At 66.1% G+C, this 57,671-nt stretch carries 48 protein-coding genes (2 of these 48 cut by a window edge); 28 read left to right on the plus strand and 20 right to left on the minus strand.

Annotated features, from left to right (window positions below):
- Together ACIBI6_RS18245 and ACIBI6_RS18250 are read left to right on the plus strand one after the other, a co-directional pair.
- On the plus strand, window positions 1–576 hold the end of the coding sequence (locus ACIBI6_RS18245) for a hypothetical protein (protein ID WP_364344207.1). Its footprint begins 714 nt before the window's first position; 576 of the gene's 1,290 nt are visible here — the last part of the coding sequence; the start codon falls outside the window, past its left edge; it ends in the stop codon at window positions 574–576.
- The gene (locus ACIBI6_RS18250; protein ID WP_364344210.1) at window positions 558–1,430 is read left to right on the plus strand and encodes an ESX secretion-associated protein EspG; all 873 of its coding nucleotides are present in this window, start codon (window positions 558–560) and stop codon (window positions 1,428–1,430) included. Before ACIBI6_RS18245 ends, ACIBI6_RS18250 begins: the two co-directional genes overlap by 19 nt.
- Before the next feature lie 42 nt (window positions 1,431–1,472).
- Here ACIBI6_RS18250 and ACIBI6_RS18255 read toward each other — a convergent pair whose 3' ends face one another.
- Together ACIBI6_RS18255 and ACIBI6_RS18260 are read right to left on the minus strand one after the other, a co-directional pair.
- Window positions 1,473–2,096: a phosphoribosyltransferase gene (locus ACIBI6_RS18255; protein WP_396957160.1), complete on the minus strand. Its 624-nt coding sequence runs from the start codon at window positions 2,094–2,096 to the stop codon at window positions 1,473–1,475.
- An 11-nt stretch (window positions 2,097–2,107) separates the two neighbouring features.
- The gene (locus ACIBI6_RS18260; protein WP_396957162.1) at window positions 2,108–2,962 is read right to left on the minus strand and encodes a carbon-nitrogen hydrolase family protein; all 855 of its coding nucleotides are present in this window, start codon (window positions 2,960–2,962) and stop codon (window positions 2,108–2,110) included.
- A 62-nt stretch (window positions 2,963–3,024) separates the two neighbouring features.
- On the opposite strand from ACIBI6_RS18260, the gene ACIBI6_RS18265 reads away from it, so the two are divergent.
- Both ACIBI6_RS18265 and ACIBI6_RS18270 read left to right on the plus strand, forming a co-directional pair.
- A complete protein-coding gene (locus ACIBI6_RS18265; protein ID WP_364344219.1) occupies window positions 3,025–4,818 on the plus strand; it encodes a DEAD/DEAH box helicase in 1,794 nt (597 codons plus the stop codon).
- Window positions 4,819–5,051: 233 nt separating this feature from the next.
- Window positions 5,052–8,444: an AAA domain-containing protein gene (locus ACIBI6_RS18270; protein ID WP_396957348.1), complete on the plus strand. Its 3,393-nt coding sequence runs from the start codon at window positions 5,052–5,054 to the stop codon at window positions 8,442–8,444.
- Window positions 8,445–8,564: 120 nt separating this feature from the next.
- Here the strand turns inward: ACIBI6_RS18270 and ACIBI6_RS18275 are convergent, their stop codons facing one another.
- On the minus strand, window positions 8,565–9,743 hold the full coding sequence (locus ACIBI6_RS18275) for an amino acid deaminase/aldolase (RefSeq protein WP_396957164.1): 1,179 nt from the start codon (window positions 9,741–9,743) through the stop codon (window positions 8,565–8,567).
- A 47-nt stretch (window positions 9,744–9,790) separates the two neighbouring features.
- Window positions 9,791–10,270: a TetR family transcriptional regulator gene (locus ACIBI6_RS18280; RefSeq protein ID WP_364344225.1), complete on the minus strand. Its 480-nt coding sequence runs from the start codon at window positions 10,268–10,270 to the stop codon at window positions 9,791–9,793.
- A gap of 418 nt (window positions 10,271–10,688) precedes the next feature.
- On the opposite strand from ACIBI6_RS18280, the gene ACIBI6_RS18285 reads away from it, so the two are divergent.
- On the plus strand, window positions 10,689–11,435 hold the full coding sequence (locus tag ACIBI6_RS18285; RefSeq protein WP_396957167.1) for a tyrosine-protein phosphatase: 747 nt from the start codon (window positions 10,689–10,691) through the stop codon (window positions 11,433–11,435).
- Window position 11,436: 1 nt separating this feature from the next.
- Here the strand turns inward: ACIBI6_RS18285 and ACIBI6_RS18290 are convergent, their stop codons facing one another.
- Window positions 11,437–12,705 carry an AMP-binding protein gene (locus ACIBI6_RS18290; protein WP_364344231.1) on the minus strand — a complete coding sequence of 423 codons (1,269 nt, stop codon included), beginning with the start codon at window positions 12,703–12,705 and terminating at the stop codon, window positions 11,437–11,439.
- 95 nt (window positions 12,706–12,800) lie between these two features.
- Window positions 12,801–13,595, minus strand: coding sequence for an enoyl-CoA hydratase/isomerase family protein (locus ACIBI6_RS18295; RefSeq protein WP_364344234.1), 795 nt, complete (start codon window positions 13,593–13,595; stop codon window positions 12,801–12,803).
- Window positions 13,596–13,633: 38 nt separating this feature from the next.
- Between ACIBI6_RS18295 and ACIBI6_RS18300 the strand changes: the two genes are divergently transcribed.
- The 6 genes from ACIBI6_RS18300 to ACIBI6_RS18325 all read left to right on the plus strand — a co-directional run bounded on the left by ACIBI6_RS18300 (window position 13,634) and on the right by ACIBI6_RS18325 (window position 25,288).
- On the plus strand, window positions 13,634–14,659 hold the full coding sequence (locus tag ACIBI6_RS18300) for a glutathione S-transferase family protein (RefSeq protein ID WP_396957169.1): 1,026 nt from the start codon (window positions 13,634–13,636) through the stop codon (window positions 14,657–14,659).
- Window positions 14,660–14,771: 112 nt separating this feature from the next.
- Window positions 14,772–15,503: a hypothetical protein gene (locus ACIBI6_RS18305; RefSeq protein WP_364344240.1), complete on the plus strand. Its 732-nt coding sequence runs from the start codon at window positions 14,772–14,774 to the stop codon at window positions 15,501–15,503.
- Window positions 15,500–16,474 (plus strand): ABC transporter ATP-binding protein, encoded by a 975-nt coding sequence (locus ACIBI6_RS18310; protein ID WP_396957171.1) that lies wholly within the window; start codon window positions 15,500–15,502, stop codon window positions 16,472–16,474. The genes ACIBI6_RS18305 and ACIBI6_RS18310 overlap by 4 nt, the downstream gene beginning before the upstream one ends.
- Entirely contained in the window at window positions 16,471–17,253 is a 783-nt protein-coding gene (locus tag ACIBI6_RS18315; protein WP_364344246.1) for an ABC transporter permease, read from the plus strand. The genes ACIBI6_RS18310 and ACIBI6_RS18315 overlap by 4 nt, the downstream gene beginning before the upstream one ends.
- Before the next feature lie 103 nt (window positions 17,254–17,356).
- Window positions 17,357–21,418 carry an ABC transporter ATP-binding protein gene (locus ACIBI6_RS18320; protein WP_396957349.1) on the plus strand — a complete coding sequence of 1,354 codons (4,062 nt, stop codon included), beginning with the start codon at window positions 17,357–17,359 and terminating at the stop codon, window positions 21,416–21,418.
- Between the two features lie 96 nt (window positions 21,419–21,514).
- Window positions 21,515–25,288: a multifunctional oxoglutarate decarboxylase/oxoglutarate dehydrogenase thiamine pyrophosphate-binding subunit/dihydrolipoyllysine-residue succinyltransferase subunit gene (locus ACIBI6_RS18325; protein ID WP_396957173.1), complete on the plus strand. Its 3,774-nt coding sequence runs from the start codon at window positions 21,515–21,517 to the stop codon at window positions 25,286–25,288.
- Between the two features lie 105 nt (window positions 25,289–25,393).
- Here the strand turns inward: ACIBI6_RS18325 and ACIBI6_RS18330 are convergent, their stop codons facing one another.
- A complete protein-coding gene (locus ACIBI6_RS18330) occupies window positions 25,394–27,040 on the minus strand; it encodes an alkaline phosphatase D family protein (RefSeq protein WP_364344252.1) in 1,647 nt (548 codons plus the stop codon).
- 190 nt (window positions 27,041–27,230) lie between these two features.
- Window positions 27,231–27,857, minus strand: a complete 627-nt coding sequence (locus tag ACIBI6_RS18335; protein WP_364344260.1) for a TetR/AcrR family transcriptional regulator — start codon at window positions 27,855–27,857, stop codon at window positions 27,231–27,233.
- Between the two features lie 68 nt (window positions 27,858–27,925).
- On the opposite strand from ACIBI6_RS18335, the gene ACIBI6_RS18340 reads away from it, so the two are divergent.
- The 4 genes from ACIBI6_RS18340 to ACIBI6_RS18355 all read left to right on the plus strand — a co-directional run bounded on the left by ACIBI6_RS18340 (window position 27,926) and on the right by ACIBI6_RS18355 (window position 33,125).
- A complete protein-coding gene (locus tag ACIBI6_RS18340) occupies window positions 27,926–29,458 on the plus strand; it encodes an NAD(P)/FAD-dependent oxidoreductase (RefSeq protein ID WP_364344263.1) in 1,533 nt (510 codons plus the stop codon).
- Window positions 29,455–30,285: an SDR family NAD(P)-dependent oxidoreductase gene (locus ACIBI6_RS18345; RefSeq protein ID WP_364344266.1), complete on the plus strand. Its 831-nt coding sequence runs from the start codon at window positions 29,455–29,457 to the stop codon at window positions 30,283–30,285. Before ACIBI6_RS18340 ends, ACIBI6_RS18345 begins: the two co-directional genes overlap by 4 nt.
- Window positions 30,286–30,312: 27 nt before the next feature.
- Entirely contained in the window at window positions 30,313–31,239 is a 927-nt protein-coding gene (locus ACIBI6_RS18350; protein ID WP_364344270.1) for an alpha/beta hydrolase, read from the plus strand.
- A gap of 80 nt (window positions 31,240–31,319) precedes the next feature.
- A complete protein-coding gene (locus ACIBI6_RS18355; RefSeq protein ID WP_396957175.1) occupies window positions 31,320–33,125 on the plus strand; it encodes an AMP-dependent synthetase/ligase in 1,806 nt (601 codons plus the stop codon).
- A 56-nt stretch (window positions 33,126–33,181) separates the two neighbouring features.
- On the opposite strand, the gene ACIBI6_RS18360 is transcribed toward ACIBI6_RS18355, so the two are convergent.
- Window positions 33,182–34,051 carry an alpha/beta hydrolase gene (locus ACIBI6_RS18360; RefSeq protein WP_364344276.1) on the minus strand — a complete coding sequence of 290 codons (870 nt, stop codon included), beginning with the start codon at window positions 34,049–34,051 and terminating at the stop codon, window positions 33,182–33,184.
- A gap of 88 nt (window positions 34,052–34,139) precedes the next feature.
- Between ACIBI6_RS18360 and ACIBI6_RS18365 the strand changes: the two genes are divergently transcribed.
- Together ACIBI6_RS18365 and ACIBI6_RS18370 are read left to right on the plus strand one after the other, a co-directional pair.
- The gene (locus ACIBI6_RS18365; protein ID WP_364344279.1) at window positions 34,140–34,697 is read left to right on the plus strand and encodes a CGNR zinc finger domain-containing protein; all 558 of its coding nucleotides are present in this window, start codon (window positions 34,140–34,142) and stop codon (window positions 34,695–34,697) included.
- Between the two features lie 57 nt (window positions 34,698–34,754).
- The gene (locus ACIBI6_RS18370; RefSeq protein ID WP_364344282.1) at window positions 34,755–36,659 is read left to right on the plus strand and encodes a sulfite oxidase; all 1,905 of its coding nucleotides are present in this window, start codon (window positions 34,755–34,757) and stop codon (window positions 36,657–36,659) included.
- Between the two features lie 73 nt (window positions 36,660–36,732).
- Here the strand turns inward: ACIBI6_RS18370 and ACIBI6_RS18375 are convergent, their stop codons facing one another.
- The 3 genes from ACIBI6_RS18375 to ACIBI6_RS18385 all read right to left on the minus strand — a co-directional run bounded on the left by ACIBI6_RS18375 (window position 36,733) and on the right by ACIBI6_RS18385 (window position 40,140).
- Window positions 36,733–38,214: a DHA2 family efflux MFS transporter permease subunit gene (locus ACIBI6_RS18375; protein WP_396957177.1), complete on the minus strand. Its 1,482-nt coding sequence runs from the start codon at window positions 38,212–38,214 to the stop codon at window positions 36,733–36,735.
- A gap of 55 nt (window positions 38,215–38,269) precedes the next feature.
- On the minus strand, window positions 38,270–38,962 hold the full coding sequence (locus tag ACIBI6_RS18380) for a PadR family transcriptional regulator (RefSeq protein WP_396957179.1): 693 nt from the start codon (window positions 38,960–38,962) through the stop codon (window positions 38,270–38,272).
- A 218-nt stretch (window positions 38,963–39,180) separates the two neighbouring features.
- A complete protein-coding gene (locus tag ACIBI6_RS18385) occupies window positions 39,181–40,140 on the minus strand; it encodes a glycine betaine ABC transporter substrate-binding protein (RefSeq protein WP_364344291.1) in 960 nt (319 codons plus the stop codon).
- Between the two features lie 87 nt (window positions 40,141–40,227).
- Between ACIBI6_RS18385 and ACIBI6_RS18390 the strand changes: the two genes are divergently transcribed.
- Genes ACIBI6_RS18390 through ACIBI6_RS18405 form a run of 4 tightly spaced genes read left to right on the plus strand, consistent with a single transcriptional unit; the run spans window position 40,228 to window position 43,764 of the window.
- Complete coding sequence (locus ACIBI6_RS18390) at window positions 40,228–41,235, plus strand: ABC transporter substrate-binding protein (protein WP_396957182.1); 1,008 nt, start codon at window positions 40,228–40,230, stop codon at window positions 41,233–41,235.
- Window positions 41,236–41,243: 8 nt separating this feature from the next.
- Window positions 41,244–42,392: an ATP-binding cassette domain-containing protein gene (locus ACIBI6_RS18395; protein ID WP_364344294.1), complete on the plus strand. Its 1,149-nt coding sequence runs from the start codon at window positions 41,244–41,246 to the stop codon at window positions 42,390–42,392.
- Window positions 42,389–43,051 (plus strand): ABC transporter permease, encoded by a 663-nt coding sequence (locus ACIBI6_RS18400; protein WP_364344297.1) that lies wholly within the window; start codon window positions 42,389–42,391, stop codon window positions 43,049–43,051. The genes ACIBI6_RS18395 and ACIBI6_RS18400 overlap by 4 nt, the downstream gene beginning before the upstream one ends.
- Window positions 43,048–43,764, plus strand: a complete 717-nt coding sequence (locus ACIBI6_RS18405) for an ABC transporter permease (protein WP_364344300.1) — start codon at window positions 43,048–43,050, stop codon at window positions 43,762–43,764. Before ACIBI6_RS18400 ends, ACIBI6_RS18405 begins: the two co-directional genes overlap by 4 nt.
- Before the next feature lie 3 nt (window positions 43,765–43,767).
- Here ACIBI6_RS18405 and ACIBI6_RS18410 read toward each other — a convergent pair whose 3' ends face one another.
- Window positions 43,768–44,205, minus strand: coding sequence for a MarR family transcriptional regulator (locus tag ACIBI6_RS18410; protein ID WP_364344303.1), 438 nt, complete (start codon window positions 44,203–44,205; stop codon window positions 43,768–43,770).
- A gap of 91 nt (window positions 44,206–44,296) precedes the next feature.
- Between ACIBI6_RS18410 and ACIBI6_RS18415 the strand changes: the two genes are divergently transcribed.
- Both ACIBI6_RS18415 and ACIBI6_RS18420 read left to right on the plus strand, forming a co-directional pair.
- Window positions 44,297–44,932 carry a maleylpyruvate isomerase family mycothiol-dependent enzyme gene (locus ACIBI6_RS18415; protein ID WP_364344306.1) on the plus strand — a complete coding sequence of 212 codons (636 nt, stop codon included), beginning with the start codon at window positions 44,297–44,299 and terminating at the stop codon, window positions 44,930–44,932.
- Window positions 44,933–45,080: 148 nt separating this feature from the next.
- The gene (locus ACIBI6_RS18420) at window positions 45,081–45,497 is read left to right on the plus strand and encodes a CBS domain-containing protein (RefSeq protein WP_364344609.1); all 417 of its coding nucleotides are present in this window, start codon (window positions 45,081–45,083) and stop codon (window positions 45,495–45,497) included.
- Between the two features lie 63 nt (window positions 45,498–45,560).
- Here the strand turns inward: ACIBI6_RS18420 and ACIBI6_RS18425 are convergent, their stop codons facing one another.
- The 4 genes from ACIBI6_RS18425 to ACIBI6_RS18440 form a co-directional block, all read right to left on the minus strand.
- Window positions 45,561–46,757, minus strand: coding sequence for an NADP-dependent malic enzyme (locus tag ACIBI6_RS18425; protein ID WP_396957186.1), 1,197 nt, complete (start codon window positions 46,755–46,757; stop codon window positions 45,561–45,563).
- A gap of 473 nt (window positions 46,758–47,230) precedes the next feature.
- Complete coding sequence (locus ACIBI6_RS18430) at window positions 47,231–48,796, minus strand: FAD-binding protein (protein WP_396957188.1); 1,566 nt, start codon at window positions 48,794–48,796, stop codon at window positions 47,231–47,233.
- A gap of 50 nt (window positions 48,797–48,846) precedes the next feature.
- Window positions 48,847–49,113: a hypothetical protein gene (locus ACIBI6_RS18435; protein WP_364344315.1), complete on the minus strand. Its 267-nt coding sequence runs from the start codon at window positions 49,111–49,113 to the stop codon at window positions 48,847–48,849.
- The gene (locus ACIBI6_RS18440) at window positions 49,110–49,964 is read right to left on the minus strand and encodes a PHP domain-containing protein (RefSeq protein WP_396957190.1); all 855 of its coding nucleotides are present in this window, start codon (window positions 49,962–49,964) and stop codon (window positions 49,110–49,112) included. Before ACIBI6_RS18440 ends, ACIBI6_RS18435 begins: the two co-directional genes overlap by 4 nt.
- Before the next feature lie 62 nt (window positions 49,965–50,026).
- Here ACIBI6_RS18440 and ACIBI6_RS18445 point away from each other — a divergent pair, with 62 nt between their 5' ends.
- Window positions 50,027–51,103: a magnesium and cobalt transport protein CorA gene (locus ACIBI6_RS18445; protein ID WP_364344321.1), complete on the plus strand. Its 1,077-nt coding sequence runs from the start codon at window positions 50,027–50,029 to the stop codon at window positions 51,101–51,103.
- A 3-nt stretch (window positions 51,104–51,106) separates the two neighbouring features.
- On the opposite strand, the gene ACIBI6_RS18450 is transcribed toward ACIBI6_RS18445, so the two are convergent.
- The 3 genes from ACIBI6_RS18450 to ACIBI6_RS18460 are packed head-to-tail and all read right to left on the minus strand — an operon-like array spanning window position 51,107 to window position 53,168.
- A complete protein-coding gene (locus ACIBI6_RS18450; protein ID WP_396957191.1) occupies window positions 51,107–51,688 on the minus strand; it encodes a suppressor of fused domain protein in 582 nt (193 codons plus the stop codon).
- A 4-nt stretch (window positions 51,689–51,692) separates the two neighbouring features.
- The gene (locus ACIBI6_RS18455) at window positions 51,693–52,184 is read right to left on the minus strand and encodes a general stress protein (protein WP_062993263.1); all 492 of its coding nucleotides are present in this window, start codon (window positions 52,182–52,184) and stop codon (window positions 51,693–51,695) included.
- A gap of 12 nt (window positions 52,185–52,196) precedes the next feature.
- Window positions 52,197–53,168: a CoA ester lyase gene (locus ACIBI6_RS18460; protein WP_364344328.1), complete on the minus strand. Its 972-nt coding sequence runs from the start codon at window positions 53,166–53,168 to the stop codon at window positions 52,197–52,199.
- Between the two features lie 64 nt (window positions 53,169–53,232).
- Here ACIBI6_RS18460 and ACIBI6_RS18465 point away from each other — a divergent pair, with 64 nt between their 5' ends.
- The 4 genes from ACIBI6_RS18465 to ACIBI6_RS18480 all read left to right on the plus strand — a co-directional run.
- Entirely contained in the window at window positions 53,233–54,540 is a 1,308-nt protein-coding gene (locus tag ACIBI6_RS18465) for a magnesium transporter MgtE N-terminal domain-containing protein (protein ID WP_364344331.1), read from the plus strand.
- On the plus strand, window positions 54,530–55,123 hold the full coding sequence (locus ACIBI6_RS18470) for a DUF1003 domain-containing protein (protein ID WP_364344334.1): 594 nt from the start codon (window positions 54,530–54,532) through the stop codon (window positions 55,121–55,123). Before ACIBI6_RS18465 ends, ACIBI6_RS18470 begins: the two co-directional genes overlap by 11 nt.
- 118 nt (window positions 55,124–55,241) lie before the next feature.
- Window positions 55,242–56,711: a lytic murein transglycosylase gene (locus tag ACIBI6_RS18475; RefSeq protein WP_364344337.1), complete on the plus strand. Its 1,470-nt coding sequence runs from the start codon at window positions 55,242–55,244 to the stop codon at window positions 56,709–56,711.
- A gap of 140 nt (window positions 56,712–56,851) precedes the next feature.
- Window positions 56,852–57,671, plus strand: the 5' portion of a protein-coding gene (locus ACIBI6_RS18480; protein WP_364344340.1) for a lytic murein transglycosylase. Its footprint extends 44 nt past the window's final position; the window shows 820 of its 864 coding nt (coding positions 1–820); its start codon is at window positions 56,852–56,854; the stop codon falls past the right edge of the window.

Raw genomic sequence — 57,671 nt, forward strand, 5'->3', positions numbered from 1 at the left:
TCGCACACCACCGTCGAGCCGGCGACGACGCAACCGGCGAGCGCCCCGACCACCGTCACTCCGGTGAGCACCGCCACCGACACCGCACCTGCTGCCGCGAAACCCGTTGTGCCGACGGCGGATTCCCCAACATCGACCAGCCCGGTTGCAGCCACCACATCGACGACCACACCGGATCGCTCGGTGCGACCGGGTACCGCCACACCGGTGACCACCGCCGCATCCACCTCGATGGTCGCTCCGACGGTTCCCGGCATCTCGAACACCGACGACGAGCGCAAACGCGATGAGCGCAAACGCGATGCGAGTGGCGATGCGATCAACGGCGTCGGCGCGGGAGCGGTCGGCGGACTCATGGGCGGCGCCATGGTCGCGGGCGACAGCCCGCGCTCCGGCATGAGCACCAGTGCCGCCGCCGCCCGCGCAGCCCGCGAAGAGGACGAGTACGACGACGAATACCACTTCTTCGACGACGATCTGACCTTCCTGGAACCGGCCGATGACGGCGGTGAGCTGATCGGCGATATGGATCCGACGACACCCCCGGTCGTCGGCGAATGGACCGAACTGGAGTGAACTGGACGCTGACCCCGGACCAGTTCGCCATGGCCTGGGCCCGCACCGATGGCGACCGCATCCCCTACCCACTCGCCGTACGCCTCTCGGCTCGCGATACCGCGGAGCGCACCGCCCAACTCCCCGCGTTGAACCGTTGGTGCGAGGAGACTCTCGACGCCGATCTGGAAGGCGCATTGCGGGTGCTGGCTCGCCCCACCGTGCGCATCGAGGTCTTCGGCGAGCGCGGTACCGCAGAGCCGTCGACCGGAGTCGATGTCGGGCAGGACGGCACGGTCGCGGCGACGGGTTTGGTCGAACAGACCGGTCCCGTAGTCGACCAGCCGAGCATCGCGGCGCAATCGCGTCCGGTGCGCGTACTCGGTGCTATCGCCGGGGATATCGCGGTGGTCGCGGCGCAACGCGCGGGCGCGACCACAGATCGCGGCAGCGATATCCGACTGTTCGTCGATCGCGTGAAAAATCTTTCCGCACGGGTGATTTCGGTACTGCCGGAGAATACGCCCGGCACCACACCGCAATTGACCGCACCGCTGGCCCGGGTCAGCGAGGACAGTCGGGATCTGGTGACCGTACCGGTGGCCGGACCCACCACGCCGACCCGAATTCGCAAGCTGCTCAGGCAATCCCGCGACGGCATCGGCCAGATCGTGGTGTCGGTGCGCCGAGCCGACGGCGAGCTGCATCCATTCGGGGTGCTGTGTTGGATCGACGTGATCGGCGACGGCAGGTACTCGGTGCGCACCGGGGTCGATGTCGATATCGTGCCGGTCACCGCACAGCGGTTCACCGCACAACTGCGGCCGATGGTTACCGCGGCCGAACGCACCCTCACCTTGGCCGAGCGTTGGTGAAGGTGACCAAAAGCGTGTGCGGTCGACGAGACGGCGGGCACCTCACGCGAGTAGCGCGGTGACCTCGTCGTCCTCCAACTGATGGAAGTCGCGGTACGCCATTCCGACGCCGCCGAGCGAACGCGGCACCCATGGGCAGACCACTTCATCCGCCTCTGCGGCCACCCGGCGCAGCGCCTCGGAGGACGACACCGGCACCGCAACGACGATCCGCGTCGGTTGGTGCAGTTGGGCGACCCGGCATGCGACGGCCACCGTCGCCCCGGTCGCCATGCCGTCGTCCACGATCACCGTTGTGCGGCCGGAGATCGGGATCGGTTTGGCATCACCGCGCCACACCTCACGTCGGCGCTCGAGTTCGGCCCGTTCCAGATCCTCGATCTCAGCGATCTGACGCGGCGTTATCCCGGTGTGCGACAACACATCCTCATTGAGGACCCGGATACCTTCCTCACCGATGGCCCCCATAGCCAACTCCGGCTGCCACGGCACACCGAGCTTGCGGACCAACAGGATGTCGAGATCGCCCCCGATGACCTCGCGCACCGCGGCCGCCACCGGAACCCCGCCGCGGGGCAGTCCGAGCACCAGCGGTTGCATCGCACGCAGGTGGCCGAGTTCCGAACCCAGCGCGCGACCGGCCGCTGTCCGATCGGAGTAGATCATCCGAATTAACGCTACTCCGGTGCGCGCTCGGTGATCGCGAATCGCCGCAATGCCAGGCTGGGATTGGTGCGGCGAACCGTGGCGAGCTGTTCGAGGTCGATATCGGCGGTGAGCACGCCGGGTTCGTCACCGAGTTCGGCGAGGACGGCACCGGTCGGGCCGATGATCATCGACGCGCCAGCACCACGCGGGGCGCATTGATCGGCAGCGGCCACGTAGACGGTGTTTTCGATGGCACGTGCACGCAGCAACGTCGTCCACTGATCAACCTTCGCCGGACCGGGGATCCACTGCGCCGGCAGCACAAGCACCTGCGCGCCCGCAGCCGCGACGCGACGGCAGCCTTCCGGGAACCGAAGATCGAAACAGGTCTGCATGCCGAATGTCACAGCACCGACCGTGAAGGTGGCCGGGGCCTCGATCGCACCCGACTCGACGACATCGGATTCGAGATGTCCGAACGCGTCGTAGAGATGCACCTTGCGGTACTTCGTCACCAGGTTTGCATCGGGTCCGAGCACGACGAGGGTATTGCGGATCCGACCCGCCTCCGGCGCCACTTGCTCGACCATTCCGGCGACCAGATACACCCCGCATTCGCGCGCGATATCGCCGAGGCCGGTGACGAACGGCCCGGTCAGCGGTTCGGCGACGGCCACGACCCGCTCGTCGAGCCGGGTCACGGCAAACATCGAGTATTCCGGCGCGACCACCACCATCGCACCCCGTTCGGAGGCCGCGCGAACATACTCGCGCAGGGTTCGCAGATTGCTGGTCGGATCGATTCCCGGCGCGAATTGAACCACCGCCACAGCCACCGCCGATGTCGTCGGATCGTGATGCGCGGACACGCTTTCGGGTTGCATACGTCTCACCGTATTGGCCCGGTGGCCGGGACGACCACCGGGAGGCAGTAAACTGCTGGTCAATGAGTACCAATCAGGTCGACAGCGTTCCTGGCGACAACGACAGGGACAACGACGGCCCGACCTTCGCCGATCTGGGCATCGATGACCGCATCCTCGCGGCCATCGCCGATGTGGGTTATGAGTCGCCGTCTCCCATCCAGGCCGCGACCATTCCACCGCTGCTCGAAGGCGCCGATGTGGTCGGGCTGGCCCAGACCGGCACCGGCAAAACCGCGGCATTCGCCATCCCGATCCTCATGGGTATCGAGGCGACCGGCAAACTTCCGCGTGCCCTCGTGCTGGCCCCGACGCGCGAACTCGCGATCCAGGTCGCCGAGGCATTCGGGCGATACGCCACCCACATTCCCGGACTGCATGTGCTGCCGATCTACGGCGGCCAGGCCTATGGCGTCCAACTCTCCGGCCTGCGCCGCGGCGCGCATGTCGTGGTGGGTACGCCGGGCCGGGTGATCGACCACCTGGAGAAGGGCACGCTCGACCTGTCGCAGCTGCAGTATCTGGTGCTCGACGAGGCCGACGAGATGCTGAAGATGGGGTTCCAGGAGGATGTCGAGCGCATCCTCGCCGACACTCCGCGCGAGAAGCAGGTGGCGCTGTTCTCCGCGACGATGCCCTCGGCGATCCGCAGCATCTCCAAGAAGTACCTGCGCGAACCGGTCGAGATCACCGTCAAGTCGAAGACCTCCACGGCGACCAACATCACCCAGCGCTGGGTCCAGGTCTCGCATCAGCGCAAGCTCGACGCACTGACCCGGATCCTCGAGGTCGAGTCGTTCGAGGCGATGATCCTGTTCGTGCGCACCAAGCAGGCCACCGAGGAACTGGCCGAAAAGCTGCGCTCGCGTGGATTCTCCGCCGCGGCGATCAACGGCGATATCGCGCAGAACCAGCGTGAGCGAACCATCGGCCAGCTGAAGTCCGGTGCGCTCGACATTCTGGTCGCCACCGATGTCGCCGCGCGCGGACTCGATGTGGATCGCATCTCGCATGTGGTCAACTACGACATTCCGCACGACACCGAGTCCTATGTGCACCGGATCGGCCGCACCGGCCGGGCCGGGCGCAGCGGTGAGGCGCTGCTGTTCGTCGCACCGCGGGAACGTCATCTGCTCAAGGCGATCGAGCGCGCCACCCGGCATCCGCTGACCGAAATGCAGCTGCCCAGCGTCGATGATGTGAATACCCAGCGCGTCGCCAAATTCGGCGATTCGATCACCGAGAACCTCAGCTCGACGAACTTGGCGCTGTTCCGCAAGCTCATCGAGGACTACGAGCGCGAGCACAACATTCCGCTGGTGGATATCGCGGCGGCGCTGGCGGTCAGCGGCTACGACGGCGACAACTTCTTCATGGAGCCCGAGCCGGAGCCGGTCGAACGCCCGCAGCGCGAACGCATGCCGCGCGGAGATCGCCCAGCGCGCCGGTTCGAGGGCGAAGACCGCGGTCCATCGCATCACCGCGGTACCGGAGCCGAATTGGCGACCTACCGAATCAGCGTCGGTAAGCGGCACCGGGTGGTGCCCGGCGCGATCGTCGGCGCCATCGCCAACGAGGGCGGACTGCGCCGCAGTGATTTCGGCCATATCAGCATCCGGCCGGACCACAGCCTGGTCGAACTGCCAGCGGACCTATCCTCGGAGACGCTGGAAGCATTGCGGCGCACCAGGATCAGCGGCCAGCTCATTCAGCTGCAGCTCGATTCCGGCGCGCCGAGCGCACGTCCGTTCCGCGCCGGACCGCGACGCGATCGCGACGGCGGCAAGCGACCCGAACGGCGTAAACCACGCTCCTGAACCGGGGACGGGTAAACCGCCGGTGGGAGCTACGGGCCCGGAGGCGGTAGCTTGCGTAACCACGCAGGGCCCCGCGGACACCGAGTTCAACGCCGGTGGGAGCGACGGGCCCGGAGGCGGTAGCTTGCGTAGCCACGCAGGGCCCCGCGGACACCGAATTCAGCGCAGTCGAATCGGCTAGCTACAGTGTTGCCGTCCGTGTCCGGCGAAGACACAGGAGGCCGCGTTTGATCGTGTTCGGTGATCATGTCGTCTGTTCCGCCGTCGACCTGGTACGCGCGGCGCGCTGTGAATTCGAGTTGCTGCGTGCCCTCGATACCGAACTGGGCACCATCGCGGGCACGGCGGATATGGTGCCGGATCATGCGTCGCGCAGCGCATTCCACGATGCGCGCGCACGCAGGCTCGCGGACTTCCGGGATCGGTACGGCAGTCAGATGGTGGAGATCCATTGCGCCGCGCACGATCCAGCGACCGATCCCCAGGGATATATCGCCGCGCTGCGGGCCGCCAATGCCGAGACGATCGCGGCCCTGCGGGCCGGCGCGCATGTGATCCACGGTGCCACCTTCTTCGACGGAAAATTCGTCTGTACCGGCGATTTCCTGCTGCGGGCCGGTCATCGGGTGCGCTACACAGTGCACGGCACCGCGGCCGGTCCACCGGATCGGATCGATGCCGCGCTCGAACTCGCCGCCTGCGCCGACGCTTTGGACCGCAGCGGCGCGCTCACCGCTCCCCTGGTGCGGTTGTACCTGGACGAGGACTGCGAGACCGTCGCGCTCACCGATCTGCTGCCGGTGTATCTGGCTCGGCGCGGCCGGGTGGAGCGGATCCTGGAAGACAAACTCGGCGAGTTGCTGCCCGTGCAGTGGGGCGATCCGCGCTATCTCGCCTGTGGCCACTGCCCGACCTGCACCGGCGCCATCTCGGCGGCACGCGATTTGCTACTGGTCGCGGGTATGCCGCGCACAGCGCGGGCCAGACTGCGCGAGGCCGGGGTGAGCACCATCGACCGGCTGGCGAGCAGCACCTCCACTGTGCCCGGCCTGCCGCCGCGCACTTTCACGGCATTGCGTCGCCAAGCCGAAGTCCAGCTGGCTCGAGAAGATTCCGGACAGCCGACGCACACGCTGGTCGACCCGATCGCGTTGGGGGCGTTGCCGCCGCCGTCACCGGGCGATCTCGCGCTCACCATCGAGGATGGGGCATCGGGTCGGCTGCTCGGTATCGAGGTGGGTGGCAACGGCACAGTCCACTTGGCCTTCCGTGCCCCGTTCGGCGCGGCACCCGCACCGTATCGGGCGATGACCGATATAGCCGACGAGGAGGCCGGGCAGCGGCGCGCATTGGACGAGGTGCTCGACTTCGTGGCACAGCGGCAGCGGATGTATCCGGATATGCGCGTGTACCACTACACCTCCGACGTGCGCTCGGCGCTGCTGCGGTGGACCGGTCGGTACGGAGTCGGTGAGGAGACCGTCGAGGATCTGCTGCACACCGGTGTGCTCGTCGATCTGTATCCGATCGTGCGCAATGCGCTGCTGATCGGGGAACGCTCCTATCGGCTCAGTCGACTGCGGCGGCTGCTGCCGACTGTGGCCGGCCAGGAACGCGATTGCGTCACCGTGCTGCGGCTGCGTGACTGGCTGCTGGATCGGGCGGCGGAGCGGCGCGTGGACTCGGACGCGATGCTGCTGGATCAGGCGAGTTCGTGGTGCCTGGTGCCGAGTCCGGAGGAGACGGATCCGCTGCCTCCGTCGCGGCCCTCGTCGATCGAGGCCGCACTCGCGGAATTCGCGGCGGCACAGAGGCAGCCGCATCATCCTGCGGCATTGATGGCGGCGGCGCTCGGTTATCACCGGCGCGAACGTCAGCCGCTGTGGTGGGCACATGCCGACCGGCTCAGTCATCCGGTCGACGAATGGGCCGATGCGCCAGGCGTACTGGTCGCCGATTGGGGCACGGTGGACACCAAATGGCATCGCAGCCCGCATCAGCCGACCATGCGCAGATACCTCACGCTGACCGGACGGATCGGCATCGGTTGGGGCGGTAGCGAAACCGCGGGCGGCGCCGCCACCGGCACGGTGCTGACGCCGGGGGCCACCGTGTACACCTTCTATGATCAGCCGGTCGCCGCCGGAATGATCACCGCCGTCGGTCGGCGCGCGACCGCCTCCGCGACGGTGCTCGGCTGCTCGGTGGACGCGAACTTCGACGACACCGTGCGGCTGGAGGAATTGCTGCCGGATGGCTGCGAACCCTACGACGAGCTGCCGATCGCGATCGCACCCGGTCTGCCCGCCTGGGACGAGAATATCGAGACCGCGGTCGAATTCGCCGCCCAGCAACTACTGATGGCACTACCGCAGGTCCCGGCGGGCGCGGTCTTCGACATCCTCGACCGCCGACCCCCGCGCCTACGGCGTGCCGAACGGCTGCCGGATGTGCACGGTGACCACGCGGCGGCGATCACGGCCGGGCTGCGCGATCTCGACGATTCCTACCTGGCGGTGCAGGGGCCGTCGGGCACCGGCAAGACCTCCACCATCGCCAGGGCGATCGAACGTATGGTCACGCGGCACAAGTGGCGCGTCGGGATTGTCGCGCAGACGCATGCGACGGTGGAGAGCCTGCTCGACATGATCGTCGCGATGGGCGTGCTACCGGAGCTGGTGGCAAAGAAGGATGTCGTGGCGGTGGCGCCGGAGTGGTCGGTGATCGACGGCGCGCGCTATCCGCGGTTCCTGGACAATGCGGTCAACGGCTGCGTAATCGGCGGCCTACCGACCGATTTCGCCGATGCCGAGGTGGTCCCCAGCGACAGTCTCGACCTGCTGGTGCTCGCCGATGCGGGCCGCTTTCCGCTCGCCGATACCGTCGCCGTCGCAGTGAGTGCGCGCAATCTGCTGCTGCTCGGCGATCCCGCGCCGTCCGCGGCGCGCAGCGCGCATCCGGAACCGGTCGACGAATCGGTACTGGGCTGGCTCACCGAGGGCCGCCACACGCTGCCCGCCGACCGCGGCTACTTCCTGGACCGCACCTGGCGGATGCATCCGCGGGTCTGCGATCCGATCTCCCGGCTGTACTACGACAACCGCCTGCGCTCCAACGAAACCGTCACGCTCGCACGGCAATTGGAGGGTGTCGAACCGGGTGTGGAGACGGTGCTGGTGCCGCACAGTGGCGATTCGACCGAATCGATGGCCGAGGCCCGCGAGGTGGTCCGCCGGGTGCGCGCCCTGCTCGGCGTCACGTGGACGACCGGTGCGATGACGCGACGGCTACATCCGCACGACATCCTCGTGGTCGCGCCCTACAGCGCCCAGGTCGCCCTGATCCGAACGCTGCTGGCCCGAGCCAAGATCGAGGATGTGCTGGTCGGCACCGCGGAGCGTTTCCGCGGCCGGGAGGCGGCGGTCGTGCTCATGTCGATGACCACTTCCAGCCCCGCCGACGCGCCATACGGTATGCGATTCCTGCTGTCACGCAGTCTGGTTCAGGCGACGCTGTGCCGGGCCATGTGGAAGGCCGTCGTCATTCGGTCACCACTGCTCACCGAATATCTGCCGAGTGCGCCGGACGAGCTATCGGATCTGGCGACATTCCTACGACTCAGCTGAATATTTCTTTCAGCATTTGGGTGGTTTGTGACCGAAATAATCAGTCCGAACCGGTTGGTTCTTTTAATGGAATTCGATCTTGAAATTGCTATCCCGCGTAATTCGCGATTAGCAGTCAGCTCAGCCGAAGCAGTTGCCCTCACCGCGATAAGTGGGCACCGTCGTCCGCGCGCCGTCGCCATCGATCAGGTGCACCTGGTTGAACCGCTCACACAGCTCCCCCGCCTTGGCATGCCGGAACCACACGCGATCGCCGATCCGCAGTTCAGCGGCTCCGGACAGCGGCGTCTGCACCTCGCCAGCACCCTCGGTACCGAGCAGCTTCAAACCGGTGGGCCACGCCGGCTTGGGCACCCGCGACGCCCCGGTGGGACCGGACGCGATGTAGCCGCCCGCGAAAACCGTCGCGATGGATGGGGTCGGCTTGCGCAGCACCGATGTGGCGAAGAACAGCGCGGGTCGCGGAGTGAAGGCGCGGTAGTGATCGAAGAGCGTCGGCACATACAGCCCGGAGCCCGCGGTCACCTCGGTGACATCCGGATCGGTGACGCTGACCTCGATGGATCCGGAACCACCGCTGTTGACGATCTCCAACTTGCCGACCACCGAACGTACCGCGTCCAGAACCCGCCTGCGCCGCTTGCCGATTTCGGCCGCCGAGGCCCGCTTCACCAGGCGCACAGCGATATTGGAGTCGGGCAGCCCGGCGATCTGCGCCTCATAGGTCATCACGCCGACCACGTCGAACCCACGGTTCACGGCCTCGCGCGCGAGTTCGGCGGCCTGTTCGGGGGTGCGTACCGGCGAGCGCCGAACACCCAAGTGCAGCGGCCCGATTCGCAGCGAGGCATCCACATCGAGGCAGATTCGTGGTCGCACGAGATCGGTTCCGACCGCGGCGCGGATCAGGTCCAGCTGCGCGCGATCGTCGACCATCAACGTAATGGATTGGCGCAGCGTGTCATCGGCTGCGAGCGTGGCGAGCGCCGCGCGGTCGACGGTCGGATAGCCGAGCAGCACGTCGCGCGCGCCGAGGCGGACCAGCCAGATGGCCTCCGCCAACGAATAGGACATGATGCCCGCGAAGCCGCCGGATGCGGTTAGCCCGGCACCGAGCACCTCCTCGAGCACGGCGCGACAGCGCACCGATTTACTCGCGACTCGAATGGGCACCCCACCCGCGCGACGGACCAGGTCAGCGGCGTTGGCACGCAGCGCGGTCAGATCGAGGGCGGCAAGCGGCGGGTCCAGCTCGGCCGTGGCCGCATGCAGTGTGGCAATCGGCGACGTGTCTGTCACCAGTCCACTCAATCACCAAACTGGTCAAACGTCCAGTAATGCGGGAATCAGACTTCGGCAGCCCGGGTAGCCAGGCTGCTGACCAGGTCGTCGAGCACCACCAGCATCGTTTCGTCATTGCAATCCGCAAGCCACCGCAGCACCGTGCCCTGTAGCACTGAGACCGCATAGGCCGCGATGGCTTCCGTCGGCTCCAACCACTGCGCGCCCGAGCGGTTGGCACAGAGGTCGAGGAAACTTGCGACCTCGGAGTCCATCTCACGGAACAGGGCCGTGGCCTGCGGGTCGGCGACACATTCGGTCTGCGCCTCCCACCGTTCGGCCAATTGATGCGCGGTCGCCTCGTACCTGCGGGCCTGCTTGGCCGGAGCCGCTTGGACCAGCGGCCAGTACGCACTCACACCGGCATGCAGCAGCACCCGAAGTGCTCGCACTCCGGTGAAATCGAGCGAGGCGGCCGCCTTCTCGACGGCCTCGCAAATGGTCGGCCGCAGCCGAACCGCCGCTATATCTCCACGTACGCTCAACGACGACTCCCTCGGGGAAAGAACTCGCGCACCTTCGTCGGCGCGGCTCGTTGAACACGACAGGCCGCTCTCACGAATCCCCCACTAGGGAATTTCCTGGATGCCCAGTCCAACATTCATCAATGGTAGAGGCTTTCCGGGGTTTAAGAACGGGTTCGTTGGGTATTTCCAGACTGGAAGAATGTTTTGTTACCCAACCGGAATCCCGCTGCGATCGAGCGGTGTTCACCGGAATCGCCTCCGAGGGCGTGACTCTCGCGTCTGCCTACGCAAGATAGACCATCGACCACACTACGGTACGTAACGGTACCGCCCCGGTCTTATGTGGCGGATACCACACCAATACCTCGCAAACTGGACGGCCGACGGTTCCGCGATCGACACCGTGCCGACACCGTGAGGTAGCTAGCCTGGACCGGTGACTCTCTCGCCCTCGGCCGACCAGTTCTATCTGACCGGCACGTTCAACTTCCGCGATCTCGGCGGTCTGCGCAGTGTCGACGGCGCCCGGATCCGCCCCGGCGTGCTGTTGCGCTCGGCCCAGCTGAGCGGACTCGATCTGCCCGGGCACGCGATCTTGCGCGAACTCGGCGTCACCGATGTCTTCGACCTACGCGGGCCGCGCGAGATCGAGCACATCGGCCACGACAATCTGCCCGAGGACGTACGCCTGAATGTCACACCGTTCGATTCCCGAATGGCCGAGGCGCCGCCGCACGATGCGCAGACCGACGCCGCGTTCACGCACATGCTCGAGGTCTACCGGTACTTCCCGGCCCTGCCCGAGGCAAATGCCGCGATCATCACCATCGCCGAGACGATCGCCGACGGCGACCGCGCGGTGCTGGTGCACTGTGCGGCGGGTAAAGACCGCACCGGCTGGGCAATCGCGACGCTGCTGCGTGCGGTCGCGGTCGACGAGGCCGATGTGCTCGTCGACTTCATGGCCAGCAATGACGCCGTCCCAGCCCTGCGCGCCATGATGACGCCGAAACTGACTGCGGGAGCGGAACTTTCCATCGATATCCTCGGCGTGCGGGAGGACTACCTGCGCATCGCGACGGACGCCGTGCACGAAAGCCACGGTGATTTCGAGACCTATCTGACCGACATCGGGTTCACCGCGGACCTGCGCGCGCGGCTGCGCGATCGCCTGCTCGAGTGAGTCATCCCGCCTGCGCCTGCTCGCGTCGGACCAGACCGTCGGCATCGATGCTGACCTGATCGCCGGTGTGGAACCAACTTCCGGTGAACCGGTCGGCGGTTGTCTCCGGATCGTTCCAGTAGCGATGGGTCACATTCGGTCCGCGACACAGCAATTCGCCTTGGCCTGACTGCGCCCGCGGCCCCCACAGCGCCAATTCGGTACCGCCGAACGGGAATCCGAGCACCGGATCGGCGCCGGGTGCGGTGTCGGTGTCGTCGTCGACGACCAGGCCGATGCCGCTGGTTTCGGTCGCACCCCAGACCGACCACTGCCGCGCGGCCGGGAACATGTTCCGCAGGGGCGCGACCAGATCGGCGGGATCGGTGCGATCGGCGGCGCGTTCGCCGCGATGGCCCGCATTGCTGACCCGGACGATGCCCTCGGTGCGCAATCCCTCGCTGCGCAGCGCCGCGAGTTCGGGCAGCAAGCGGGCGAATATGCGTGGAGTCGCGGAAACCATATCGATCCGTTCGGAGACAATGGTTTCCGCGAGACTGCGACTATCCGGTGCGAGGACTACGGTGCCGCCGACCGCGAAGGTCGGCAGCAGCTGGTCCACACAGCCGCTGGCATGCGCCAGCGGTAACAGCACCAGATTGCGCAGCCCATCGGTCGGCAGATCCAGCGCCGCGACGACGGAACGGATTGCCGAGAGCAGATTTTCATTGGTCAGCTCGACACCCTTGGGCGCGACAGTGGCATTGGCCGGACAGGCCCCGGCGCCGCTGGTGTAACAGAGCAGTGCCAGATCACCCAAGGCCGCACCGTCATCGATGAAGGCGGCCCCGTCGGGCAGTTCGTCGCTGCCGCCGCCGAGCACGAAATCGGTACCGCTGTCGGCCATCACCCGCTCGGCCACCGCATCGGGCAGTCCATGGTGCACCAGCACCGGTACCGCGCCGCTGAGCAGCGCCCCGAGGAAGGCCTGGACCCAGCGCGCGCCCGTCGGCATGTGGATGGCGACCCGGTCGCCGTAGCCGATGCCGTGTTCCTGCAGACCGCCCGCGATGCGGGAGGCGCAGTGCCACAGCTCCCGATAACTCAGCCGGGGGCCGCCGATCTCCACCACCGCCTCCCTGGTCGAGAAGGCGTGCACCTGCAGATCCAATAGTTCGGTCAACGCCGGGGTGAGGTTGCCGTAGCGCAGCACCCCATCGGCGCCGCGGGCCAGCGGGGCGTCGCAAGCATGCGGACGGCTGGGTGGATATTCGACCAGAAACTGCGACATGAGTCCTCCGCACGCGCCTCGAGCCCGCAGGCTCTTGCGACTATATGACGCGAGTCACATTTTCGCTGGCATAGGAGAGGAACGTGTCTCGGATGTCATCGGCCGGTGTAAGTCGCCTTCCCTGGTCCGACCTCCAGGAAGCTGCGCACCGCGCCGCGCAGATCCGCCGTGTCGAACAGCGCGCCGGACACCTCCGGCGTAACCGAATCCGCGTGCGCCACACCGCCCGAGCGCCACGCTTCGATGATCTGTTTGGTCGCGGCATGCGCCCGGGTCGGGCCCTCGGCCAGGCGATTCGTCAATTCCCTTGCCGCGGTGTCGACATCGTCGTGAACGGCGTTGACCACGCCCCACTCGGCCATGGTCGTCGCGTCGTAGAGGTCACCGGTCATCACGAATTCGCGGGCGCGACCCGAACCGGCGCGCTCGGCCAGTCGCTGCGGACCGCCCATCGACGGTGTGAGGCCGACGACCGTCTCCACCAGACCGAATTTCGCCTTCGGCGCGGCCAGGATGATGTCGCAGGCCAGGGCCATTTCGAAGGCGGCGGTCAGGGTGAGGCCGTGCGCGGCGAAGACCACAGGGCACGGCAGCGCCTCCAGCGGATGGATGATCTGCGCGAACTGGGTGCGCCACAACTCGGCGCCCTGCTCCACCGTCAAACCATCGAAGACGTGTACGTCGACGCCACCGGAGACCAGCTTGCCCTCGGCCCGCAGCAGCACCGCGCGCGGCGGATTGGCCGATAGTGCGGCGAGATCCTCGATGAGCGCATCGAACATCGGCTGGTCGAACAGATTCAGCGGCGGATTGGCCAGGGTGAGGGTCGCGACCTCGGCGCCGCCATCGGTGGTTTCCCGGGTCAGCCTGGTGGCCTTCGTATCACTCATCCGGCAAGAGTAAGGCGTCGATCTGCCAGACTAGGCGAGTGACCAAGTCGGTATCGGAAAACGGTTCCTACGTCGAGCCCGGTGAGTTCAACCGGGATACGAACTACATCACTACACGCATTACTGCCGACGGCCGCGACGGGTATCCGGTTGAGCCGGGGCGCTATCGGCTGGTCGCGGCGCGGGCCTGTCCGTGGGCCAATCGCACACTGATCGTGCGCAGGCTGCTGGGGCTCGAAGACGTCATATCGCTCGGACTGTGCGGGCCGACACACGACAAGCTCAGCTGGACCTTCGATCTGGATCCCGGCGGGGTGGATCCGGTACTCGGCATCCCCCGGTTGCGTGAGGCATATCTTGCGCGATTCCCGGACTACCCGCGCGGCATCACGGTGCCCGCCCTCGTGGACGTTCCCACCGGTCAGGTGGTGACCAACGACTACGCGCAGATCACGCTCGACTTCTCCAGTGAGTGGACCGAATTCCACCGACCCGGCGCGCCGCAGCTGTATCCGTGGGAGCTGCGAGCCGAGATCGACGAGGTGAACCTGGCCGTCTTCCGGGATGTCAACAACGGCGTTTACCGGTGCGGATTCGCCGGAACGCAGGCGGCGTACGAGGCGGCCTACGATCGGCTCTTCGCTCGGTTGGACTGGCTGTCGGAACGGCTCGCCACCCAGCGCTACCTGGTAGGCGACACCATTACCGAGGCCGACGTTCGGCTGTTCACTACGTTGATCCGCTTCGATCCGGTCTACCACGGCCATTTCAAGACCAACCGCAGCAAGCTGAGCGAAATGCCGGTGCTCTGGGCCTATGTGCGTGATCTCTACCAGACACCCGGATTCGGCGACACCGTCGATTTCGGGCAGATCAAGAAGCACTACTACGTGGTGCACAGCGATATCAACCCGACCCAGATCGTGCCCAAGGGCCCGGATCCGACCAACCTGCTGACCCCACACGGCCGAGAAGCGCTGGGCGGCAGGCCATTCGGCGACGGCGCCCCGCCACCACCGCCGCCGCTCACCGAAAGGGTCCCCGCGCTGCGCGAGCCGGCGTGATCGAACCGACATGCTGGGAACCCGGCCGACCGGGTACATCGTTGTCATGACGGGCCGATAGCGGTCGGTGCAATAAGGTCGTTGCGTACGGGCGGAAGAGGAGGATATCGCCGTGTTCAAAGGCACGTTCGAGAAGACGGTGGTCCAGCTACTCGATACCGGGTCGCGCTTGCAGGCGCCCGCGGTCGCCAAGTACGTGGACCGGCTGCGGCGTTCGCATCCGGCGGAGAATCCCGCGCAGATCATCGAGCGGCTGGAGCACCAATACCTGCTCGCGGTCACCAGCAGTGGCGGCGCCGTCGGTGCGACGGCCGCGGTGCCGGGCGTCGGCACGATCGCGGCGCTCGCGGCGGTCAGTGCCGAGACGACCTTCTTCATGGAGGCGTCCGCGGTGTTCACGCTGGCTGTCGCGGCCGTGCACGGCATCTCCCCGGAGGACAAGGAGACGCGGCGGGCGTTGGTGCTCGCGGTCGTGCTCGGCGAGAGCGGAATGGAGATCGTCGAGAAGACGGTCGGTCATTCGGCGAAGAACTGGGGCACGCTGTTCGCCAATAAGATTCCCGGCCTGTCGAGCATGAACGATTCGCTGCTCAAGCGATTCATCATCCGCTTCATCACCAAGCGGGCCGCATTGATGGCGGGCAAGGTGGTGCCCGCCGGTATCGGCGCGGTGATCGGCGGCGTCGGCAACCGCTCACTCGGCAAGACCACGATCAGCAACGCGCGCAAGGCTTTCGGCCCCGCGCCGGTGACCTGGCCCGCCGATCGACAGCTCGTCATCGATGCCGATCCGCTGCCCGCCCTGGATCCGGCCAAGCCGCAACCCCCGACCACGCCGCGATGAGCGCGGGCCAACCGCTCGCCTTCTCCGTTCGCGGCCTGACCAAGCGCTACGACCTGGTCACCGCGGTCGAAAATGTGAGCTTCACCGTGCCGTCCGGGACAACCGCCGCCCTGGTGGGTCCGGCGGGCGCGGGTAAGTCGACGATTCTGCGGATCCTGCTCGGTCTGCTCCAGCCGACCTCCGGAACCGCTGCGGTCGGCGGGCCGGGCTCCCGGCGGCGCGCCGGATCCGCGGTTGTCGTCGGCGGCATGCTGCAGCCGCGCGGGCTGCATCCGGCTCGAAGCGCGCGCGATCATCTGCTGGTCTATGCGGCAGCCGCCGGTGTCGAGGACGCGCGGGTCGACGAGGTGATCCAGGTGGTCGGCCTCGGTGACTCGGCGAAGACGCGGGCAGGCGAGCTGTCGGCCGGACCGCAGACCCGGCTGGCCCTGGCGACCGCGCTGCTCGGTGACCCGCAGTTGCTGATTCTCGACGAGCCACTGGCCGGTCTCGACGCGGCCGAACGCGCCTGGCTGGCCGACTTCCTGCGGCGACACACCCGCCGGGGCGGCTCGGTCCTGTTGTCCAGCGAAAGCCTCGCGAATGTGATTCCCATGGCGGACAACATCATTGTCGTGAGCGAGGGTTCGGTGGTCTATCAGGGGACGCCCGCCCGGCTGCGGCGCGGCCATCCCGATCGACTGGTCGTCGCCGCATCGACCCCGATCGCACTCGCCACCATGTTGGCCGCACAGGACTTCACCGATGCGGTGATCCGTCCCGACGGACGTCTGGCAGTTGCCGAGGCGACCGAAGCGCAGATCCGCGCGGCGGCGACGGCGGCCGGTGTGCGCGTGGACAATATCGCCGCCGACCAGATCCACCCGGACCGAGTGCTCGCCTCATTGCTCAAACCGGCCCGCCCGCCCCAGCCCGCCCCCTATGCCGGGATCGCACCGCAGCAACCGACCCCCTACGGGATTACCCGATGATCGCCGTGCTGCCGCCGGACCTCGTTCCGGCCGTCAACTCCGAGGTCCGCAAGGTCAGCACGCTGCGCGCCAGCCGAATCCTGGCCGCACTGATCCCCGCGATCGCCCTCGTCGCGAGCACCGTGACCACACTGCTTGCCGGGCCCGCCGATCCGAAATCCAATCCGGCCACGGGCGCGGCGACCATCGGGCTCTATATCGGGCTCGCGGCCGCGATCGTGCTGGCGGGCGCGTTCGGCGCGGCCGGTGCGGGAGCCGAATATCGTTACGCGACAATGTCGTCGACCGCCCTGTTCACCTCCGATCGGGATCGTCTCGCCGCCGCGAAATACCTCGTCACCGCGGGCTTCGCCCTTGCGGCGACTTTCGTCGTCGAACTCATCGCCTTCGCGTGCCTGCTCGGTTTCGGCCACGGCAAATTCGACTTCGGAGTGCGCTTCCTCGCGGTTCTCGGCGGCGGTCTACTCGCTGCGGTCTGCTGGTCCCTGATCGGCGCCGGTCTGGGATTGCTGCTGCGCACCTCCACCACCGCGATAGTGGCGATGCTCGGCTGGCTGGTGATCATCGAACCGTTGATCTGGGTCGTCGCTAAAGCAGTCGGCCTCGCCGGAGTGGTGACCGTCCTACCCGGCTCGGCCACCGTCAGCACCGTTGCCGTCGGTTCCTTCAAAGACAGCGACTTCCTGGCTCCCACCCCCGCTGCCCTGGTGGTCCTCATTCTCTGGACCATCGCCGCCGCGGGCGGGGCCTGGTGGTTGCTTCGCACACGCGACATCTGATCCAGCCCCGGCAGCGGGGAACAAACTGCGGTGCGGCACGTGTCATTACCGTCGGTACAAGCACGACAAGACGGGGTGAGCAGCGGAAGTGACCGAGCGCGGTATGGGTTGGATGCGCAGACTGTGGACCGAGTGTTGGAGCCACCGGGGCACGGTCACGGGCATCGCGATCGCGTTGGTGGCCGGAGCAGTGGTCGAGATCTCCGCGCCACTGCTGACCAAGCGGGCGGTCGATGCGGCCGGAGTCGGTGACACCTCCGTCATCGGGACGATCGCGGCGCTACTCGCGCTTGTCGCATTGGGCCGGTTCTCGGCGGCGTTCGGACGACGTATGTTGGCCGGACGGCTTTCCCTCGATGTGCAGCATTCGTTGCGTGTCAGCCTGCTCGCTTCGTTGCAGCGACTGGACGGCGTCGGGCAGGACGCCCTGCGCACCGGGCAGGTGGTATCGCGTTCGATCACGGATCTGCAGTTGGTGCAGGGCCTTTTGGCGATGGTCCCGCTGTCCGGGTTGGCATTGCTGGAGTTCCTGCTGGCGGCCGCGGTCATGGTGTGGCTGTCGCCGCCGCTGGCCGCCGTCGCTCTGCTGGTGGTCCCCGCCATCGCGGTGCTGGTATATCGGATGCGGCCGCGCCTGTACGCGGCGACGTGGTCGGCGCAGCAGCGCGCAGCCGAGGTCGCGCAGCATGTCGAAGAGACCGTCACCGGCGTGCGGGTGGTGAAGGGCTTCGGGCAGGAAGCTCGGATGGTGCGCGTGCTGGAGGAGCACGGGCGCGTTCTCTACGCCGAGCGCATGCGCGCCGCCAAGATCAATGCGCGCTTCGCCCCCGTGGTGACCACGATTCCGCAAGCCGGGCTGGTCGCGGTGATCGTTGTCGGCGGCCTGCTCGCCCTGCACGGCGTTATCGGTATCGGCACGTTTCTCGCCTTCTCCGCGTATGTCACGACTATGACCGTGACCACCCGAACCATGTCGTCTGTGGTGATCATGGCCCAGCTCACCAGGGCCGCGGCCGAGCGTGTCTACCAGGTTATCGACGCGGCACCCGAAATCGCCGACCCGCCTGCCCCGGCCGACCTCCCCGATGGGCCTCTGGGTATCGAAATCGATTCGCTGACCTTCGGATTCGATCCCTCACAGCCCATCCTGCGTGACCTCGACCTGACCGTGCGGCCCGGCGAAACCGTTGCCATCATCGGCCCTGCGGGCTCCGGAAAGTCGACGCTGTCACTGCTTCTCCCCCGCTTCTACGCCCCCGACTCCGGCAGCATCCGCCTCTTCGGAGCCGAACCGGGCACCATCGCAGGTGAATTCACCGGTGCGAAGAAACGAACCGTCGATACCGCCGACTCGCCTCTGGCAGCACCCTTCGATCCACAGCTCGGCGGCCCCGCGAACGGCTCGACGGTGCGGGCAGACCCGCGAAATGCGGACGCCGTGGATATCGCGGATCTGCGGGCGACCGATCTCCGGAGCGCGATCGGGGTGGTGTTCGACGATCCGTTCCTGTTCTCCGACACCATCGCCGCCAACATCGCCCTCGGTCGACCAGCGGCTACCGATGCCGAAATCCGCTATGCCGCAAAGCTTGCCGCGGCCGACGAGTTCATCACCGAACTATCAGACGGCTACGACACCGTTGTCGGTGAACGCGGATTGACACTCTCCGGCGGGCAGCGGCAGCGAATCGCTTTGGCCAGAGCGCTTTTGGCGCGGCCACGGATTCTGGTACTCGATGACGCGACCTCCGCGGTCGATGCCGTGACCGAGGCGGCCATCTTCGAGAAACTGCCCGATGTGGGTGGACGCACGACATTGATCCTGGCGCATAGGGAATCCACACTGGCGCACGCGGATCGGGTGATCCGGCTTCCCGGTCCGGTCTCATACGCCACCGGCGAAGCCACAGGCGCTGACACCCAAGCGTCAGCTGATGCCAAGCGCACCACCCGCACCACAGCCACCGGTGCCGCCCGCACCGCAACCATCAGTTCCGCGCGCACCACAGCCACCGATCCCGAACCGACCACAACCACCGGCGCCGCGCACACCACAACCACCGGCGCCGCGCACACCACAACCACCGGCTCCGCGCACACCACAGCCACCGATCCCGAACCGACCACAGCCACCGGTGCCGCGCACACCACAGCCACCGATCCCGGGCGCACAACGGCTATCGGTGCCGGGCGCACCACAGGTTTCGCCCGCGCCGCAACACCCACCAGCGGCCCAGGCGGCTTCTCCGGCGCCGCAGCCGATCTCAGCGAGACCCCCGAATTGCGCCGCACCATCGAACATCTGCCACCGGCCACCGAACAACCCGGCTCGGACGATGAGCAGCTGCGCCAACCAGATCCCGGATTTCGGCTCGCTCGCCTCCTACGTCCGGTGCGCTGGCTGGTCCTGGCCGTAATCACCCTGCTCGCACTGGACACCCTCATCGGCGTCGCCTTCCCACCGATCGTGCGATACGCCATCGATTCCGGGGTGAGCGGCCATGATTCGGGCGCGCTCGCCAGAGCCGGAGTGCTCGGTGCGGTCTTGGTGGTACTCGGTCTCGCGGTCGGCGCGGCGACCACCGTCCTCACCGCCCGCACCGGCGAACGCGTCCTCTACGGCCTGCGCGTGCGCAGCTACGCCCATCTGCAACGGCTGGGATTGGACTACTACGAGCGCGAACTGTCCGGTCGCATCATGACCCGGATGACCACCGACGTAGACGCACTGTCGACCTTCCTGCAAACCGGCGTCGCGACCACCCTGATCGGCCTGCTCACCCTGGTCGGCATCGCGGTCGCGCTGCTGGTCATCGATGCCTCGCTCGCTGCGGTGGTACTGATCGCGCTGCCGCCGCTGCTGGTGGCGACAGCGCTGTTCCGCCGCGTCTCGTCTACCGCCTACACCGTCTCGCGCGAACACGTCTCGACCGTCAATGCCGATTTCCAGGAGAATGTCGCCGGGCTGCGCGCCGTCCAGGCCAACCGACACGAGCCGATCGCCGCCCGCCGCTTCGCCGAATACTCCGATCGCTACCGCGCCAGCAGGATGCGCGCCCAGCGCGCGATCGCCATGTATTTCGCCTTCGTCATCGCCTGGGCCGATCTGGCACTGGCCGCGGTCGTGTACTTCGGCGCGCGCGAAGTCGCCGAGAACACCATGACCGCGGGCACACTGATCGCCTTCGTGCTCTACCTACAGCTGCTCTTCGGCCCGATCCTGCAATTGTCCCAGGTCTTCGACGGCTACCAGCAGGCGCGCGTCGGCCTGCGCCGCATCGGCGACCTGCTGCGCACCCCGTCCTCCATCGCCACCGATCCACCGGATGCGATCGCCATCGACCACGGATTGCGTGGCGAGGTCGTCCTCGACGACATCCGATTCCACTATCCGAGCACCGAGAAGCCCGCCCTCGACGGAGTTTCGCTACGGATCCCGGCCGGATCCACGCTGGCCCTGGTCGGACCGACGGGCGCGGGTAAATCCACCATCGTCAAGTTGCTGGCCCGCCTCTACGACCTGCCGCGCGACACCCAGGGCGCGATCGCGGTCGACGACATCGACATCCGCGACTACCGCCTCACCGACTACCGCGGCCGGCTCGGCATCGTCCCGCAGGAAGCTCACCTCTTCACCGGCGATGTCGCCAGCAACATTGCATTCGGGAAACCTTCCGCGACCGAAGCCGAGATCGCGGCGGCCGCCACCGCCGTCGGCGCGGCCGATATGATCGCCGCGCTACCGCAGGGCATGCGCCATCCGATCGGCGAGCGCGGCCGCGGCCTCTCGGCAGGCCAACGCCAACTGATCGCACTGGCCAGAGCCGAACTGGTCCGTCCGGATCTGCTGCTGCTCGACGAGGCCACCGCCACCCTCGATCCGGAGACCGAGGCGTCGGTGCTGGTAGCAAGCCGATCGCTGACTCGCGGCCGCACCACCATCGTCGTGGCGCACCGCCTGGGCACCGCCGCGCGAGCCGATCGGATCGCCGTCGTGGAACGCGGGCGGATCGCCGAAATCGGGCCGCACGACACGTTGGTTGCGGCCGGTGGCCCCTATGCCCAGCTCTGGGCGGCGGCCAGCGAAACGGGGGGAATATTCTCGGGTGAGGACGGGTCGTCATCTTTGGGATCGGGTTTGTCCGGCGGTCAGTCGATCCACTGATTTACTGCTGGGCCTATCCTCAGAGAGGGCGCATCGGCGCGCATCCGCTGATCCCCGTGCCGGGCACGTCACAAACGTCGCAGCGCGAAGAACGAAATGAGGCGAACACCTGCTGTGAGCAGCTCAACTTCCCAGTTCGGACAGAACCAGTGGCTAGTCGATGAGATGTATCAAAAATACAAACAGGATCCATCTTCCGTCGATGAGAGTTGGCACGAGTTCCTCGCCGATTACACGCCCGAAGTCCCGGGTGATTCTGGTAACAGCGCCGCGCCCGCGGCCGCACCCGCGCAGGCGGCCAACCCGGCACCGGCTCCCGCGCAGGTGAACGCGACCCCGGCCGCGGTGGCCGCCGCCCCGGCAGCACCCGCGCCCGCCGCGCCCAAGCCTCCCGCCCCAGCGAAGCCCACCGCCCGCGCGCCGCAGACGACTCCCGCGCCGACCTCGAATGCCGCGCCCACCTCTGGCGCGCCGAAGCCCGCGGACACTGCGGCCGACGAGGCGAAGGTCCTGCGCGGGCCGGCCGCCGCGGTGGTCAAGAACATGTCCGCGTCGCTGGCGATCCCGACCGCGACCAGCGTGCGCGCCATTCCGGCGAAGCTGATGATCGATAACCGCCTGGTCATCAACAATCACCTGGCCCGTACCCGCGGCGGCAAGATCTCCTTCACCCATCTGCTCGGCTACGCGATCGTGCAGGCGGTCAAGTCGTTCCCGAATCTGAACCGGCACTTCGCCGAGATCGACGGCAAGCCCAACGCGATCACCCCCGCGCACACCAACCTCGGTCTCGCCATCGACCTGGCGGGCAAGGACGGCAACCGCTCGCTGGTCGTCGCGGCCATCAAGGGCTGCGAGGCGATGACCTTCGGGCAGTTCCACACCGCCTACGAGGACATCGTGCGCCGCGCCCGCGACGGCAAGCTCGGTATCGACGACTTCACCGGCGTCACCATCTCGCTCACCAACCCGGGCACCATCGGCACCGTGCACTCGGTGCCGCGGCTGATGCCGGGCCAGGGCGCGATCGTCGGCGCCGGCGCGATGGAGTACCCGGCCGAATTCCAGGGCATGAGCGACGAGCGCATCAACGAGCTCGGCGTCGGCAAGCTGATGACCTTGACCTCGACTTACGACCACCGCATCATCCAGGGCGCGGAATCCGGCGACTTCCTTCGGACCATCCACAACCTGCTGATCAGCGACGAGTTCTACGACGAGATCTTCCACGGCCTCGGCGTGCCGTATGAGCCGGTGCGCTGGCGCAAGGACGTCAAGGAACGCGGTGTCGACAAGAGCACCCGCGTGCTCGAGATGATCGCGGCCTACCGCAACCGCGGCCACCTGATGGCCGATACCGATCCGCTGCGGCTGGTCAAGGACAAGTTCCGCAGCCACCCGGACCTCGATGTCACCCAGCACGGCCTCACTCTCTGGGACCTGGACCGCACCTTCGATGTCGCGGGCTTCCACGGCCAGGAGCGGATGAAGCTGCGCGATGTGCTCTCGGTGCTGCGCGATGCCTACTGCCGCCACGTCGGTGTGGAGTACACCCACATCCTGGAGACCGAGCAGCTGCAGTGGATTCAGGAGCGGGTCGAGCAGAAGCACGTCAAACCGACTGTCGCACAGCAGAAGTACATCCTGAACCGGTTGAACGCGGCGGAGGCCTTCGAAACCTTCCTGCAGACCAAATACGTCGGCCAGAAGCGCTTCTCGCTCGAGGGCGCCGAAACCGTCATCCCGATGATGGACGCCACCATCGACCAGTGCGCCGAGCATTCGCTCGACGAGGTCATCATCGGCATGCCGCACCGCGGTCGCCTCAATGTGCTCGCCAATATCGTCGGCAAGCCGTACTCGAAGATCTTCACCGAGTTCGAGGGCAACATGAACCCGGCCGCCACGCACGGCTCCGGCGACGTGAAGTACCACCTCGGCGCGCGCGGTACCTACCTGCAGATGTTCGGCGACAACGAGATCGAGGTCTCGCTGACCGCCAACCCGTCGCACCTCGAGGCGGTCGACCCGGTGCTCGAGGGTCTGGTACGCGCGAAGCAAGACCTTTTGGACAAAGGCGACGGGCCGGAGGGCTTCTCCGTCATGCCGCTGATGCTGCACGGTGACGCCGCGTTCGCGGGTCAGGGTGTGGTCGCGGAGACGCTGAACCTGTCGGGCCTGCGCGGTTACCGCGTCGGCGGCACCATCCACATCGTGGTGAACAACCAGATCGGCTTCACCACCGCACCGGAGAACAGCCGCTCCACCGAATACTCCACCGATATCGCGAAGTTCATCGGCGCACCGATCTTCCACGTGAACGGTGACGACCCGGAGGCCTGCGACTGGGTGGCGCGTCTCGCGGTGGACTTCCGCCAGAAGTTCCGCAAGGACGTCGTGATCGACATGATCTGCTACCGGCGCCGCGGCCACAATGAGGGCGACGACCCGTCGATGACCCAGCCGTACATGTACGACGTCATCGACACCAAGCGCTCGGTGCGCAAGGCCTACACCGAGAGCCTGATCGGCCGTGGCGACATCTCGCTGAAAGAGGCCGAGGACGCGCTGCGTGACTACCAGGGTCAGTTGGAGCGGGTCTTCAATGAGGTTCGCGAGCTGGAGAAGTACGTCCCGGAACCGAGCGAATCGGTCGAGGACGACCAGCAGGTGCCCACCACCATCGTGACGGCCGTGGACAAGACCGTGCTTCAGCGCATCGGCGACGCCTTCCTCGGCGTGCCGGACGGCTTCAATGTGCACCCGCGCGTCAAGCCGGTGCTGGAGAAGCGGCGCGAAATGGCCTACGAGGGCAAGGTCGACTGGGCCTTCGCCGAATTGCTCGCCTTCGGCACACTGATCGACGAGGGTCGCGCGGTGCGTCTGACCGGTCAGGATTCGCGTCGCGGCACCTTCACCCAGCGTCACTCGGTGATCATCGACCGCAAGACGGCCGAGGAATACACCCCGCTGCACAACATCGGCAGCTCCAACCCGGGTTGGTTCGCGGTGCACGACTCGGCGCTGAGCGAATACGCCGCCGTCGGCTTCGAATACGGCTACTCGCTGGGCAACCCGGACGCACTCGTGCTGTGGGAGGCGCAGTTCGGTGACTTCGTCAACGGCGCGCAGTCCATCATCGACGAGTTCATCTCCTCCGGTGAGGCCAAGTGGGGTCAGCTGTCGGAGGTCGTGCTGCTGCTGCCGCACGGTCACGAGGGTCAGGGCCCGGACCACACCTCCGGTCGCATCGAGCGCTTCCTGCAGCTGTGCGCCGAGGGTTCGATGACGGTCGCCGTGCCGTCCACCCCGGCGAACTACTTCCACCTGCTGCGCCGCCACGCACTCGACGGCATCCGCCGCCCGCTGATCGTCTTCACCCCGAAGTCGATGCTGCGCAATAAGGCCGTGGTCTCGGACCTGAAGGACTTCACCGAGTCGAAGTTCCGCTCGGTCTTCGATGAGCCCACCTACGAACAGGGCATCGGCGACCGCAGCAAGGTCAAGCGCGTACTGCTCACCAGCGGCAAGCTCTACTACGAGCTGGTCGCCGAAAAGGCCAAGCAGAAGCGCGAAGACGTCGCCATCGTCCGCATCGAGCAGCTCTACCCGCTGCCCAAGTTCCGCCTCAACGAGGCACTGGCTGGTTATCCGAATGCGACGGATATCGCCTGGGTCCAAGAGGAACCGGCCAACCAGGGCGCCTGGCCCTTCTTCGGCCTGAACCTCCCGGAACTCCTCCCGGAGCGCTTCACCAAACTCCGCCGCATCTCCCGCCGGGCCATGTCGGCACCCTCCTCGGGTTCGTCCAAGGTTCACGCCGTGGAGCAAGCCGAAATCGTCGCCGAGGCCTTCGAGCCCACCGCGTAGGTTTCCGCTGCCCCAACGCCGGACCGAATCCACTCTCCCCCAGAGTGATTCGGCCCGGCGTTGTCGTTTCCGACCGCTCGGGTCCGGCCGGATTCAGCACACGGCTCAGCGTGGTGCCGGACCTGCTGTACCAGGGTCAGCGGCCTGGTCGGTGTGGTCATCGGGGCGCCATGCCGCAACCACACCTGGTACTCGGTCTTGCACAACGAAACTCGCGCGGGTGTGGATGGGGGCGCCGGGGCGGCGGATATACGGGACGACGCGAAAATCGGTCCGCCACAAGGAATGGTCGAGATCGACGCGAACGTATCCGCGTTGGGAGTTGAAAAACTTCATGTCCGGGTTGGCGGTTAGGAGGTTGCGGCCGGTGGGGTTCATGTCGGTGCCGTCGCCTCCGGTGGTGATCGAGGTGCCGGTGAATTCGGCTGCTACGACCGGGGATTCGGGGGTGGTGGCGTTATCGGGGCGGAGGTCGGCGGCGTAGTTGTGGTGGCGGTCGCCGGTGATGACGACGAGGTTGTGGATGTCGCGGGCGGCGGCGGTGGCGAGGACGGTATTGCGGTCGGCTACGTAGGCGTCCCAGGCGTCGGTGCCGAAATTGGTGCCGGGGCCTGGGTCGTAGTCGGATTTGGCCATGGCCACCTGGTTGCCGAGGATCTGCCAGCGCGCAGTGGAGCCGGTTAGGCCGTCGAGCAGCCAATCTCGTTGTGGTGCACCCAGTATCGAACGGTCGGGTGAGAGTCGGCCGGGACAGTCGTCGCCGATATTGCCGTTGCCGCAGGCTCCGCCGGTGCGGTATTGGCGGGTGTCGAGCATGGTGATGTCGGCGAGGTCGCCGAAGGTGTAGCGGCGATGAATGCGCATGGTCGGGCCGGACGGCATAGCCGCGATGCGCAGTGGCTGATGTTCGTACATCGCCTGGAAGGCGGCGGCTTTGCGGCGGCGAAACAGGGCGGGGATGCGGTAGATATCGAGGCCGAGGCCAGGGTGGTCGGCGAACCAGTTGTTGTCGATCTCGTGGTCGTCCATGGTGACCAGCCACGGGAAGGCCGCATGCGCGGCGCGCAGCGGTTGTTCGGCCTTGGCCTGCGCGTAGCGCAGTCGGTAGCCGGGGAGATCGACCGCTTCTGCGGCGAGATAGGGCTCCACCGACATCCCCTCGCGACCACGGTTCCAGCCGCGTTCGTAGATGTAATCCCCGAGGTGCACAACGAGATCGAGGTCTTCGGCGCTCATATGCTCATAAGCGGTGTAGTAGCCGGAGGTCCACGATTGACATGACGCGAACGCGAATCGCATTCGCGCAGTGGGCTGTCCGCTCGGTGGAGCCGTTCGGGTGCGACCGACCGGCGAAATCGCCGAACCCGCGCGGAATCGATAGAAGTACCAGCGATCCGGCTCGAGTCCCCCGACCTCCGGATGCACCGTATGTGCGAGTTCGCGTGTTGCGATCGCACTCCCCCGCGCCACCACCTGCCGGAACTGCTCATCGTGCGCAACCTCGTAATCGACAGTCACCGGATGCTGCGCCATCCCCCCGAGCCCGTCCGGCGCCAACGGATCCGGCGCCAACCGCGTCCACAACACCACCCCATCCGGCAGCGGATCCCCTGAAGCCACCCCTAACGTGAACGGATCTCTCAACCACCGCGGCGCCCGAAACCGCCCACTGCTCGCCGCCGACGCCCCCACCAGCACCGCAACCGATCCAGCCGTACCCACCCTCAACAGCTGCCGACGAGACAGACCCATACGTCAGGATATCCGCCGCTCGATCTCTCCACAGATGTTCCGTCGTCCGTTTGCCGATGGCAGCGCCGAGAGCATCCAACTCGGCCAGGACATCGACTGCGGCCCAGCTGCGGTTGCGTTTGCTGGCGGAAAGGATATCGAGGCGCGCCTCGGTCAGGCGGCCAGCGGGCTGTAACGAATCGCCCGCAGATCACCCGCGTAGCGCGGCGGCCAGCGCGGGGTTCAGTGAAAGGGCCAGGGCGAGTAGGGATTCGACAAGAAGATCGACCAACTGTTCGCGGGTGATGGTTTCGTGGCGGAGCCAGGTGAGGGTGGTTTCCTCTACGAAGGCGATCCAGCCGCGCATGGCGAGGACGAGGCGGGGGCGGTCGGAGTCCGGGATATCGACGGGCACTTCGGTCAGGATGAGGTCGATGATGGCATTGCGGGTCTGGTCGACTAGGGGGAGCACCTCGGCGCTCACGCTGGCCGGGCCGCGCAGCAGCGATACATAGGAATTGCGGTTCTCGCCGACGTACTCGATGTAGCGCTCGATCGAATCGCGCAGCATCTCGAATACTCCGAGGGTGCGATCGGGCGCGACGCGCTCCATTAGCTCGGCATTGGCATGGCGGACTATCGCCAGTTGGAAGTCCTGTTTGGTTGGGAAGTAGTGAAAGAGCAGGCCGCGGGAGATCCCGGCTTCCCCTGCGATTTCGGTGATCGAGATGTCTTCGATGGCGCGGTCGCCGAGCATCTTCGCACCCAGGGTGATCAGTTGTAGACGGCGTTCGTCCGGGCTGAGCCGGGTGCGTTTGACGGTGCCTCGACTACTCACGGGGCCATCTTACTGAACGCCGGTCAATACTGTTGACTCATGCTCAATAGGATCGTAGTCTGGGTTATATGAGTCGCAAGGTTACAGACAAAGCTGTCGGCAGCCGCCATGTCAAGACCATCATCATCGGCAGCGGTTTCGCTGGTCTGGGCCTGGCAATCCGGTTGAGCAAGCAAGGCCGCAACGATTACCTCGTGTTGGAACGCGGAAGCGATGTCGGCGGCACCTGGCGCGACAACACCTACCCGGGCGCGGCCTGCGACGTGCCGTCGCACCTGTACTCGTACTCGTTCGCACCGAACCCGAACTGGTCGCGCTCGTTCTCCAAGCAGGGCGAGATCCAGCAGTACATCCAGGGCGTCGCGCGCGAATACAACGTGCTCGACAAACACCTGTTCAACTGCGACGTGACCGCGGCCCGCTGGAACAACGCCACCAACCTCTGGCATATCGAATCGACCCAGGGCAGGTTCACCGCCGACACCGTGGTGTCCGCGGTCGGCGCGCTGTGTGAGCCCGCACTCCCGGATATCAAGGGCATCAACGAATTCGAGGGCGAGATCTGCCACTCGGCCCGCTGGAACCACGACGCCGATCTGACCGGCAAGCGCGTCGCCATCATCGGCACCGGCGCCTCGGCCATCCAGATCGTGCCGTCCATCGCACCGCGGGTCGCGCACCTGGACGTCTACCAGCGCACCGCGCCCTGGCTGCTGCCCCGCATGGACCGCCCCTACACTCTGCCGGAGCGCCTTGCCTTCCGACACATCCCGGGCTTCCAGCGACTATCCCGCGCCGCCATCTACGCCACACGCGAAACCCAGGTCGTCGGCCTCGCTAAGGTTCCAGCACTTATGCGGGCCTTCGAACTGATCGCAAAAGCCAAGCTGCAGTTGGAGATTCGCGATCCGGAGCTGCGCAAGAAGGTCACCCCGAACTTCCGGATCGGCTGCAAGCGCATGCTGATCTCCAACGACTACTATCCGGCGCTGAGCCGCCCGAATGTGGACGTGGTCACCGACGGCATCGCCGAGATACGCGCCAACTCCATCGTCACCAAAGACGGCACCGAGCGCGAAATCGACGCACTCATCGTCGCGACCGGCTTCCACGTCACGGATTCGCCGACCTACAACGCCATCTCGGGCAAGAACGGTCGCACGCTGGCGGAGGTATTCGACGAGATCGGCCAGCAGGGCTACAAGGGTTCGGCCGTCGCCAACTTCCCCAATATGTTCTTCCTGCTCGGCCCGAATGTCGGCCTCGGCCACACCTCGATGGTGTACATGATCGAATCGCAGATCAACTACATCGCCGACGCCCTGGCCACCATCGACCGCCTCGGCCTGCGCACCGTCGAGGTGCAGCGCGCGGCGCAGGACGCCTACAACAAGGATCTGCAGGGCAAACTGGTGAAGAGCGTATGGAGTACCGGCGGCTGCGCCAGCTGGTACCTGGACAAGCACGGCAACAACACGACGCTCTGGCCGGACTTCACCTTCGAATTCCGCAGGATTACAAAGAATTTCGACGTCTCCGCCTATGAGACAACTAGCGTCGAAAGCTTCCGAAACGATCTGAAAGTGGTGGCAGCACAGTGAGCAATGACGCTTACTTCAAGGGCAAGGTCTGTGTGATCACCGGGGCAGGTTCCGGCATCGGCCGCGCCCTCGCCGAAAACCTCGCCAAGCGCGGCGCCAAGCTCGCGCTCTCCGATATCGACACCGACGGTTTGGCAGAGACCGTCCGCCGCTGCGAGGCGTACGGGGCCGAGATCAAATCCGACCGGCTGAACGTCACCGAGCGTGCAGCAGTACTGCTGTATGCCGACGCCGTGAAAGCGCACTTCGGCAAGGTGCACCAGATCTACAACAACGCAGGCATCGCCTACCACGGCGAGGTGATCCGCTCGGAGTTCAAGGACATCGAGCGCATCATGGACGTCGACTTCTGGGGCGTCGTCAATGGCACCAAGGCCTTCCTGCCGTTGCTGATCGAATCCGGCGACGGACACGTCGTCAATGTCTCCAGTCTGTTCGGTCTCATCGCGGTCCCGGGCCAGAGTGCTTATAACGCAGCCAAATTCGCGGTGCGCGGATTCACCGAATCGCTGCGCCAGGAGATGCTGGTAAGCAAGCATCCGGTCAAGGTGACCTGTGTGCATCCCGGCGGCATCAAGACCGCCGTGGCCCGCAACGCCACCTACGCCGAGGGCATCGACAGCCAGAGCGCCGCATCGCTTTTCGACAAGAAGCTGGCTATTCACACACCGGAAATGGCCGCGCAGACCATTACCGAGGGCGTCCGCAAGGGACACGGCCGCGTGCTGATCGGTTGGGAGGCCAAGGTGCTCGACCTGTTCGTCCGAGTCACCGCCTCCGGCTACCAGCGCATCGCCGCCGCGGTGAACCGCCCCTTCCTACCCTGAACCAGCGCGTGGAATCGAGGAAAACCCATGCGTGACATCAACCTTCCGCTACCCGTAGCGCGGGCGCTGCTGGGTCCGATCTTCCGGGTCTCGCTGAACGCGCGACTGCCCTGGCGGACGCAGCGGCTGCTGCTCGAAATCGGCTCGCGCGCACAGTTTCTGCCATCGAGCACGACCGTGCACCGACTCCGCCTCGGCGGTCGACCCGCAGAACGAATCACCGCGGGCTCGGCCAGGCCGAACCTGAACGCGGGCGCGGTGCTCTACCTGCACGGCGGCGGCTACGCGGTCGGATCACTGGCGACACATCGCTCGCTGGCCGCCCGGCTGGCGCACGAAACCGGTTGCGCCGTCTATGTTCTCGACTACCGACTGGCACCTGAGCACCCGTTCCCGGCCGGGCTCGAGGATGCCGAATCGGCCTTCCTGGAGCTGGTCGGCAATATCGGCTACCGGCCCGATCAGATCGCGCTGTCGGGCGATTCGGCAGGTGGCGGACTGTCGCTTGCCACCGCACAGCGGCTCATCGCCGAACACGGCTACACCCCCGCGGCGCTCGGTCTGATCGCGCCGTGGGTCGACCCGAATCAGGCCCCGGACAAGTTCCGGGATCTGGTGATCAACCGAGCTTGGTCGCGCGCGTGCGCCGCGGCCTATCTGGGCGATGGGGACGGCAAGGACACCGGCTACGCACCACTACATGGTGAACTGCGGGGTTTGCCGCCGACCTACGTGCAGGTCGATGTCAGCGAGTTGCTGCATCCGCAATGTGTCGAATTCGTGACGGCGTTGCGGGCGGCGGGCGTACATGCCAGCTTTACTGAGAGCAATGGGCTATGGCACGTCGCGCAGCTGCAGGCCGCGCTCGTGGGTCCCGCGGCCGCCGCACTGACCGAACTGGCGGATTTCCTGCGAGAAGCCGTCCAACCGGTCTCGATCCGCGACTTAGGATAGATCTGCGAGCAGGCCGAGCTGACGTCCCGGTCACAGGTGTCGTAGATTACTGGCGAGTAAACCCACGTGGAAGGGCACTGATGCGAGAGTTCGAAGTCCCGGCTTCCTACACCATCCCGGAAGACGCGAACAATTCCGATAACGTCTTCCGGCATGCCGAGCAGTCGCCCGGCGCGGTGCTGTTCAACGTCACCCAAGAGGGAGCGTCACAGGGTGGCGGCTTGCGGGAAGTCAAGGCCGCGGAATTCGCCAAAACGGTCACCGATGTGGCCAAGGGACTCATCGCCTCCGGTCTCGAGCTCGGCGACCGCGTCGCCATCATGGCCCCGACCCGCTACGAGTGGGTGGTGCTCGACTTCGCCATCTGGGCCGCCGGTGGTTGCACCGTCGCCATCTACGACAGCTCGGCCGCCGAACAGGCCAAGTGGATCCTGCAGGACTCCGCCACCAAGCTGCTGGTGGTCGACAGCGATAAGCACCGCAAGGTCATCGAGGAGATCGAGGCGGGCGCGCTGCCGGATCTGCGGGAGACCCTGCAGATCGACAAGGGTGCGGTCGACGAGCTGATCGCGCGTGGCGCCGACCTCGACGACGCGACTGTGCACGCGCGCCGCGCCGAGGTCAATGCCAAGTCCCCGGCCACCCTGATCTACACCTCGGGCACCACCGGCCGCCCCAAGGGCGTCATGCTCTCGCATTCGAATCTGTACGCGGAGTCGAAGTCCGACCGGATCGCGCTGAACAGGTACGTCGCCGAGGGCAAGAAGACGCTGATGTTCCTGCCGCTGGCGCACGTCTTCGCGCGTGCTGTCACGCTGGCGGCCTTCGACGCCAAGGTGATTGTCGCGTTCACCGCCGACTGGTCCACCTTGGTCGAACAGTTCGGCAGCTACCGCCCGCACTTCATCCTCGCGGTGCCGCGCGTGTTCGAGAAGGTGTTCAACAGCGCCAAGCAGAAGGCGCACGACGGCGGCAAGGGCAAGATCTTCGACGCGGCCGCCGAGACCGCCATCGCCTACAGTCAGGCCCTCGATAACGGTGGTCCCGGCCTGGTGCTCAAGCTCAAGCACACGGTTTTCGACAAGCTCGTCTACAGCAAGCTGCGGGTCGCGCTCGGCGGTCAGTGTGAGGCGGCGGTCTCCGGCGGCGGACCGCTCGGTGCGCGCCTCGGCCACTTCTTCCGCGGCGTCGGCGTCACCATCTACGAGGGTTACGGCCTCACCGAGACCACTGCGGCGGTCACTGTGAACACTCCTGGCAATATTCGCGTCGGCACCGTCGGCAAGCCGATCGAGGGCCATGCGGTCAAGATCGCCGAAGACGGCGAACTGCTGCTGCGCGGATCGGTTGTCTTCAACGGTTACTGGGGCAATGCCGACGCCACCGAGGACGCGTTCACCGACGGCTGGTTCAAGACCGGTGACCTGGGCGCCATCGATGGCGACGGGTACGTCACCATTACCGGCCGCAAGAAAGAAATCATCGTCACCGCGGGCGGTAAGAACGTCTCCCCCGGTCTGATGGAGGATTCGCTGCGCGCCCACCCGCTGATCAGCCAGGTCATGGTGGTCGGCGACGGACAGCCCTTCGTCGGCGCGCTGATCACTCTCGATCCGGAGGCACTGCCGGGCTGGAAGGAACGCAACAATCTGCCCGTCGAGACCCCGATCGAGCAGGTGATCGAGAATCCGGCGCTGGTCGCGGAGGTCAATGCGGCGGTCGCGGAGACCAATAAGAAGGTCTCGCATGCCGAGGCGATCAAGAAGATCCGCATCCTGCCCGTCGACTGGACCCAGGAGACCGGTGAGCTGACGCCGAAGATGTCGCTGAAGCGGGCCGTTGTGATGAAGCAGTACGCGTCCGAGGTGGAGAAGATCTACAGCTGACGCTGGGTTTGCAAAGGCGCCGTCCGCGAATTGCGGACGGCGCCTTCGCTTTTGGTTCAGTTGGGGAGGCGGTCCAGGAAGTCGGCGATGAGCGGCGCGATCTCGGTCAGATGTGTCTCCAGGGCGAAGTGGCCGGTATCGAAGACGTGCAGCTCGGCATCGGGGAGGTCGGCGAGGTAGGCGTGCGCGCCGGGCTCCGGGAAGAAGGGGTCGTTCGAGCCCCAGACAATGAGGGTGGGCGGGGTGTACTTGCGCAGCCACAGCTGCCATTCGGGGTAGGCGGCGACATTCGACTTGTAGTCGAAAGCGAGGGCTACCTGGGCCTCCTTGCGGCCGGGTAGGTCGAGGAAATACTGATCGAGGATCCACGATTCGGGGCTGAGCACGGTCGGGTCGGGGACGCCGTGTTCGTACTGACCGCGGGTGCCTTCCAGCGTGAGCAGGCCGCGAATCGTGTCTTCCGCTCCTTCGTCCTCGGGACGCAGTGCGGTGAAGTCGCGAGCGAGATCCGATAGTCCGGTCTCGTAGGCATTGCCATTCTGAACGATGAGTCCGCTGACCCGTTCGGGGTGGCGCAGCGCGATGCGGAAGCCGACCGGAGCGCCGAAATCGAAGACGTACATGGCGAACTCGCGCAGTTCGAGCTGCTCGACGAAACCCTCGACCACATCGGCCAGTCGGTCGAAGGAGTAGTCGAAATCGGCTGGTGCGGTGGTGTTTCCGAAGCCCGGGTAGTCCGGGGCGATCAACCGGTACCGCGCGCCCAGCACATCGAACAGCCTACGGAACTGGTGCGAGGCCGACGGAAAACCGTGCAGCAGCAGTAGCACCGGCGCATCCGCACGGGCCGGGACCGATTCACGGTAGTGGACCTCGACACCGTCGACATCGATGTGGCGGTGCTGGATTGCTGGCAGCTCGATCATGACTTCACATGCTTTCTTCCCGTGATGTTGCATTAGTTCTATCGTATCGAGTTCTAATGTGTCAATTGCTCGACGTACCATTAGTTCCATGAGTGAAGCTCTGCTGATCGGCGAGCCGCTGGCACTGGACCTGGTCAATACCCGGCCGACCGGTGTCGATCTGCTAGCGACCCCGGATGACCTCGCGAATTGGCTTGCGCTGCAGGCCGAACGATTTCCGGAGCTGGCGGTTGCGCATCCCACTTCCGCCGACCTCGCTGCCGTTCATGCGGCGCGCGACCACATCAGCGCCGTCCTCGACGCACTGCTCCACGATCGCCACCCGCCCGTCGATGCATTGCGCGGACTCAATGCCACACAGTCCGCCGCACCCGCGATCCGACAGCTGGAGTGGGACGGCGATGCGGTGATCGCGACCATGCGCCGCAATGGCACGACGGCCGAGAAGCTGGCCGCAGTGGTAGCCGAAGCCGCCGCTGACCTGCTCGCCGATCCGTCGATCGGCAAGCTGAAGCGCTGCGAGGCCGACGACTGCGTTCTGCTGTTCCTGCCCGCCCACCCGCGCCGTCGCTGGTGCTCGGCCGAACGCTGCGGCAACCGGGTCCGCGTCGCCCGCTACTACCAGCGGCACAAGTCCGCGGACTGACGTGCACGTCACCGAATGGTCATACTCCCCGACCGCACCCGGCAGTAGGCTCGGACCATGGCTGAACTGCGCTTTCGGGTGGCGGCGGGCATTGTCGCCGCCGGTTTGGCGCTCGGCGTGGCCGAGCTCGTGGCCGCCTTCATCGGCCCCGACAGCGCACCCCCGAACGCTCTCGGCTCGACCGTCATCGACCACACCCCGGACGGCCTGCGCGAATGGGTCATCCAAACCTTCGGCACCAATGACAAGACCCTCTTGTTCGTCTGTATGGCACTGGTGGCCGTACTGGTCGCCGGATTCATCGGAGTCATCGAACGAACAGACCACCCTCGCGGATCCTGGCTTCTGACCGCCCTCGGATTGCTCACCGCGGCCATTGCCTTCGGCCGCGCCGGATTGTCCGCTGCCTGGCCCACCGTAATCGGCATTGCCGCAGGCATTTACGCTCTGCGCGCCCTGACGGCCCGCATCGACGACGCGGCGGCCGCCGCGCAAACGCCCCTGCCAGTGGGCACCGCACCCGAAGCCGCCCCCGGCGAAGACCAATCGGTCGGGCCGCAGGCTCGGGCCGAGTCCGCAACACCGAAAACCACGGCCATCCGAGCCGACTCGTCCAGCACCGACACCTCGGCCGCGCGCAGCAGGACCGACGAGGTGGCCGAGCAAGTTGGGGAGAGCCCGGCAGCGTCGTCATCGGCGGCACCGGAACCGACTGCCGACCACCGAGACTCGACCGACCAGGGCACGGTGGAGATCCCTGAGGCCAGTTCGGTCCCTGCGGAAGAACTAGCGTCGAGCAGCAGTGCGAAGGCGGCCGCGTCGGAGTTGCCGGCGGCCCGTTCGACTGCCGCAGCGCAGAAGAAGGAACCTACGGCTTCGACGGCAGAGCCGGTTGCGCGGCGGCGACAGGTGCTGCGGGGCATTGCGATTACGGGTGGACTGGCGCTGCTCAGCGGGGTGGGTGGGCGACTGATCGGGGCGCAGCGGCGGGATGTTTCCGGGGAGCGGGCGGCGATTCAGCTGCCGGAACCGAGCGGACCGACCGTTTCGCTCGCACCCGATGCGGATTTGAAATTGCCGGGGCTGACCCCATATCTGACGTCCAATAGCGACTTCTATCGGATCGACACCGCGTTGATCCTGCCGCAGGTCTCCGTTGACGATTGGTCCTTGCGGATCCACGGGATGGTCGATCACGAAATCCAGCTCAGCTGGGATGATCTCGCCAAGCGCACACCGGTCGAGCAACTGGTGACACTGGCCTGTGTATCGAATCCGGTCGGCGGCGATCTGATCGGCAATGCCCGCTGGCGCGGCTACCGCCTGGACGAACTGCTCGCCGAAGCCGGACCGCATCCGGACGCCGATATGGTCCTGTCGCACAGCATCGACGGTTTCACCGCGGGCAGCCCGCTGGCCGTGCTCACCGACGGCCGCGATGCGCTGCTCGCCGTCGGCATGAATGGCGAGCCGCTCCCGGTCGCACACGGCTATCCGGCCCGCCTGGTCGTCCCCGGCCTCTACGGATACGTCTCCGCCACCAAATGGGTGACCGAACTCGAGATCACCCGCTTCGACCGCGCCACCGCCTACTGGACCCGCCGCGGTTGGTCCGCCTACGGTCCGATCAAAACTGGCACCCGCATCGACACCCCGCGCTCCCGCGCCAAACTGCAACCGGGTAGCACCGCCATCGCAGGCGTCGCCTGGGCCCAACATCGCGGCATTCGCGCCGTCGAAGTCCAAATCGATAACGGCCCATGGCAACCCGCCCGCTTGTCCACCGAACAATCCATCGACACCTGGCGCCAGTGGGTCTACGACTGGAACGCCACCCCAGGCCCGCACACCATCCGTGCCCGCGCCACCGACGGCACCGGCGAAACTCAAACCGAAGCCCGCGCCCCGGTAGTCCCCGACGGCGCCACCGGCTACCCCTCCACCACAGTCACCGTCGGCTGAGCCGAATTCGCCGACGAGATAAGCGCATTGCGCCCCGCGGGCCGATCGGCCCGCGGGGCGCAATACCGACGACTCAGACGCCGACGGTGTCGACCTTGGCCAGATCGGTCTTCGGACCGGTTGCGGCGGATTGGCCGTGGCGGATGAACAGGGCCGAGGCGATTACGCCGACCACCAGGATGCCCGCGGGGAGCAGGATGGCTTGGCTGAGGGCAGTGCTGAAGGCGTCCTTGACGAATTCGGGGATGGGGCCTTGGCCCGCACCGCCTTCGGAGATCTTGCCGCCGCCGAGGCCATGTGCGCTCATGCGGGCCGAGACCAAGGCGCTGATCGCGGCGCTACCGAGTACCGAACCCACCTGGCGGGTGGTGTTGTAGACACCCGCGCCCGCGCCGGCCTGCTGGATCGGCAGGTTGTGCGTGGCGGTGGAAGCCAGTGGCGCCCAGATGCAGGCGTTGGCGATACCGGCCAGCGCGGCCGAAAGCAGGAACCACACCAGCGAGGAATGCGGCGTCATCGCGGCCGCGAACCAGAAGATCGAGGCCGAGAATCCGATGAATCCGAGCGTCGGCACGATGCGCGGATGCAACTTGTCGGAGAACTTGCCGATGATCGGTGCGAAGATACCGGTGACGATCGCCATCGGCGCGAAGACCAGGGCGGACTTGGTCGGTGACATCTCCCGCACCGCCTGCAGGTAGAAGTACCCCGGCACCATCATCGAGGTGACCGCGGCCCCCATGGTCGCGATGGCCACATTCGACAGCGCGAAGTTGCGATCACGGAACAGCCCCAACGGCAGCAGCGGCTCACCGGCATTGCGCGACTGATTCACCAGGAATACCGCGAGCACAACCACACCCGCGCCGATCATCAGCCAGATGCGCAGCGACCAGTCGTAGGTATTGCCCTCCTGGATACCGAAGACCAGCAGGAACAGACCGATTCCGCTGAGCACCACACCCGGAATGTCGAACTTGTGCTCATTCGTCGGCAGCGCCGGAACCAACCAGACCGCGAGCGCGAAGGCGCCGATGCCGACCGGAACATTGACGATGAAGATCCACTCCCAGCCGAGCCCGTCGACCAGCACACCGCCGAGGATCGGGCCGACCAGTGTGGCAAGACCGGCGACACCGCCCCACAGACCCATGGCCGCACCGCGCTTATCCGGCGGGAAGGTCCTGGTGATCACCGCCATGGTCTGCGGCGTCATCAGCGCGGCGCCGAGACCCTGTACGGCACGCGCGGCGATCAGCATGGTGATCGATCCGGACAGACCGCACCACAGCGAGGCGGCGGTGAATACGGCCAGACCGACCAGGTACAGGTTCTTGGGCCCGTAGCGATCACCGAGCCGACCGGTGACCAGCAGCGGCACCGCATAGGTCAGCAAGTAGGCGCTGGTCACCCAGATGACCTGGGAAATATCGGCCTGCAGATCCAGCATGATCGCCGGATTGGCGACCGCGACGATCGTCATATCCAGCAGGATCATGAAGAAGCCGACGACCAGCGCGAATAGCGCTAGCCACGGATTGCGTTGAGTGGTCATGGATTTGGTTCCTATCTCGGATGTCTGTACCGGCGGCGGTGCACATCGGTACTCATCAGGGCGGTGACGCGCTGGTTTCGTTCCAGCGGCGCGGCACCGGGGGTGGTTCGGAACGGTCCTGGTCGGACCAGGGGTGCTGGTGTTCTGTTATGCGGACGCCGGTGGCCGGGTCGAATTCGTCCCATTCCATCTCGCCGCTGTCGAGTTCGGTGATGAGGTTTTGAACCCACGCGATTTCGGCCGCGACGGTGGCATGTATATACGCGAGCACGATCCAGTAGCGACGCGGCACGGCGTGCACACCCGCCCACTGGCTCATCATCTCGACATCGGCGAGGTCCTGCGCCAACCGCTCGACCCGCTCCCGCAATAGCGCGAGCACTTCCGGTGCGGGCAGGTTGTGCGCCTCCGCGAGCGCGACCGGGAAAACCGGGTATTCCCGTCCGGGATTGCGCAGGATCTCGGCGATGCGGGAACGCAATGCCGCCCGGCCGCTTTCGGTGATCCGGTAGGTGGTGCGCTCCGGCCGATTCCCGTCCCGGTCGACCCCTTCGGCCTGCACCATTCCTTGGTCGGCCAACCGCGTCACCGTGTGATAGAGCGAACCCGGCCGCACCTTGACCAGGATGTCCTCCCGACGGGCGATCAGCAGTTGATACGCCTCGTAGGGATGCATGGGCCGCTCGTCGAGCAGCGCGAGCACGGCGATCGCCAATGGCGTCACCGACGGGCGCGCATGCTCCCCCATTTTCGGTCACCTCCTGCACAACACTCGCGGATGCGAGATCGAATCCTCGGAGCACGATAGCCATGGCCACCGACATACTCCACGTCAAATACTCCACGTGGAATATACGGCGAGGAACAGTCCGGCCACAAGCCCGCGACATCGAGCGGAATTGTGATCGGCGACATAGCAAACGACCCGGGCGCAAACCGCCCGGGCCGTCGTGACCAGGAGATTCTCTACAGGGCGTGGTTGTCCAACCAGGTGCGTGCCACCTCTGCGGTAGCGGCACCTTCGCGGACCTTGCCGATCATCTGCGCCAACTCATCGGTGGTGAGCTCACCCGAGACGTAGTTCAGCTTCTTGATTTGCCGATCGTCGAGCAGACCTTTGCGGTACACCGCGAGCACATTCTCGGCCCGCACCGCGTAGTCGTTATCGGCGAGGACGGTCAGCCCATCGGTCGCACCGGGAACCAGCGCGGGCGGCCCGGTCAGGATTCCGGCCTGGATTTCACCGTCCAGCAATGCCTTTCGCAGCGCCGTCGCATCGGGATAAGGCCTGGTAGCGGCGAAGTCACAACCGAAAATCCGCACGGGCGCCGTTTGCGGCACACCGGGCACCGGTGCCACCCCGGCCTGGATTTCGCCACACCGGGGTGCGAGCGCGCCGAGCGACCGCACGTCCTTGCCCGCAGCTTCGGTCAATAGCACCCGAGCCCGCATATCGGTGCCATCGGCCGGATCGGAGACCGCGAGCCCCTCCGGCAGCGACCGGTTCAACTCCTCAGTCACCGACAGTCGAACCGATGCGGACTTGTCCGCGACATCGGTCGTCACCTCGGGCTTGCGCGCCTGCGCATCGGCATTCAGAAAGGTGAGAAATTCGCCGCTCTGGTCGCCGACCACCGTCACCGTGCCCGCGTCCAATGCGGCCAGATAGTCCGCCCGACCACCGAGATCGGCGGTGACCGAGGTGCGCGCACCGGCCCGCGCCAACGCGCCCGCATAAATTTGCGCAAGCAGATTCGATTCCATCGAATCGCCCGCGCCGACCGCTATCGTCGGGCCCGGATCGTCGCTTCCACAGGAAACAACCAGGCCGAGGGCCGTGACGACCACGACCCGTGCCAGCATCCGCCTCGACGCGGCCAACCCCATCCGGCGACACCAACCTTCGGTAGTGAACAGGAACTGCATGCAGCGGGCAATATGAACAACCAGAATGTACCGGGTAGCCGTGCGTGCACGGCTTCTCGCACTGCTCGTCATGCCGGAAGGACTCCAGTGAAAACCACGATCAACCCCGGTGCCGCGCGGCACGGGAGGTTCGCGCTGCGGCTGACGCTGCGTGCCGTCCGCATTCTCGTCGCCGCCGCGGCACTGGCCGCCGCCATGATCCTGGCCGCCTGCGGTAACTCCGATCCGCTTGCGGCCAAGGGCAATTGCGAGGGTGACGGGCTGACCGTCGGCTCGGCGAACTTCCCGGAATCGGAGACGGTCGCGAATATCTACGCGGAAGTGTTGCGCGTCAACGGATTCAATGTCGACACCAAACTCAATATCGGTAGTCGCGAGGCCTATATCCCGGCATTGCGCCAGTGCGCGATCTCGGTGATCCCCGAGTACAACGGCAACTTGCTGCAGTACCTGGACAAGAACGCCACCGCGACCAGTTCCAGTGATATCGACGCCGCCCTCACGAAAGCACTGGGTTCCACGGGTTCGGGCTCCGATCTCGCCGTCGGCACTCCGGCTCCGGGCCAGGATTCGGACGCCGTCGTGGTCACCAAGGCCACCGCCGAACGCTGGAATCTGCACAGCATCGCCGATCTGGCGGCACATTCGGCCGAGGTGAAGTTCGGTGCGCCCGCCGAATTCCAGGAGCGCGCAGGCGGCCTACCCGGTCTCAAGAAGAACTACAACTTGGATATCGCCGCCAACAATTTCGTGCCGATCGCCGACGGCGGCGGGCCCGCGACGGTGCGCGCGCTCGTCGAGGGCACGGTAACCGCGGCCAATATCTTCACCACCTCTCCCGCGATCGCACAGAACAATCTGGTGGTGCTGGAGGATCCGAAGCACAACTTCCCCGCCCAGAATGTGGTGCCGCTGTTCAATTCCGCCAAGAAGACCGATAAAGCACTCGCCGCGCTCAACGCTGTCTCCGCGAAACTCACTACCGACGAGCTGCTGAAGCTCAACGAGGCGGTCTCCGGTAGCAGTAAGACCGAGCCCAAGGCCGCAGCACAGCAGTGGGTCACCGCCCAGGGGCTGAACAAGCCCACCGGGTAGGAGCCAGCGTGTCCGATATCGAATTCAGTCGTATCAGCAAGACCTATCCCGACGGCACGCATGCCGTCTCCGAACTCGAGCTGCGCATCGAATCCGGCTCGTTCACCGTCTTCGTCGGACCATCGGGCTGCGGTAAGACCACCTCGATGCGCATGATCAACCGGATGATCACGCCCAGTTCGGGCACCATCACCGTTGGCGGCGCGGATATTTCGACGGTGAATCCAGTGCAGCTGCGGCTCGGTATCGGCTACGTGATCCAGAGCGCCGGACTCCTCCCGCACCGCACGGTCGTCGACAACGTCGCGACAGTGCCTGTGCTGCAGGGGGTTCGGCGTCGCGCGGCCCGTATGGCCGCACTCGAGGTGCTGGACCGGGTCGGGTTGGACCGATCGCTGGCCAACCGGTATCCGGCCCAGCTCTCCGGCGGACAACAGCAGCGGGTAGGGGTGGCCAGGGCGCTGGCCGCCGATCCGCCCGTGCTGTTGATGGACGAACCGTTCAGTGCGGTCGATCCTGTGGTGCGCGAGGAGTTGCAGGCCGAAATGCTGCGGCTGCAAGCCGAATTGCACAAAACGATTGTCTTCGTCACCCATGACATCGACGAGGCGGTGAAACTCGGCGACCGGATCGCGGTATTCGGACCGGGTGGCGTCCTGCAGCAGTACGACGAACCGCAGCGCGTACTCGCCGCGCCCGCAACCGATTTCGTGGCCGGCTTCGTCGGACGTGATCGCGGCTATCGCGCACTGTCGTTCCGCAGCGCGGATAGCCTGACACTGCACGAGATTCACACCGCGACCGAACCCGAACTCGCCGAATTGCGCCTGGACCAGGGCGAATGGGTATTGGTGGTCACCGATTCCGGTGTTCCGCGCGGGTGGATCGATGTCACCGGTGTGGAAAGCATTCGGGCCGGGCGGGCGTTGCACGACAGCATCGCCGCGGGTGGTTCACTCTTCCCGCCGGACGGCGATCTCCGGCAGGCGCTGGACGCGGCGATCTCCTCGCCGTCGGGAATCGGTGTCGCCGTTGACGATTTCGGTGCGGCCCGTGGCGGTATCCGGGCTCCGGAAGTACTCGAGCAGCTCGCCGGACAGCGCACACTGGAGGACGACGAGCGCAATCGGCATTTCTTCGAAACCGAAAACGCATGAAGTATCTGATCGACAACTTCTCCGAGATCATGGGTTTCACCAGGACCCACCTTTATCTCGCATTGGTGCCGCTACTGCTCGGGCTGATCATCGCGATTCCGGTGGGCGCGTTGGTGCGCCGGATTTCCTGGCTGCGGCGCGTCACGGTGACGGTGGCCAGCCTGTCGTACACGATTCCGTCGCTCGCCCTGTTCGTGATCATTCCGCCGCTGGCCGGAATTTCGACCATCGATCCGTTGAATGTGATAATCGCGCTCACCGTGTATTCGACGGCGCTGCTGGTGATCGCGGTGCCGACGGCGCTGGATTCGGTGTCGCCCACGGTCATCGACGCCGCCGACGCGGTGGGCTTCAGTTCGCTGCGGCGCACCGTGACCGTCGATATGCCGTTGGCCATACCGGTTTTCGTTTCCAGCCTGCGCGTGGTGGTGGTCACCAATATCGCCATGGTTTCGGTCGGCGCGCTGATCGGGGTCGGCGGGCTCGGCAAACTCTTCACCCAGGGCTATCAGCGCGACTATCCGGACGAGATCATCGCGGGCATCATCGTCACGCTGGCGCTGGCCCTGATCTTCGACCGCCTGGTGTACGCCATCGGACGCTGGGCGACCCCGTGGACGCGTGCGGACACCAGGACCGCGAAAGGCGCTGCGACATGAACCTTTTCATCGATGCCTGGCACTACCTCACCGCCAGCGCGAACTGGACCGGCCCGGCAGGTATCCAACACCGCATCGCCGAGCACCTTTGGTACAGCTTCCTGACCGTCGTCGTCTCCGCGGCGGTCGCGGTCCCGCTCGGGCTCGTGATCGGGCACACCCGCCGCGGTTCCGCGGTGCTGGTCGGATTCGCCAACGCCATGCGCGCCCTGCCCACCCTCGGCCTGCTGACCTTCCTGGTGCTCGGCCTCGGACTCGGCCTGATTCCGCCCCTGCTCGCACTCGTCACGGTCGGTATTCCGCCACTGCTGGCCGGTGCTTACGCCGGAATCGCCAATGTCGCGACAGATGTCGTGGACGCCTCACGCGCCATGGGCATGACCGAGCGCCAGATCCTTTTCCGCGTCGAGGTCCCCAACGCGCTGCCGATCCTGCTCACCGGTCTGCGCGGGGCTACCCTCCAGGTCATCGCCACCGCCACCATCGCCGCCTTCGTCAACCTGGGCGGTCTCGGCCGCTACATCTTCGACGGCATCGCCGTCTACCGCTACGACCGCGTCCTCGTGGGAGCACTGCTGGTCGCGGTCCTCGCCATGGTTATGGACGGCCTGCTGGCCTTCGCGGTCTGGGCCAGCGCCCCCGGCACCGGTCGCCTGCGCCGCGCCTCTCAGCTGCCCGTCACCCCCGCCGGAATCCTGCAGACCACGGACTAGGGCTCAGGCATAGGGATCGGTGATCTCGCGCAGCCGGGCCAATATGTCGCGCAACTGCCGCATGCGCTGCGCACCGAGGTGCGTCGCCCACTCGGCCTCGATCCGGTCGGCGACGGAGTTCGCGTACGCCGCCATCTTCACCCCGCGTTCGGACAGCACGACCAACCGCGCCCGACCGTCGCTCGGGTCCGGCACCCGCCGCACATAGCCGGCGCGTTCGAGCTGATCGACAAGGAATCCGGCGGTTTGCTTGGTGACCTGGGCCTGCTCGGCCAACTCGGTCAGGCGGCTGCCATCGGCGCCGATACGCGCCGCGAGCCGCCCCTGGGCGACGGTGACATCGTCGTATCCGGACTCGGCGAGGTCGGCGAAGATCCGGTCCTCCATCGATCGGTGGGCGATGAACATCAGCAGGCCCACATTCATATCGCCGTCGGCCATCCCGCTCCTTGACTTTGGTCAAATAAGCTTACTACATTGATAAGCCTATCTGACCAATCCTACGTGCGGTCCGAACCCCGGGGAGCGCACTATGGACCGCGAAACCTGTTGGCAGACCATCGAACAGCAGCGGCGCGCGATTGCCGACCTGCTGGCCGACCTCTCGGCCGACGAATGGGAAACGCAGTCGTTGTGCGCGGGCTGGCGAGTCCGGGAGGTCGCCGCACACATCGCGCTGACACCACAACCACCCTCGATCGGCGTCATGCTGGGCACCGGGATCCGCGCGCGCGGGAACTACAACCGGTTCATCGATGACCTGACCAGGCGCTACGCGCAACATCCAGCCGCAGAAATCGTTTCGGCGATCCGCGACAACGCCGGCTCCCGCGAGCTGCCCAAGCTCACCAACTATCGCAACATCCTGTTCGACACCATGGTGCACGGCCAGGACATCGCGATACCGCTGGCACGCACGATCGGCATCGAACCAGCGGCCGCGGCGGCCGCGACCGGTCATGCGGTAACCATCGGATGGCCGGTATGGGATAAACACCGCCTCGACGGAGTCCGCTTGGTCGCCTCCGACGTCGACTGGACCCACGGCAGCGGACCCGAGATCCACGGCCCGATCACCGCGCTATTACTCCTGGCCACCGGCCGCACAGCGGCAATGGACCTGCTCACCGGCGACGGCGTCGCGTCGATGACCGCTCGCCTGCGCTGACCGACCAGGCATTGACCAATGATGTGACATGGGTCACGATGTGACGTGGCCGCAGAAGTTTGCTTCGCGGATGCTCGCTCGATCGCGGAGCCGAATTCTGCGGGATCACTCATCCGAGACCAGGAGGCGTACCGTGAAAAGTCGCTCTATGAAGGCGCGCGACATCATGCACGAAAACGCGGAGTGGATCCCCGCCGACGAAACGCTGGATCGGGCCGCGCAGATGATGCGCAGGCTGGATATCGGCGCATTGCCGATCGGCAGCGACGACCGGCTTGTCGGCATGCTGACCGATCGCGACATCGTCGTGAAATGCATTGCGATGGGCCATGATCCGAGCAAGATCCGGGCCGGGGATCTGGCCGAGGGCACCCCGCGCTGGATATCGGCCGATGCCGATGTCCGTCAGGTGCTGGACATGATGGAGCACGACCGGATCAAACGACTGCCGGTGATCGACGACAAGAAGCGACTCGTCGGCATGATCTGCGAATCCGATATCGCCAAGAACCTCAGCGATGCCGAAATCGCAGAATTCGTTTCGGCGGTCTTCGTTCCCCACTGATCAACGCGCACAACGCAATACGGGGCTGCTCACCGAGTGAGCAGCCCCGTATTTTCGGTCGAATTACGCGACGCCCTCCGCGCGAGCGGCGGCGGCCACAGCCTCGGCGACGGCCGGCGCGACCCGCGGGTCGAGCGGGCTCGGCACGATCTTGTCCGGGGCGAGCTCATCGGCGACCACGCTGAGGATGGCATCGGCGGCGGCGATCTTCATGCCCTCGGTGATGCGGCGCGCACCCGCGTCCAGCGCGCCCTTGAAGACGCCGGGGAACGCGAGGACATTGTTGATCTGGTTCGGGAAGTCGCTGCGCCCGGTGGCCACGATCGCGGCGTACTTGTGCGCGACATCGGGGTGGATCTCCGGATTCGGGTTCGACATGGCGAACACGATCGACTCCGGCGCCATCGAGGCGATCAGCTCTTCGGCGATGGTGCCCGCGGAGAGTCCGAGGAACACATCGGCACCGGCCAGCGCCTCGGCCGCACCACCGGCGAGCCCGCGCGGGTTGGTGCGCTGTGCCAGTTCGGCCTTTACCGCGTTGAGATCGCCGCGCTCGATGTTGACGATGCCCTTGGAATCGAGCACGATCACGTCCTTGACGCCCGCCGCGAGCAGGATATTCGTGCACGCCACACCGGCCGCACCGGCGCCGGACACCACGACCTTCATGTCGTCGATGGCACGACCTTGCACTTTGGCCGCGCCGTTGAGGGCGGCGAGCACCACGATGGCGGTGCCGTGCTGGTCGTCGTGCATGACCGGGCAGTCCAGGGCCTCGATGAGCCGCTGCTCGATCTCGAAGCAGCGCGGCGCCGAGATGTCCTCCAGGTTCACCGCGCCGAAGCTCGGGCGCAGCCGGATGATGGTCTCCACGATCTCGTCGACGTCCTTGGTGTCCAGGACGATCGGGATCGAGTTCAGTCCGGCGAACTTCTTGAACAGCGCAGCCTTGCCCTCCATCACGGGCAGCGAACCGCGCGGGCCGATGTCGCCGAGGCCGAGCACCGCGGTGCCGTCACTGACCACCACGACGAGCCGGTCGGTCCAGGTGTAGCGCTTGCACAGCGCCTCATCCTCCGCGATGGCCAGGCTGACCTTCGCAACGCCAGGGGTGTAGGCGATGGAAAGGTCGCGCTGGGTCTCCAGCGGTGCGGTGAGTTCGACCGAGAGCTTGCCGCCTAGGTGGCCCGCGAAAATTTCTTCTTGGGTGATTTCTGAAAGGCTTGCGGTGGCATTCGCTGCGTCAGTCACAGGTGACACGATTTCACTCCTGATCGGGTCGGACAAGCCGGGGAACGGGTTACCGCCGGGTAATGGGTATTAGGTATTTCACACGCTCATCGAGTGCGCTGACCGGGACGTTTCGCGTCGGAACGAAAGCACCGGAAATCCGATGATCCGATATCGAAACGTGGCGCGGCACTGATCCGCAGAGCGAGAGCCGGACGGGTGTGTCCGTGTAGAACATGCAGATCATTTCAAGCGACCCGCAAGCAATCGCTAGCGATGGGGATCCTCGGGTCGCGACGGTGCGTCGCGAGGCGGTGATCGCCGTTGTTCCCGAACCCGGCGGTGGCGTAGGCGGGAATCCGCAACATTCTGCCAGCCGGACGGACGCATTGCCAAACCGGCGTGTCGTGTCCCGGCCTGGCGTCATCTTTCGAGGGTAGGTCGCTGGAATTACCAGGGAGTAAGCAGAAACTCGCAGTTCGGCTGCCGTATCCGGTGAGCTGTCACATCGGCAGCGGATCGGCAGCGGTGAGCTCCGGGGCGGGCATCATATCGGCAACTGCCTGGCGTGTGTCCGAGCGTACCCATACCGTTTCGAGTCCGCCGGAGGTCAGCCGCACCCGCCAAGCGGCCGCTGCGCCGGGATGATCGGTGCGCCGGTGCATACCGCGGCTCTCCGTGCGCGCGAGCGCACTGTATTTGGTCCAGCGCGCCACCGCCAGTAGCGCCGCCGCCTGTCTGGCCCGCAACCGTTGCACGCCGAAGCCGCCGAGGTCGAATTCGGCGCCCGGCCACATGGCATCGAGTTCACCGATGCTGTCGCGCAAACTCCCGGCGCTGCGCCAGTAGCTGCGCCGCAATGGCAACGTGTGCTCCTGAACCAGCCCGACCACTGCGCGCGGATCGATGCGAGCCACCGGATTCAGTCCCGCACCGGCCACCTCGCGCACCGGACCGGTCACGCCGCGCCCACGTGCGAATCGCGCGGCGCCCTTTCCCGCCCATACGCCCGAGGCGATGGCCCATGCTCCGCCCTGACCGCCGAAGCCGCCGACCGCGCCGGTTATCGGCTCGCGCGTCATCACATCACCCGCGCCGTAGAGTCCGGCCACCGTGGTCGCGCAGTCCGTCCCGGCGATGCACAACCCACCGGTCCCGCGGACCGTGCCCTCGAGCACCGCGCGCAACGGCACCCGGCGGGTATGGTCGACCAATCCCTGTCTGGACAGCCAGCGCCGGACCGGGTACGGCACATCGTCCAAGGCCGCGTAGATCCGATGGCCATCGGCGATCGCGTTGAATGCCGCGGAGCGATGCCCGGTGATCTCCGTGCCGGATTCGTCGTAGAGCGTTGCGAAATGCAGAGCAAGCCCGGGAGCGAAGGCGCTGTCGCGGGAGACAGCCGGTGCGAGACCGTAGGCGCTGGAGAATTCCATGCCCGACAGTCGCGCGCCCGCCTCGGCGGCCAGCAGCAGTCCGTCGCCGGTATCCACATCGGTGCCCGCACCGCCGGAGAGGAAGGCGCAGCCGCCGGTGGCGACGACGACGGCCCCGGCCCGGATGGTCCATGGCCGAAAGCCGTTGTGCCGCTGCACACCGACCGCACCGGCGACCACACCGTCACGATCGACGAGCAGTTGCAGCCCGGGATGATGATCGAGAATGCGCACCCCGGCTTCGAGCAGGCCGCGGCGCAATCGGAGCAGATAGCCCGAGCCGTCCAGGCATACGCGCAATGACGTGCCACCGTTGGCCTCACCCGGAAACCGATAACCCCAGGCCACCAACTGTTCGACCCGCCGGTGCGTCTCGTCGAGCACCCGCAGCATCCACTCCGGTTCGGCGAGCCCGCCGCCGTGCGCATATGCGCGGCGCACCGCCTCATCCCGCGCGGCGCCCGGTGGGATATTCCACAGCGAAGTCGTCCCGGCGGCGGTCGGCCCGCTCGCACCACAGCGGCTCTTGTCGACGAGCGCAACCCGTGCGCCCGCGGCGGCGGCCGAGATGGCGGCCCAGGTCCCGGCGGGACCACCGCCGAGCACGAGCACATCCGTCTCGAAATCCGTCACAAAAGAAATGTTCGGCCACAATTCACGCGGCCGCAACCATTACAGATTTATCAGCTCCACCACTGCGTCCACAGCAATATCGCGGCGACAATAAAAACGACCACCGATCCGGAAAAAGCTGCCAACCCGCGATGTCGATCCGAAAAAAGCTGTGCGCCGAGGCCGATCGCCGAGGTGACCACATGCCAGGTCACCGATTCGCCGCCGGGTCCGGGAAAGCCACGCCGAGCAGCGATTACCGCAGTACCCACAACGACCAGGGCCAGCACGAACATCCCACCGGCGACGATTCCGCTGAGTCCGCGCAGCACTCTCACGAGGCGATCACCGGCACGCCCGTCGCTTTGCCCGCGAGTTCCTCGAATTGCGCGGGATCGGTGGTGAATTCACCTAGCCGGATGGTTTTGTTGGATCCGTGATAGTCCGACGAACCGGTTGTGATGAGACCGAGTTCGGCAGCCAACTCCGTGAGCAGCGCGCGATCGGCCGCGGAATGATCCGGGTGATCGACTTCGAGCCCGCCGAGTCCGAGGGTGGCCAGTTCGCGAATATCGTCGATCGCCAGCAGCCGCCCGCGCTTACGCGCCCGGGTATGTGCCAGCACACTGACCCCGCCTGCGGTCGCGATCATTTCGACGGCCCGGCGCAGCGGCGTATCCGCCTTCTCCGCGTAGTAGCGGCCGTGCGGTGCCAGCAATTCGGTGAAGGCCGAGTCCACAGTCGGCACCACACCGGCCGCGACGAGCGCGCGTGCCAGATGCGGGCGCCCCGCCGATGGTCCGGCCGAAGCCAGCACCGCGTCCGGATCGATCGGTAGTCCGTCAGCGCGCATGCGCTCGGCCATGGCGCGCAACCGCTCGACCCGTTCGGCGCGCAAACGTTCCCGTTCGTCGGCGAAACTCCGGTCGGTCGGGTCGAAGAGGTACGCGAGCAGATGCACCGGGACCGGCCATCCGTCCTCACCGAGCCCGATACACGACATCTCTATGCCCCGCACCAGCGTCAATCCCTTCGGCAGCGCGTCGACCGCCGCGGCCCAGCCGGCGGTGGTGTCGTGGTCGGTGATCGCGAGGACATCCAGACCGGCCGCCGCCGCGTTGCGGACGAGTTCGGCCGGGGTATCGGTGCCGTCGGACGCGGTCGAATGGGTATGCAGGTCGATGCGCACGCCTTCTTTCATACCGTGCGCTCGCAGGGCGCACGCACGCGCACGCGACGTAGCATCGGGCGGTGCCATCGATTCCGCCGCTACCGTCTTTCCGCAGCCAAGGCCGAGCGCGGACGCAACTGCCCCGTATCCCGGTCCCCACCGCGCGTGCGGTGGTCGACTGCGCCGTGTACGTCGACGGCAGGCGCCTGCCCGGCCACTTCAGCCATGCCGATGCGATGGCCGAGGTCAGCAATCGCGGAACCGGATTCGTATGGGTCGGACTGCACGACCCGGACGAGTACCAGATGGCCGATATCGCCAAGGTCTTCGACCTGCACCCGTTGGCCGTCGAGGACGTCATCCACGCTCATCAGCGGCCGAAGCTGGAACGCTACGACGACACCTTGTTTCTCGTCCTGCGCACCGTCAGCTACGTCCCGCACGAAATCCACTCGGTCAGTGAGATCGTCGAAACCGGCGACATCATGGTCTTCACCGGACCCAATTTCACGGTGACCGTCCGACACGGCGAGCACACCGGACTCGCCAGTGTCCGAAAAGAATTGGAGGATCACCCCGACCAGCTCATACTCGGTCCCGGCGCGGTGCTACACGCAGTCGCCGACCACGTTGTGGATTCCTATGTGGCGGTAGCGCAGTCGGTAGAGAACGATATCGACGAGATGGAAGAAGAGGTCTTCACGCCGCGCAGCACGGTGACCATCGAATCGATCTACCAGCTCAAGCGAGAGGTCGTGGAGCTGCGTCGCGCGGTGAATCCGCTCGGCACCGCGCTCGAGGCACTCGGCCGCAACACTGCAATGCCGTTGCCCAAAGAGGTTCGGCGCTATCTGCGCGATGTCGGCGATCACCACACCGCGGTGGCCGAGCGGATCAACGATTTCGACGAGGCCCTCAGCGCACTGATCACCGCGGCGCTCGCCAAGGTCGGTGTCCAGCAGAACACTGATATGCGCAAGATCTCTGCGTGGGTCGCGATCGCGGCGGTGCCAACAATGATCGCCGGGATCTACGGGATGAATTTCGAGCATATGCCGGAGCTGAAACAGATCTGGGGCTATCCGGCCGTATTGCTGCTCATCGCGACCATCTGCACCGGCCTGTATGTCAACTTCCACCGCAACAACTGGCTCTGAGATCTACAGCGACGCAGCGCCTCTCGCCGGATCGTGCACATCGATTCCGGCCTCCGCCCACGCATCACGCAATGCCTGCGCACCACGCACCCGCACCCAGGCCGCCTCGGTCGCGGTCACCGGAACCACCGCGAAATACCGCACCGGTTCGGCAGGTTCGGGCAGCGCGACCTCGGGAATATCGCTCTGTCCCAACAACACCGCGGTGAACGGCGCGTCGCGCCACATCGGCTCGCCCAAATCGAGCAGCGCATCCGCCTGCAGCACAACACCTTCCACGGCGGGCGCCGCGACGAGTACACCGAGGGTGCGGGCGAGTCCGGAACTCGGGCCGACCCCGGCACGCAGCGTCAGCACCAGTTCGGCGCGCGGCCCGCGCACCGGATCGGCATGCAGGTCACCGGGATCGCCCATGGGATGACGTGATCCGCCGAGGGTCACGTAGTGCACCAGCTCCTCGCCCGGAATGCGCAGGATCTCGATGGGCTCGAGACCGAGGAAGGTCACCGACGCGGAGTCGACACCCGTCGAGGCGGCACCGAAGTGATCCAGCACCTCGGCGCGGACCTTGTCCACAACCTCCATGCGCTCAGATCGCCAACCGCGCCAGCATGTCCCGAGCCTGCTCGGCCGACTTCGGGTCGCACAGCACGTCATAGCGGCCCGCCACCAACTGCATGGTGGAGGCGAAATCGCGCTGCCCCCTGGTCGCCGCGTACGGGATGGAGGTGGAGATGACGCCGAAGATGATGCCGCCGACCAGGCCGACCAGCACCGGCGCGAACCCGCCGCTTGTGGTGAACAAGCTCAGTAGCAGGCCGAGGAACAGGCCGAGCCACGCGCCCGAAACGACCCCGCCGCCGATCACCTTGCCCCAGGTCAGTCGGTACAACACGCGCTCGACCTGCATCAGGTCCACGCCGACGATAGTCACGTCTTGCACGGGAAACTGGTTGTCGGCCAGGAAATCGACGGCCTTCTGAGCCTCGGCATAGGTCGGATACGAGCCGACCGGCCAGCCCGATGGCGGCGTCGGCAAGCCCTGGCGCGCGCGATTCGAGTTCCCCAAGGGATTCGTCATATCTCTATTCTGCTATTCCGAGCCGGAGTTCGGGGATGTGAAACGCGTGGTCCCCGTCTCTGCGGACCTCAGCATCCCCGCAGCTCTGCCCTTATCAGCGATTACCTGAGCCATCTTGGCGCTCGCCTCATCGATCATTTCGTCGCCGAGCATTACCGCGCCGCGCGCACCGCCCTTTTCGGAGGTGTGGAAGGCGTAGGCATCCAGAATCAACTCGGCGCGATCGTAATCGGCCTGGCGCGGACTGAAAATTTCGTTCGCGGCCTCGATCTGTCCGGGATGCAGCACCCATTTGCCGTCGAAACCGAGTGCGGCGGTGCGCCCCGCCGCCCTGCGGAATCCATCGATATCCCGAATTTGCAGGTAGGGGCCATCGATTGCCTGCAGGCCGTGCGCACGGGCGGCGAGCAGGATGGTCATCAGAATGTGGTGGTAGGCATCGCCGGTGTCATAGCCCTGCGGCTGTTCACCGACCACCAGCGTGCGCATATTGATACTGGCCATGAAGTCGGCCGGACCGAAGACCAGGGTCTGCACCCGCGGGCTCGCGGTGGCGATCTCATCTATATTGCGCAACCCCATGGCGTTCTCGATCTGCGGTTCGATACCGATCCGTCCGACCTCGAGCCCGCTGACCTTCTCCAATTGGGTGAGCAGCAAGTCCAGCGCCTGCACCTGACCGGCGTCGGTCACCTTCGGCAGCAGAATCGCGTCCAGTGCCGCACCCGCGCCCTCGACCACGGTGATCACATCGGCGTAGGTCCACTGGGTGGTCCAATCGTTGACCCGCACCACCCGCAGTTGCTCACCCCAGCCGGTGTCGTTCAGCGCGGCCACGATATTCGCGCGGGCCTCGGCCTTCGCGGCGGGTGCGACCGCATCCTCCAAATCGAGAAAGACCTCGTCGACCGGCAAGCCCTTGGCCTTATCGATCATCTTCTTGCTGCTACCGGGGCAGGCGAGCACCGAGCGGCGCGGCTTCATGATCACTCCCGTCGATCGTGGCATGGTGCGAGTACCGGTCCGCGAACCCTCTAACCTGACAGCCATGGCAGCAACCAGGGTGTACGTCGCCAGGCTGGCCGGACTGGTGGTACTCGGCCCGGACGGCGAGTCTATCGGCCGCATCCGGGACGTCGTCGTGGCCATCCGCTACGACCGCCAGCAACCAAGGGTGCACGGTCTGGTCGTCGAATTGCCGTCCCGGCGCCGGATTTTCGTGCCCATGCTGCGGGTGACCACGATCGAACCCGGTGTTGTCGCGCTCAATACCGGCACGGTGAGCCTGCGGCGCTTCACCCAGCGTCCCGGTGAGATGCTCGCCCTGGCGCAGATCGTGGATTCTTCGGTGCGCGTCGCTGATCCGGATCTGCCGGATCTGGCGGATGTAGATGTGCTCGTTGTCGATCTGGGTATCGAACAAAGCCGGACCAGGGACTGGCGGGTGACCAGGGTCGCGGTCCGCGGACATCGCAGGCTCGGCCGCCGACGGACCGTGCACGTGGTGGACTGGATGCAGGTCAGCGGGCTGACGCCGTACGAGATCGGCAGGCCGGGTCAGGACGTCACCCAACTGCTCGAGCAGTTCGAGGGCCTGCGCCCCGCCGATGTCGCGCATATGCTGCGCGAACTCCCGGAGAAGCGGCGCATTGAGGTGGCGATCGCGCTCGACGACGAGCGACTCGCGGATGTCGTGCAGGAACTTCCCGACGACGACCAGGTCGATCTGCTCGGCCACCTCGAGGTGCGCCGGGCCGCCGACGTGCTCGAGGCGATGGATCCCGACGACGCCGCAGACCTGCTCGGCGAACTGCCGACCGGCGAGCGGGAATCGCTGCTGGCACTGATGGATCCGGAGGAGTCCGAACCGGTCCGCAGGCTGCTCGAGCACTCCCCCGATACCGCCGGTGGTCTGATGACGCCGAAACCGGTGGTCTTGACCCCGGCCACCACCGTCGCCGAAGCGCTCGCCCGGGTGCGCAATCCGGATCTGACACCCGCGCTGGCCACCATGGTGTTCGTGGTGCGGCCGCCGACCGCGACGCCGACCGGCCGCTTCCTCGGCTCGGTGCATTTGCAGCGACTGCTGCGCGAACCCCCGGCACACCTGGTCGGCGGCATTCTCGATACCGATCTGTCGCCGCTGCGCCCCGATGCCCCGCTCGGTGCGGTGACCCGCTATTTCGCGACTTACAACCTGGTTTGCGGTGCGGTGGTGGACGAGGAGAACCACCTGCTCGGCGCGGTCAGTGTGGACGACGTACTCGACCATCTACTACCGGAGGATTGGCGTGAGCAGGAAGATACGGGCCACGACGCGGTCGTCGGCCACGAGGGGGTAGTCGATGCCGAGTGAGAAGAATCCGGCGCGCCAGCGGCTGGAAACGCCGCTGGAATACCGGTTCCGCTTCGACTACGACGCCGAGGCTCTGGCCCGTTCCAGCGAGCGGGTCGCCCGATTCCTCGGCACCGGACGCTATTTGGCGATCCAGACGATTGTGGTGATCGTCTGGATCCTGCTGAACGTCTTCGTAATCGCGCTGCGCTGGGATCCGTATCCGTTCATCCTGCTCAACCTCGCGTTTTCCACCCAGGCCGCATATGCCGCGCCGCTGATCCTGTTAGCCCAGAACAGACAAGACAACCGGGACCGAGTGTCGTTGGAGGAGGACCGAACTCGGGCCGCCCAGACCAAGGCCGATACCGAATTCCTCGCCCGCGAACTCGCGGCGCTGCGGATCGCGGTCGGCGAGGTTGCTACGCGTGACTATTTGCGCCGGGAGTTGGAGGAAATGCGAGAGGTGCTGGACCGGATCGAGGCCGCGCAGTCACCGGATTCCGAGTCGAGCTCCGATAGACCGCCGAAGGCCAATCGCAAGAAAAGCTCCGGCAGAAAGCCGGGCACAGTTCAGGTTTCACCGCCAGTTGCTGACGATTGACAGGAAATGCTCAACAAGCTTGTGACCCACGGGTAACCTGGACGACGTTGTCCCGAGCGGACGGGCGGGGGATGTCCCGGACAGGCGCTCTCACGACGTAGAGGATTGGTGTGGCCGAATGCGAATCTCTGCTCCGATAACCGTCTCGGCGCTGGTCGTGGCTGGTCTTGTGGCCACCGGCTCGGGTACCAATGCCACCCAATCCACCACTCCCGATACCGCCCCCGAGGCATTGCTCGCGGCGTCGACCGGCCCGGATGTCGCCGACGGAACATCCGGCAACACCAGCGAGGCCGCATTGTCCCGGACAGTTGGTCTCCTTCCGGTAACACCCGAGGCCCCCCGCAAACTTCGAGCAATGACTCCGCTTGCCGATGGCACGCCGCTGTTCGCGGGTTCGGTGCCGCTGCATGACATCGCCCTGCCCGCCACCGGTGGCGCGCTCGGCATCCCGGAAATCGTGCTCGCGGCATATCGCAACGCCGAGCTCGCGCTGGAATCCTCGATGCCCGGCTGCGGTCTGTCGTGGAGCCTGCTGGCCGGGATCGGGCGGATCGAATCGTTGCACGCGGGCGGCGGACGCACCGATGCGGCGGGCACCACCGTGACGCCGATTTTCGGACCCGCGCTGGACGGCTCGCTACCGGGCAACGAGGTGATCAAGGCGGCCGACGGCAGTGCGGTGCGCGCGATCGGGCCGATGCAGTTCCTGCCCGGCACCTGGAGCCGGTACGCCGCCGACGGCAACGGTGACGGCATCACCGATCCACACAATGTCTTCGACGCCTCGCTCGCCGCGGGCAAGTACCTGTGCTCGGGCGGGTTGAACCTGCGCGATCCGCAGCAGGAACTGCGCGCGGTGCTGCGCTACAACAACTCCCTCGCCTACGCCGCCAATGTGCTGAGCTGGTCGGCGGCTTACCGCACCGGCGGCACCCCGAGCCAGGTGAGCATCTCGCCCGACCTCATCCCGCCGGGTACCGCGCCGATCACGGCGGGCCCGGATATGTTGGCCGCATCCTCGGCGGCACCGACTACCACAACCACCAAGCCCGAACTGCCGCCGAACACGGTGATCATCCCGACACCGACCGAGGTGATGATCACCATCCCCGGTCTGCCGCCGATCCCGTGTGGCATCTTCTGCCCGCGACCGGTACCCAAGCCGCCATGCGATCCGCAGCAGGTGGCCCCGGCGCAGCTGCCCGCACCCGATGATCCGGCACAGTCGCCCATCGCACCCGCGCAGACCTACGGTGCTGCGGAAAACGGCGAGCCGAAGGATCCTCAGCAGCAGAACCAGCAGCACCCGGATCAGCAGCAGCCGCAGCAGCAACCCGCCAATTGCACTCCCGCTCAACCGGATGCCGTCCAACCGGCGCCCGCACCGAATGCGCAGAATCCGGCGCAATCGCCGGGCGAAACACCGCAGAACACCCCGGAGAAGACACCGGAGCCCGGCGTGGCCGATGCACCGGAGCCGCCGCCGACCGAAGCCGCCACCCCGCCGCCGGCCGCCCCGGGCATCACGCTGCCATTCGGCATCGTGATCCCGCTGCCCGGGCCTGTACCGGCCCCGCAGGGCTGAGACCAGGGCTGATACCGAAGCGACGACGCCACACCGAGGCCCGATAACGAAGCAGTAACAAAAAGGTCTCGAATGCGGTACCCTCTACTTCGTCCATCACGAAGGGCTCGTTATCGAGTCAATTGGAGGGTCACCGCACAGTGGGGCGTCACCGAAAGCAGTCGCCTGCGACGATCAAGCGCAGCTCCGTTATCGCATTGACCGGATTGGTTCCCGCTGGACTGGTGGCTGTCGCCGCGTCCGCGGGCACCGGCGATCCGAGCGAATCGTCTGTCCTGCAACACATTCCGGGGGACGATCAAGAAAACCAGGCGGCGAGATTATCGGTCGCCGCGGAACCGGCGGCGACCGAATTCGTCGCGAACGCAATGGCAAAGCAGGCACCGAGCGCGCCGCCGATCGTGAAAACCGTTGCGCTGCCCGATGGTAGGCAACCGGCCGCACTGCCAGCCGGGCCGCTCGGCATTCCCGGCGTCGCCGTCGCGGCTTATCAGAACGCCGAAAACATACTCGCCGCCGAGAATCCGGTCTGCGGAATTCCGTGGTACATGCTCGCCGGTATCGGCCGGGTCGAATCGACGCACGCCTTCGGCGGTAAGGCCGATGCGGACGGCAATCCGCTGACACCGGTCTACGGTCCCGTGCTCGACGGGAGCCTCGCGGGCAACCACGTCATTCGCGACACCGACGGCGGCGCGCTGGACGGACTCAGCGGATACGACCGCGCGATCGGCCCGATGCAGTTCCTGCCGGAGACCTGGAAGCGCTACGGCGCCGACGGTAACGGCGACGGCATCGCCGATCCGCAGAATCTGTTCGACGCGGCACTGACCGCGGGCCGGTACCTGTGCGACGGCGGGCTGAATATGCGCGATCTCACCCAGCAGACCCGGGCGATCCTGCGCTACAACAACTCCATGGCCTATGTCGCCAATGTGATGGCGTGGGCCGGATCGTATG

The organism is Nocardia sp. NPDC050412 (assembly GCF_044458825.1).
GTDB lineage: Bacteria > Actinomycetota > Actinomycetes > Mycobacteriales > Mycobacteriaceae > Nocardia.

Coding starts and splice junctions, on each gene's coding strand:
- ACIBI6_RS18340 (WP_364344263.1), top strand. CDS start 27,926: ATGAGTCGCAAGGTTACAGACAAAGCTGTCGGCAGCCGCCATGTCAAG.
- ACIBI6_RS18290 (WP_364344231.1), bottom strand. CDS start 12,705: ATGTCGCAGTTTCTGGTCGAATATCCACCCAGCCGTCCGCATGCTTGC.
- ACIBI6_RS18450 (WP_396957191.1), bottom strand. CDS start 51,688: ATGGAGGTTGTGGACAAGGTCCGCGCCGAGGTGCTGGATCACTTCGGT.
- ACIBI6_RS18320 (WP_396957349.1), top strand. CDS start 17,357: ATGGGTTGGATGCGCAGACTGTGGACCGAGTGTTGGAGCCACCGGGGC.
- ACIBI6_RS18355 (WP_396957175.1), top strand. CDS start 31,320: ATGCGAGAGTTCGAAGTCCCGGCTTCCTACACCATCCCGGAAGACGCG.
- ACIBI6_RS18360 (WP_364344276.1), bottom strand. CDS start 34,051: ATGATCGAGCTGCCAGCAATCCAGCACCGCCACATCGATGTCGACGGT.
- ACIBI6_RS18380 (WP_396957179.1), bottom strand. CDS start 38,962: ATGGGGGAGCATGCGCGCCCGTCGGTGACGCCATTGGCGATCGCCGTG.
- ACIBI6_RS18295 (WP_364344234.1), bottom strand. CDS start 13,595: ATGAGTGATACGAAGGCCACCAGGCTGACCCGGGAAACCACCGATGGC.
- ACIBI6_RS18470 (WP_364344334.1), top strand. CDS start 54,530: ATGCCGAGTGAGAAGAATCCGGCGCGCCAGCGGCTGGAAACGCCGCTG.
- ACIBI6_RS18250 (WP_364344210.1), top strand. CDS start 558: ATGGACCGAACTGGAGTGAACTGGACGCTGACCCCGGACCAGTTCGCC.
- ACIBI6_RS18350 (WP_364344270.1), top strand. CDS start 30,313: ATGCGTGACATCAACCTTCCGCTACCCGTAGCGCGGGCGCTGCTGGGT.
- ACIBI6_RS18310 (WP_396957171.1), top strand. CDS start 15,500: ATGAGCGCGGGCCAACCGCTCGCCTTCTCCGTTCGCGGCCTGACCAAG.
- ACIBI6_RS18405 (WP_364344300.1), top strand. CDS start 43,048: ATGAACCTTTTCATCGATGCCTGGCACTACCTCACCGCCAGCGCGAAC.
- ACIBI6_RS18465 (WP_364344331.1), top strand. CDS start 53,233: ATGGCAGCAACCAGGGTGTACGTCGCCAGGCTGGCCGGACTGGTGGTA.
- ACIBI6_RS18415 (WP_364344306.1), top strand. CDS start 44,297: ATGGACCGCGAAACCTGTTGGCAGACCATCGAACAGCAGCGGCGCGCG.
- ACIBI6_RS18330 (WP_364344252.1), bottom strand. CDS start 27,040: ATGGGTCTGTCTCGTCGGCAGCTGTTGAGGGTGGGTACGGCTGGATCG.
- ACIBI6_RS18265 (WP_364344219.1), top strand. CDS start 3,025: ATGAGTACCAATCAGGTCGACAGCGTTCCTGGCGACAACGACAGGGAC.
- ACIBI6_RS18375 (WP_396957177.1), bottom strand. CDS start 38,214: ATGACCACTCAACGCAATCCGTGGCTAGCGCTATTCGCGCTGGTCGTC.
- ACIBI6_RS18260 (WP_396957162.1), bottom strand. CDS start 2,962: ATGCAACCCGAAAGCGTGTCCGCGCATCACGATCCGACGACATCGGCG.
- ACIBI6_RS18400 (WP_364344297.1), top strand. CDS start 42,389: ATGAAGTATCTGATCGACAACTTCTCCGAGATCATGGGTTTCACCAGG.
- ACIBI6_RS18325 (WP_396957173.1), top strand. CDS start 21,515: ATGAGGCGAACACCTGCTGTGAGCAGCTCAACTTCCCAGTTCGGACAG.
- ACIBI6_RS18460 (WP_364344328.1), bottom strand. CDS start 53,168: ATGAAGCCGCGCCGCTCGGTGCTCGCCTGCCCCGGTAGCAGCAAGAAG.
- ACIBI6_RS18365 (WP_364344279.1), top strand. CDS start 34,140: ATGAGTGAAGCTCTGCTGATCGGCGAGCCGCTGGCACTGGACCTGGTC.
- ACIBI6_RS18420 (WP_364344609.1), top strand. CDS start 45,081: ATGAAGGCGCGCGACATCATGCACGAAAACGCGGAGTGGATCCCCGCC.
- ACIBI6_RS18455 (WP_062993263.1), bottom strand. CDS start 52,184: ATGACGAATCCCTTGGGGAACTCGAATCGCGCGCGCCAGGGCTTGCCG.
- ACIBI6_RS18385 (WP_364344291.1), bottom strand. CDS start 40,140: ATGCAGTTCCTGTTCACTACCGAAGGTTGGTGTCGCCGGATGGGGTTG.
- ACIBI6_RS18255 (WP_396957160.1), bottom strand. CDS start 2,096: ATGATCTACTCCGATCGGACAGCGGCCGGTCGCGCGCTGGGTTCGGAA.
- ACIBI6_RS18410 (WP_364344303.1), bottom strand. CDS start 44,205: ATGGCCGACGGCGATATGAATGTGGGCCTGCTGATGTTCATCGCCCAC.
- ACIBI6_RS18315 (WP_364344246.1), top strand. CDS start 16,471: ATGATCGCCGTGCTGCCGCCGGACCTCGTTCCGGCCGTCAACTCCGAG.
- ACIBI6_RS18475 (WP_364344337.1), top strand. CDS start 55,242: ATGCGAATCTCTGCTCCGATAACCGTCTCGGCGCTGGTCGTGGCTGGT.
- ACIBI6_RS18370 (WP_364344282.1), top strand. CDS start 34,755: ATGGCTGAACTGCGCTTTCGGGTGGCGGCGGGCATTGTCGCCGCCGGT.